The sequence below is a fragment of the Pseudogemmobacter faecipullorum genome, from assembly GCF_020539525.1.
Taxonomy (GTDB): Bacteria; Pseudomonadota; Alphaproteobacteria; order Rhodobacterales; family Rhodobacteraceae; genus Pseudogemmobacter; species Pseudogemmobacter faecipullorum.
The window spans coordinates 168,807-218,140 of the sequence record NZ_JACDXX010000006.1; the positions used below are offsets into that span (position 1 = coordinate 168,807).

The 49,334-nt window shown below is 64.3% G+C and carries 45 protein-coding genes and 2 pseudogenes (1 of these 47 only partly in view); 21 read left to right on the plus strand and 26 right to left on the minus strand.

Going from position 1 to position 49,334, the window contains the following annotated elements:
- On the plus strand, nt 1-347 hold the 3' end of the coding sequence (locus H0485_RS08575) for a lytic murein transglycosylase (protein ID WP_226934953.1). It extends 895 nt beyond the left edge of the window; only the last 347 of its 1,242 coding nucleotides appear in the window; its start codon lies beyond the left edge, outside the window; the stop codon is at nt 345-347.
- Between the two features lie 77 nt (nt 348-424).
- On the opposite strand, the gene H0485_RS08580 is transcribed toward H0485_RS08575, so the two are convergent.
- From H0485_RS08580 to purD, 3 genes are all read right to left on the minus strand, one after another.
- Nucleotides 425-1,168 (minus strand): EcsC family protein, encoded by a 744-nt coding sequence (locus tag H0485_RS08580; RefSeq protein ID WP_226934954.1) that lies wholly within the window; start codon nt 1,166-1,168, stop codon nt 425-427.
- A gap of 273 nt (nt 1,169-1,441) precedes the next feature.
- Nucleotides 1,442-1,942 carry a GNAT family N-acetyltransferase gene (locus H0485_RS08585; RefSeq protein WP_226934955.1) on the minus strand — a complete coding sequence of 167 codons (501 nt, stop codon included), beginning with the start codon at nt 1,940-1,942 and terminating at the stop codon, nt 1,442-1,444.
- Nucleotides 1,943-2,022: 80 nt separating this feature from the next.
- A complete protein-coding gene (gene purD, locus H0485_RS08590; protein WP_226934956.1) occupies nt 2,023-3,285 on the minus strand; it encodes a phosphoribosylamine--glycine ligase in 1,263 nt (420 codons plus the stop codon).
- A gap of 245 nt (nt 3,286-3,530) precedes the next feature.
- Between purD and H0485_RS08595 the strand changes: the two genes are divergently transcribed.
- Nucleotides 3,531-4,007 carry an MmcB family DNA repair protein gene (locus tag H0485_RS08595; protein WP_226934957.1) on the plus strand — a complete coding sequence of 159 codons (477 nt, stop codon included), beginning with the start codon at nt 3,531-3,533 and terminating at the stop codon, nt 4,005-4,007.
- A gap of 3 nt (nt 4,008-4,010) precedes the next feature.
- Here the strand turns inward: H0485_RS08595 and H0485_RS08600 are convergent, their stop codons facing one another.
- Entirely contained in the window at nt 4,011-5,075 is a 1,065-nt protein-coding gene (locus tag H0485_RS08600) for a PA0069 family radical SAM protein (protein ID WP_226935006.1), read from the minus strand.
- Between the two features lie 282 nt (nt 5,076-5,357).
- Here H0485_RS08600 and H0485_RS08605 point away from each other — a divergent pair, with 282 nt between their 5' ends.
- From H0485_RS08605 to H0485_RS08615, 3 genes are all read left to right on the plus strand, one after another.
- Nucleotides 5,358-6,056: a corrinoid protein gene (locus H0485_RS08605; RefSeq protein ID WP_226934958.1), complete on the plus strand. Its 699-nt coding sequence runs from the start codon at nt 5,358-5,360 to the stop codon at nt 6,054-6,056.
- 178 nt (nt 6,057-6,234) lie between these two features.
- Complete coding sequence (locus H0485_RS08610; RefSeq protein WP_226934959.1) at nt 6,235-6,390, plus strand: hypothetical protein; 156 nt, start codon at nt 6,235-6,237, stop codon at nt 6,388-6,390.
- A 7-nt stretch (nt 6,391-6,397) separates the two neighbouring features.
- Nucleotides 6,398-7,141 (plus strand): DUF1638 domain-containing protein, encoded by a 744-nt coding sequence (locus H0485_RS08615; protein WP_435531489.1) that lies wholly within the window; start codon nt 6,398-6,400, stop codon nt 7,139-7,141.
- Here H0485_RS08615 and H0485_RS08620 read toward each other — a convergent pair whose 3' ends face one another.
- The 5 genes from H0485_RS08620 to H0485_RS08640 form a co-directional block, all read right to left on the minus strand.
- Nucleotides 7,142-7,372, minus strand: a complete 231-nt coding sequence (locus H0485_RS08620; protein WP_226934961.1) for a ribbon-helix-helix domain-containing protein — start codon at nt 7,370-7,372, stop codon at nt 7,142-7,144.
- Between the two features lie 5 nt (nt 7,373-7,377).
- A complete protein-coding gene (locus tag H0485_RS08625; RefSeq protein ID WP_226934962.1) occupies nt 7,378-7,602 on the minus strand; it encodes a DUF4169 family protein in 225 nt (74 codons plus the stop codon).
- Nucleotides 7,603-7,610: 8 nt separating this feature from the next.
- Nucleotides 7,611-9,005, minus strand: a complete 1,395-nt coding sequence (fumC, locus tag H0485_RS08630) for a class II fumarate hydratase (protein ID WP_226934963.1) — start codon at nt 9,003-9,005, stop codon at nt 7,611-7,613.
- Nucleotides 9,006-9,194: 189 nt separating this feature from the next.
- Nucleotides 9,195-9,776, minus strand: a complete 582-nt coding sequence (locus H0485_RS08635; protein WP_226934964.1) for a class I SAM-dependent methyltransferase — start codon at nt 9,774-9,776, stop codon at nt 9,195-9,197.
- A complete protein-coding gene (locus H0485_RS08640) occupies nt 9,776-10,270 on the minus strand; it encodes an SspB family protein (protein ID WP_226934965.1) in 495 nt (164 codons plus the stop codon). Before H0485_RS08640 ends, H0485_RS08635 begins: the two co-directional genes overlap by 1 nt.
- 411 nt (nt 10,271-10,681) lie before the next feature.
- On the opposite strand from H0485_RS08640, the gene H0485_RS08645 reads away from it, so the two are divergent.
- Nucleotides 10,682-11,701: a hypothetical protein gene (locus H0485_RS08645; RefSeq protein ID WP_226934966.1), complete on the plus strand. Its 1,020-nt coding sequence runs from the start codon at nt 10,682-10,684 to the stop codon at nt 11,699-11,701.
- 760 nt (nt 11,702-12,461) lie between these two features.
- A complete protein-coding gene (locus H0485_RS08650) occupies nt 12,462-14,942 on the plus strand; it encodes a Hint domain-containing protein (protein WP_226934967.1) in 2,481 nt (826 codons plus the stop codon).
- A gap of 170 nt (nt 14,943-15,112) precedes the next feature.
- Here H0485_RS08650 and H0485_RS08655 read toward each other — a convergent pair whose 3' ends face one another.
- From H0485_RS08655 to H0485_RS08685, 7 genes are all read right to left on the minus strand, one after another.
- Complete coding sequence (locus H0485_RS08655; RefSeq protein ID WP_226934968.1) at nt 15,113-17,533, minus strand: GcvT family protein; 2,421 nt, start codon at nt 17,531-17,533, stop codon at nt 15,113-15,115.
- Between the two features lie 117 nt (nt 17,534-17,650).
- Nucleotides 17,651-18,958 carry a branched-chain amino acid ABC transporter permease gene (locus H0485_RS08660; RefSeq protein WP_226934969.1) on the minus strand — a complete coding sequence of 436 codons (1,308 nt, stop codon included), beginning with the start codon at nt 18,956-18,958 and terminating at the stop codon, nt 17,651-17,653.
- A 1-nt stretch (nt 18,959) separates the two neighbouring features.
- Entirely contained in the window at nt 18,960-19,964 is a 1,005-nt protein-coding gene (locus H0485_RS08665) for a branched-chain amino acid ABC transporter permease (protein WP_226934970.1), read from the minus strand.
- Nucleotides 19,964-20,338, minus strand: a complete 375-nt coding sequence (locus tag H0485_RS08670; RefSeq protein WP_226934971.1) for a hypothetical protein — start codon at nt 20,336-20,338, stop codon at nt 19,964-19,966. Before H0485_RS08670 ends, H0485_RS08665 begins: the two co-directional genes overlap by 1 nt.
- Before the next feature lie 2 nt (nt 20,339-20,340).
- On the minus strand, nt 20,341-21,054 hold the full coding sequence (locus H0485_RS08675) for an ABC transporter ATP-binding protein (protein ID WP_226934972.1): 714 nt from the start codon (nt 21,052-21,054) through the stop codon (nt 20,341-20,343).
- Nucleotides 21,051-21,833, minus strand: coding sequence for an ABC transporter ATP-binding protein (locus H0485_RS08680; protein WP_226934973.1), 783 nt, complete (start codon nt 21,831-21,833; stop codon nt 21,051-21,053). The genes H0485_RS08675 and H0485_RS08680 overlap by 4 nt, the downstream gene beginning before the upstream one ends.
- A gap of 150 nt (nt 21,834-21,983) precedes the next feature.
- Entirely contained in the window at nt 21,984-23,186 is a 1,203-nt protein-coding gene (locus H0485_RS08685; protein WP_226934974.1) for an ABC transporter substrate-binding protein, read from the minus strand.
- A 177-nt stretch (nt 23,187-23,363) separates the two neighbouring features.
- Between H0485_RS08685 and H0485_RS08690 the strand changes: the two genes are divergently transcribed.
- On the plus strand, nt 23,364-24,473 hold the full coding sequence (locus H0485_RS08690) for a PQQ-dependent sugar dehydrogenase (protein WP_226934975.1): 1,110 nt from the start codon (nt 23,364-23,366) through the stop codon (nt 24,471-24,473).
- Between the two features lie 136 nt (nt 24,474-24,609).
- On the opposite strand, the gene H0485_RS08695 is transcribed toward H0485_RS08690, so the two are convergent.
- Nucleotides 24,610-25,647, minus strand: a complete 1,038-nt coding sequence (locus H0485_RS08695; protein WP_226934976.1) for a GlxA family transcriptional regulator — start codon at nt 25,645-25,647, stop codon at nt 24,610-24,612.
- Nucleotides 25,648-25,900: 253 nt separating this feature from the next.
- Between H0485_RS08695 and H0485_RS08700 the strand changes: the two genes are divergently transcribed.
- The gene (locus tag H0485_RS08700) at nt 25,901-27,283 is read left to right on the plus strand and encodes a class II 3-deoxy-7-phosphoheptulonate synthase (RefSeq protein ID WP_226934977.1); all 1,383 of its coding nucleotides are present in this window, start codon (nt 25,901-25,903) and stop codon (nt 27,281-27,283) included.
- Between the two features lie 52 nt (nt 27,284-27,335).
- Here H0485_RS08700 and H0485_RS08705 read toward each other — a convergent pair whose 3' ends face one another.
- Entirely contained in the window at nt 27,336-28,004 is a 669-nt protein-coding gene (locus tag H0485_RS08705; RefSeq protein WP_226934978.1) for a PAS domain-containing protein, read from the minus strand.
- A gap of 233 nt (nt 28,005-28,237) precedes the next feature.
- Here H0485_RS08705 and H0485_RS08710 point away from each other — a divergent pair, with 233 nt between their 5' ends.
- The 4 genes from H0485_RS08710 to H0485_RS08725 are packed head-to-tail and all read left to right on the plus strand — an operon-like array spanning nt 28,238 to nt 31,334.
- Entirely contained in the window at nt 28,238-29,131 is an 894-nt protein-coding gene (locus H0485_RS08710) for a YicC/YloC family endoribonuclease (protein ID WP_226934979.1), read from the plus strand.
- A gap of 3 nt (nt 29,132-29,134) precedes the next feature.
- Complete coding sequence (gene gmk / locus H0485_RS08715; protein ID WP_226934980.1) at nt 29,135-29,770, plus strand: guanylate kinase; 636 nt, start codon at nt 29,135-29,137, stop codon at nt 29,768-29,770.
- Nucleotides 29,767-30,291 carry a gamma carbonic anhydrase family protein gene (locus H0485_RS08720; protein WP_226934981.1) on the plus strand — a complete coding sequence of 175 codons (525 nt, stop codon included), beginning with the start codon at nt 29,767-29,769 and terminating at the stop codon, nt 30,289-30,291. Before gmk ends, H0485_RS08720 begins: the two co-directional genes overlap by 4 nt.
- Nucleotides 30,288-31,334 carry a sensor histidine kinase gene (locus H0485_RS08725; RefSeq protein WP_226934982.1) on the plus strand — a complete coding sequence of 349 codons (1,047 nt, stop codon included), beginning with the start codon at nt 30,288-30,290 and terminating at the stop codon, nt 31,332-31,334. The genes H0485_RS08720 and H0485_RS08725 overlap by 4 nt, the downstream gene beginning before the upstream one ends.
- A gap of 33 nt (nt 31,335-31,367) precedes the next feature.
- Here H0485_RS08725 and mazG read toward each other — a convergent pair whose 3' ends face one another.
- Nucleotides 31,368-32,222, minus strand: a complete 855-nt coding sequence (gene mazG / locus H0485_RS08730) for a nucleoside triphosphate pyrophosphohydrolase (protein WP_226934983.1) — start codon at nt 32,220-32,222, stop codon at nt 31,368-31,370.
- Between the two features lie 84 nt (nt 32,223-32,306).
- On the opposite strand from mazG, the gene H0485_RS08735 reads away from it, so the two are divergent.
- From H0485_RS08735 to H0485_RS21995, 4 genes and pseudogenes are all read left to right on the plus strand, one after another.
- Complete coding sequence (locus tag H0485_RS08735) at nt 32,307-33,467, plus strand: M20 aminoacylase family protein (RefSeq protein ID WP_226934984.1); 1,161 nt, start codon at nt 32,307-32,309, stop codon at nt 33,465-33,467.
- Between the two features lie 451 nt (nt 33,468-33,918).
- Nucleotides 33,919-34,974, plus strand: a complete 1,056-nt coding sequence (prfA, locus tag H0485_RS08740; RefSeq protein WP_226934985.1) for a peptide chain release factor 1 — start codon at nt 33,919-33,921, stop codon at nt 34,972-34,974.
- Nucleotides 34,971-35,828 (plus strand): peptide chain release factor N(5)-glutamine methyltransferase, encoded by an 858-nt coding sequence (gene prmC / locus H0485_RS08745; RefSeq protein WP_226934986.1) that lies wholly within the window; start codon nt 34,971-34,973, stop codon nt 35,826-35,828. The genes prfA and prmC overlap by 4 nt, the downstream gene beginning before the upstream one ends.
- A gap of 260 nt (nt 35,829-36,088) precedes the next feature.
- Nucleotides 36,089-36,568 (plus strand): annotated as a pseudogene (locus H0485_RS21995) (DUF4167 domain-containing protein); the annotation flags it as partial.
- A 538-nt stretch (nt 36,569-37,106) separates the two neighbouring features.
- Here H0485_RS21995 and rsmA read toward each other — a convergent pair.
- From rsmA to lptF, 6 genes are all read right to left on the minus strand, one after another.
- Nucleotides 37,107-37,961 (minus strand): 16S rRNA (adenine(1518)-N(6)/adenine(1519)-N(6))-dimethyltransferase RsmA, encoded by an 855-nt coding sequence (gene rsmA, locus H0485_RS08755; RefSeq protein ID WP_226934988.1) that lies wholly within the window; start codon nt 37,959-37,961, stop codon nt 37,107-37,109.
- 92 nt (nt 37,962-38,053) lie between these two features.
- Complete coding sequence (gene pdxA, locus H0485_RS08760; protein WP_226934989.1) at nt 38,054-39,025, minus strand: 4-hydroxythreonine-4-phosphate dehydrogenase PdxA; 972 nt, start codon at nt 39,023-39,025, stop codon at nt 38,054-38,056.
- A gap of 8 nt (nt 39,026-39,033) precedes the next feature.
- The gene (locus tag H0485_RS08765; RefSeq protein ID WP_226934990.1) at nt 39,034-40,335 is read right to left on the minus strand and encodes a peptidylprolyl isomerase; all 1,302 of its coding nucleotides are present in this window, start codon (nt 40,333-40,335) and stop codon (nt 39,034-39,036) included.
- 135 nt (nt 40,336-40,470) lie between these two features.
- Nucleotides 40,471-42,630: an LPS-assembly protein LptD gene (locus H0485_RS08770; protein WP_226934991.1), complete on the minus strand. Its 2,160-nt coding sequence runs from the start codon at nt 42,628-42,630 to the stop codon at nt 40,471-40,473.
- Between the two features lie 2 nt (nt 42,631-42,632).
- On the minus strand, nt 42,633-43,727 hold the full coding sequence (lptG, locus tag H0485_RS08775; RefSeq protein WP_226934992.1) for an LPS export ABC transporter permease LptG: 1,095 nt from the start codon (nt 43,725-43,727) through the stop codon (nt 42,633-42,635).
- Complete coding sequence (gene lptF / locus H0485_RS08780; protein WP_226934993.1) at nt 43,724-44,881, minus strand: LPS export ABC transporter permease LptF; 1,158 nt, start codon at nt 44,879-44,881, stop codon at nt 43,724-43,726. The genes lptG and lptF overlap by 4 nt, the downstream gene beginning before the upstream one ends.
- 189 nt (nt 44,882-45,070) lie before the next feature.
- Between lptF and H0485_RS08785 the strand changes: the two genes are divergently transcribed.
- Entirely contained in the window at nt 45,071-46,540 is a 1,470-nt protein-coding gene (locus tag H0485_RS08785; RefSeq protein WP_226934994.1) for a leucyl aminopeptidase, read from the plus strand.
- Between the two features lie 8 nt (nt 46,541-46,548).
- A complete protein-coding gene (locus tag H0485_RS08790; RefSeq protein WP_226934995.1) occupies nt 46,549-47,016 on the plus strand; it encodes a DNA polymerase III subunit chi in 468 nt (155 codons plus the stop codon).
- 69 nt (nt 47,017-47,085) lie between these two features.
- Here H0485_RS08790 and mnmA read toward each other — a convergent pair whose 3' ends face one another.
- A complete protein-coding gene (gene mnmA, locus H0485_RS08795) occupies nt 47,086-48,225 on the minus strand; it encodes a tRNA 2-thiouridine(34) synthase MnmA (protein WP_226934996.1) in 1,140 nt (379 codons plus the stop codon).
- Between the two features lie 176 nt (nt 48,226-48,401).
- On the opposite strand from mnmA, the gene sciP reads away from it, so the two are divergent.
- Together sciP and H0485_RS08805 are read left to right on the plus strand one after the other, a co-directional pair.
- Nucleotides 48,402-48,674, plus strand: a complete 273-nt coding sequence (sciP, locus tag H0485_RS08800) for a CtrA inhibitor SciP (protein ID WP_226934997.1) — start codon at nt 48,402-48,404, stop codon at nt 48,672-48,674.
- Between the two features lie 111 nt (nt 48,675-48,785).
- Nucleotides 48,786-49,259: pseudogene (locus tag H0485_RS08805) on the plus strand (response regulator); the annotation flags it as partial.
- Nucleotides 49,260-49,334: the final 75 nt, after the last annotated feature.

Below are 49,334 nucleotides of genomic sequence, written 5' to 3' on the forward strand. Positions count from 1 at the left end.
TCGCTCCGGGCGGGGTGGGCACGCCCGCCTTCCTGCTGACGCAGAATTTCAACGTGATCCTGCGCTATAATAATGCCGAGAATTACGCCATCGGCATCGGCCATCTGGCCGACCGGCTGCGTGGCGGCGGGCCGGTGCGCGCCGCTTTCGGGCCGGATGCCAATGGGCTGACCAAGGCGCAGCGCCAGGAGCTGCAGTCGCGCCTGACCGCCCAGGGCTTTGACACCGGCGGCACCGATGGGGTGATCGGCCCGAAATCGCGCGAGGCGATCAGCGCCTTCCAGGCGCGGCGCGGCATGGCGGTGACGGGTGAGCCTTCGCCGGCGCTGCTGGCGGCTCTGCGCTGAGGCAACGGAAAAGGGGCGCTGCGGGCGCCCCTTTTATGTCAGGCCTTTCCTGAGTTTTTCAGGCCCTGACGATTTTTTCAGGCCCTGACGATCCTTGGCTGGCCCGCCGCATCGGCGAAATGCTCCAGCACCGGCGTGGCGCCATGGCTTTGTGACAGGCGCAAAAGCGCGAAGCGGATCGCGGCCAGTTCGCGGTAATAGCGCAGGAAGGCGGTATTGATCGCCGCGCCCGAAAGCGCGCCCAGCACCGGCACCGCCTGGGCCGCCAGCTTTTGCCCGAGCGCGGTGGCCAGTTTCGGCGCGACGCTGGAGATCAGCCCGTGCAGAGCCGGGCCGGTCAGTGTGGCGCGGGCCGAGAATAAAGCCGTATTAACCCCGTCATCCGCCGCCATCGGCGAGCCCGAGCCAAAGGTGCGCAGAGCCTCGGCCATGATCCAGGGATCCTCGGGGTCAAAGCCCGCCTTCACCGCCTCGCGCCGGATCGCATGCAAAAGCACGGTGATGGTGAAGGGCAGTTCGGCAATCGCGCCGGGCAGACCCGCCGCCCCGCCGGCGAGGCCAGCGGTCAGCGCCGCCGCCGTGGTGCCGTAATCGCCGCTGCCGGGCAGGCGTCCGCCCTGGCGCGCCAGGCTGTATGAGCTTTCCAGCGCCCGGGCGGTGATCTCCTCGATCCGCTGCGTCATGGCTTTGGGCAGGGCGGGCAGCTGATGCTCGATCCTGCCGCCAAAGCGGGTCAGCAGCGTCATCACCGGGCCATTTGCCTTTTTCCAGCGCAGCGCCAGCGCCCTGATCTCGGCCAGGGCCGGGGCAGGCAGCGGCATCGGAGGGGGGGCTGCGGTGCGGGCGGCAGGTGAGGCGCCGCCAGAAGCCTCATGATCTGATATGTTCATCGCTCAGATATGGGAAGGGAGGGCGCAGCTGCAAGGGGCGGCAGGGCAGCCGGGGCAGAGCCCTTCCCGCCTCTCTGCGCTGCAGGCGTAACCGGAGCGGGGCAACCGGAAGCGGGGTAGCCGGGGAGTGGCAGCCGGGGCGAGACAACCGGAGCGAGACAACCGGAGCGGGGCAACCGGAGCGAGGCAACCGGGGGGCGGGCGTCAGGGCGCCGGATCGGCAGCGGCGCGGCTGACCCGGCCGCGGATGCCCTCCCAGGCGCCGGGTTTCAGCTCAAAGCCCAGCACCCGCTCGGGGTTGGTGGGCGGGGGCATTTCGACGCCCTCAAGCTTTTTAAAGCCAAAACGTCTGTAATAGGGCGCGTCACCGACCAGCAGCACCCGCTCCCAGCCGAGGCGTCGCGCCTCGACAAGGCTTTCATTGATCAAAAGCGCCCCCAGCCCCTCGCCCTGATGCGTCGGATGCACTGCAACCGGCCCGAGCAGCAGAATGCTGGCCTCGCCGACCAGGGCGGGCCAGTAGCGGATCACCCCGGCCAGCTGGCCTTCGCTGTCGCGCAGGCACAGACATAAAGGCGCGATCATCGGCACGCCATCGCGCAGCCGATATGAGGAAAGTGCAGTGCGGCCGGGCGCGAAGCAGAGGTCGTAAAGCGCCTCTACCTCCCACCAGTCGGCCTCGGTTTCTTCTGCAAGACTATACACGTCCGGCCAGATCCTCAGACTTTGTCAAAGCTTTGCGGGAGGGGGCAGAATGCCGCCACCCTCCGGCGAAAAGCGGCGGCTCAGAGCGCGCGCCAGCCAATGTCCTTGCGGCAAAAGCCCTCGGGCCAGGCGATGCCACCGATCATCTGATAGGCCGCATCGCGGGCCTCGGCCAGGGTCGCACCGCGTGCGGTGACATTGAGCACCCGGCCGCCGCTGGCGGTGATCTGGCCGTCTTTCAGGCTGGTCCCGGCATGGAAGACCATATGGCAGCTGTCTTCGCTCAGCTGGTCGAGCCCGCCGATCACCGAGCCTTTGACATAGGCCCCGGGATAGCCCTGAGCTGCCATCACCACGGTGATCGCATGATCATCGGCCCAGTTGGCCCGGGCCTGATCGAGGCGCCCCTCGGCGCAGGCCAGCAGCAGATCCAGCGCCTGGCCGCCGAGGCGCATCATCAGCACCTGGGTTTCTGGATCGCCGAAGCGGGCATTATATTCAACGAGGCGGGCGCGGCCATTCTCGATCATCAGCCCGGCATAGAGCACGCCCTGATAGGGGGTGCCGCGCCTGGCCATCTCGCGGATCGTCGGCAGGACGATCTCCTCAAGCGCCTGCTGCTGGATCGCGGGCGTCAGCACCGGGGCCGGGGAATAGGCGCCCATTCCGCCGGTATTCGGGCCGGTATCGCCCTCGCCGACGCGCTTATGATCCTGGGCGGTGCCAATGGGCAGCATATTCACCCCATCGGTCAGGATGAAGAAGCTGGCCTCTTCGCCTGCCATGAATTCCTCGATCACCACCTCGGCCCCGGCGGTGCCGAATTCACCGCCGAACATATCGTCAATGGCCCCGAGCGCCTCTTCCAGGGTCATAGCGACGATCACGCCTTTGCCGGCGGCCAGGCCATCGGCCTTGACCACAATCGGCGCGCCTTTTTCGCGGATATAGGCTCTGGCGGCATCGGCCTCGTTAAAGCGTGCCCAGGCAGCGGTCGGCGCGCCACAGGCGTCGCAGATCTCTTTGGTAAAGCCTTTCGACACTTCCAGCTGCGCCGCTTTGGCGCTGGGGCCGAAGGTCAGGATACCGGCGGCGCGGGTGGCATCGGCAACGCCGACCGAGAGCGGTGCCTCGGGGCCGATGACGACGAAATCAATGGCATTGGCCTCGCAGAAGGCCACGACTTTGGCCGCGTCCATAATGTCGAGCGCCGCGGTTTCGGCAAGGCCCGCAATCCCGGCATTGCCCGGGGCGACGATCAGGCGGTCACATTTCGGATTCTGGCGCAGGGCCCAGGCCAGAGCATGTTCGCGTCCACCGCTGCCGAGAATAAGAATGTTCATCGTGCCGCTCCGTCCTTTGCCGTTTGAGCCGCCTGATAGAGGCCTCGCGCCCGGGTGGCAAGCGCGGAGGGGGCGCTGCCCCCGGCGCGCTTGCGCCTCCCCGGGGATATTTCAGGACAGATGAAAAACCCCGGGAAAGTCATCTGTCCTGAAATATCCCCGCCGGAGGCCCCGGAGCATCCGGGAGGGGCTGGGCCGGGGCAGGGGATCTGGACAAGTGTTTCTGATTTGTTCATGGTGAAGCAATGGAAAATCCCGATCAGATCCCGGATGATATTCTGCCCGCGCTGGCGGGGCAGCGGCTGCAGCGCGGCGTGTCGCGGCTGTTGCGCAGCTTTGATTTTGCCGCGGTTGAGGAAATGCCGCTGGCCGGAAAACTGCGCGCCGATATCATGGCTTTGGGACCGAAGGGCGAGATCTGGATTGTCGAATGCAAATCCAGCCGGGCCGATTTCCGCGCCGATCGCAAATGGCAGGGATATACCGGATATTGCGACCGGTTTTTCTGGGCGGTGCCGGTGGATTTCCCGCGTGAGATCCTGCCAGAGGGGGCGGGGCTGATCCTTGCCGATGCTTTCGGCGGCGAGATTGCCGGGATGGCGGCCGAGACGGCGCTGGCTCCGGCGCGGCGCAAGGCGGTGACGCGGCTCTTTGCCCGGGCCGCCGCTTTGCGGCTGCAGGCCCTGCGGGACCCGGGGCTTGCCCTGCGCAGCGGCGGCTGAGGCTCAGAACAGCCCGAGCTGATCGCCTTTGCTGAAAGGCACCGAGAACAGATCCGTGCGCAGCTGCAGCCGGGTCTCATTCAGCCCCAGCCGCTGCGTGGCAGTGCGGAACCGGTCGCGGATCAGCCGTGACCACAGCCCCTCGCCGCGAAATCTTTTGCCAAAGGCGGGGTCATAGTCTTTGCCGCCATGCAGATCGCCGAGCCGGGCCATGATCTTCGCGGCCCGCCCCGGAGCGCAGCGGCTGAGCCAGTCCTGAAACAAAGGCGAGACCTCGCGCGGCAGGCGCAACAGGATCCAGCTGGCATGTTCTGCCCCCGCCTCTTTTGCCGCGCCGAGCACTGCCTCGAGCTCATGATCGGTGAGGCCGGGGATCACCGGGGCCAGCATCAGCCGCACCGGAATGCCCGCCTCGCTCAGCCGCCGGATCATCTGCAGCCGCCGGGCCGGGGCCGGGGCGCGCGGCTCCATCCGCCGCGCCAGCCCGGCATCGAGCGTGGTGATGCTGATCCCGACCGATACCAGGCCCTTTGCCGCCATCGGCGCCAGCAGATCGATATCGCGCTCGATCAGCGTGCCGCGGCTGGTGATATCGAGCGGATGGTTAAAGGCGGCAAGCACCTGCAGCACTTCGCGCATCACCTGATATTTTGCCTCAACCGGCTGATAGGGGTCGGTATTGGTGCCGATGGCCATCGGCCCGGGCCGGTAGCTTTTTGCGCGCAGCTCACGGTCGAGCACCGCGCCGATGCCGGGGCGGGCCAGCAGCCTCGTCTCAAAATCCACCCCCGGCGAGAGATTGAGATAGGCATGGCTCGGCCGGGCATAACAATAGACGCAGCCATGTTCGCAGCCGCGGTAGGGATTGACCGAGCGGTCAAAGGGCAGATCGGGCGAGCTGTTGCGGCTGATCGCCGAACGCGGCTGTTCAAGCCGCACCTCGGTCTCAATCAGGCTATCCTCAACCGGCAGATCCCAGTCATCGGCAAAGGCCTCGCGCACCAGCCCCTCAAAGCGGCCGGTCTCATTGCTGGCAGCACCCCGGCCGCGCAGCCTGTCCCCCGCCATCAGCCCCGCACCGGGTGGCGAGACGGCGGGTGGCGAGAAGGCGGGCGGTGGCGCGGGTCGATGACTGAGCAGCGGCAGATCTGCGGGCGGGCCGGGGGAACGGGGCATGTGATTCACCTGGAAGGAAGGTGAACAAATGTAGAACAATCTTCAGCCCGGGGGAAGGCTTTGCTGGCGGAAGTCGGCTTTCTCTCGGCGTATGTCGCAAACTGCCAAGGCGTCATGTCGGTTTCGGCTCATGCAGGGGATCAGGATTTTCCTTACGCCCATCCGGAGTGCGCCATGGCTGATGACGATGAAATCATTCTCTCCGAACTTCCGGATGAAGAGCTGGTCCTGCAGATGCATGATGACCTTTACGACGGTCTGAAAGAAGAGATCGAGGAAGGCACGCGCATCCTGCTCGACCGCGGCTGGACACCCTATGATGTGCTGACCGGAGCGCTGGTCTCGGGGATGAAAATCGTCGGTGACGATTTCCGCGATGGCATTCTTTTCGTGCCGGAAGTGCTGCTCTCGGCCAATGCGATGAAAGCGGGGATGACCATCCTCAAGCCGCTGCTGGCCGAAACCGGCGCGCCGCGCATGGGCAAGATGGTGATCGGCACCGTGAAGGGTGACATTCACGATATTGGCAAGAACCTCGTCGCGATGATGATGGAAGGCGCTGGTTTTGAGGTGGTCGATCTTGGCATCAATAATGCGGTCGAGAAATATCTCGAGGCGATTGCCACTGAGCAGCCCGATATTCTCGGCATGTCGGCACTGCTGACCACCACCATGCCCTATATGAAAGTCGTGATCGATACGATGAAGGAAAAGGGCCTGCGCGAGGATTACATCGTGCTGGTCGGCGGCGCACCGCTGAATGAGGAATTTGGCAAGGCTATCGGCGCCGATGCCTATTGCCGCGATGCCGCGGTTGCGGTGGAAACCGCGAAAACCCTGGTTGCGCGCAAGCATAATCAGCTGAGCGCCTGAGCGGGCGTGTCGGGGCGGGGTGATCTGTCCCCGGCCTTTGCCACTCAGAGATCAGCCCCCGGCAGAGCGGAAAACCGTTGGCCGGGGGCTTTTTCTGCGCAGCGCCCTGACAACACCACCCGCAGCACTTGCGGCTGATCGCGAATCTTCCCAGATTAACCCTGTGGAGGGGTTATCTATGCCTTTGACGTCCTTTCTTGGTCTGATCGCTCTGGTGATTTTTGCCGCCGCGCTGACGCTGGTTCTGGCCTTTAATGCCGGGGTGCCGCTGATCGCGCTGAGTTTTGCCGCCCTTGCCGGCAGCCTGATCATGGGCGCAAGGCAATGGCGCTGATCCTCATCTGATGCGCCGCGGCCGTGCCTCGCGCCTTGCTGGCCAGGATCAGGCGCCCCATATGGCAGGGCCTGCGGCGCGGGGCGATGGCCATCTGCAGCCCCGGGATACGGGCGCCGCGCTGCCATCAGATGACGTGCTGGCCCGGCAGGGACTGGCGGCCAGGGGCGAGGGCAGGGTGCTGCTGATCGCCTGCGGCGCGCTGGCGCGTGAGATCCTTGATCTGAAGCGGGTGAACGGCTGGGACCATCTCGATCTGCAATGCCTGCCGGCCAATCTGCATCTCTGGCCCGACCGCATCACCCTGGCGGTCGAGGCGGCGGTGCTGCAGCACCGGGCGGATTATGCGCAGATTTTCGTGGTCTATGCCGATTGCGGCACCGGCGGGCTGCTGGCTGTGAAATGCGCCGAGCTGGGGGTGGAGATGGTCGAGGGGCCGCATTGCTATTCGTTTTTCGAGGGCAATGCCGGGTTCGCCGAACGGGCCGGGGCTGAGTATACCGCCTTTTATCTGACCGATTTTCTGGTGCGGCAGTTTGATGCTTTTGTCTGGAAACCCATGGGGTTAGACCGCCATCCTGAGCTGCGCGATATGCTGTTTGGCAATTATGACCGGCTGATCTACCAGGCCCAGACCGATGATCCGGCGCTCGATGCCAAGGCCGAAGCCTGCGCGGCGCGGCTGGGGCTGGCCTATGAGCGCCGCTTTACCGGCTATGGCGATCTGGCCCCGGCGCTGGCGCGGCTCTGATCAGCCCTGCTGGCTGGCCTGTTGCTGATACCAGGCAAGGCAGAACAGCCGGATGGCCGAGGCCAGACCCTGTTCGGACCGGCGCGCCTCGTCAATCTCAGAGGCAAGCGCATTGACCGAAAGGCCGCGCGTCCGCGCGATCCGGGTGAAGGCCTGCCAGAATTCATCCTCAAGCGTGACGCTGGTGCGGTGCCCCCTGAGGGTGAGGGAATGTTTGACCTGTACCGACATGGCTCTCAGTCCTGATCCGGTTGCGGGGCAGGGCCTGGCGCCGCTTCCCCCGAGCTCTGATCGCGTTTTGCGCTGTCGAGCGCGCGGGCGGATTGCTCGGCCCGCGCTTTCTCAAGATCTTTCTCAGCCTTCGTGCGGCCGAATTTCACTGCATTGGCGTCAGCCCTGGCGCGTTTCGCAACGCGGTCCTTTTCCTTGCGGAAGCGGTTCAGGCTGACGATTTCTGCCATGGTGCTGATCAGTCCTTCGGGCCGATCATATCCTCGGGCCGCACCACGCGGTCAAAGGTCTCGCCATCGACAAAGCCAAGCGCAATCGCCTCTTCGCGCAGAGTGGTGCCGTTCTTATGCGCGGTTTTGGCAACTTTGGTGGCATTGTCATAGCCGATGGTCGGGGCCAGAGCCGTCACCAGCATCAAGGATTCCTTCATCAGCTTGTCGATGCGGGCCACATTGGCCTGGGTGCCGACCACCATATTATCGGTGAAGGACGAGGCCGCGTCACCGAGAAGCTGCATCGACTGCAGCACGTTATAGGACATCATCGGGTTATAGACGTTCAGCTCGAAATGGCCCTGCGACCCGGCAAAGCCGACAGCGGCGTCATTGCCCATGACATGGGCGCAGACCATGGTCAGCGCCTCGGCCTGGGTCGGGTTGACCTTGCCCGGCATGATCGAGGAGCCCGGCTCATTTTCCGGCAGGATCAGCTCGCCCAGACCCGAACGCGGGCCCGAACCCAAGAGACGCAGGTCATTGGCGATTTTGAACAAAGCGCCGGCCACGGTCTTCAGCGCGCCCGAGAACATCACCATCGCATCATGTGCGGCCAGCGCTTCGAACTTGTTCGGAGCGGTGACAAAAGGCAGGCCGGTGATCGTGGCGATCTCGGCCGCGACGCGGGTGTCATAGCCCTTTTTGGTGTTCAGCCCGGTGCCGACAGCAGTGCCGCCCTGGGCCAGCTCATAGATATCGCCGAGGCACATTTTCACCCGGGCAATGCCTTTATCGACCTGGGTCGCATAGCCCGAGAACTCCTGACCAAGGGTCAGGGGCGTTGCATCCTGGGTATGGGTGCGGCCGATCTTGATGATGTCTTTGAACTCATCCGATTTGGCCCAGAGCGCTTTTGACAGCTTTTCCAGACCCGGGATCAGCAGATCGCGGGCATGCATGCCGATGGCGACATGCATCGCGGTCGGGAAAGTGTCATTCGACGACTGACCCATATTCACATGGTCATTCGGATGGACCGGTTTTTTCGAGCCCATCACCCCGCCGAGCATCTCAATCGCGCGGTTCGAGATCACTTCATTGGCGTTCATATTCGACTGGGTGCCCGAGCCGGTCTGCCAGACCACCAGCGGGAAATTATCGTCGAATTTGCCCTCGATCACTTCCTGAGCGGCGGCCTGAATGGCTTTCGACAGCTCCGCATCGAGCTCGCCCTGGGCGGCATTGACGATGGCGGCGGCTTTCTTGATGACGCCGAGCGCGCGGATCACCGGAACCGGCTGCTTCTCCCAGCCAATCGGGAAATTGATGATCGAACGCTGGGTCTGTGCGCCCCAGTATTTATCGGCGGGAACCTCAAGCGGGCCAAAGCTGTCGGTTTCGGTGCGGGTCGCGGTCATAGAAGCCTCCTGCAAACTCTCGCGCCTGCTCTAGCGCAGCGCGGCAGGGGGGGCAATCAGTATACTATGGCATACATGGTGGCGGGGGAAGCAAGGCCGGGGGCCAGCCCCCGGACCCCCGGGATATTTGCACAAGGGGAAAGGCTAAGGGCCACAGTGCTTGCGGAAGCGTCAGGCCTTGCGGGGGCGTCAGGCCTTTCGGAAACGGTAGACCCGGGCCGGGGGCAGATTGGCCCAGATTTTATGGCCCCGGTTCACCTTCAGCCCCAGCTCAGCGATCAGCCCGGGCGGCAGCGGCGGGCGCTGGCCATAGGTGAACTGCACATAGCTGCCGCGCGGGGCCAGAATGTCGAAAGCGGCGGTAACGATGGCCTCGCGGATCTCATCGGGCATCGACAGCAGCGGCAGGCCCGAGATCACGGCGCAGACCTTGCCCCTGATCAGGCGGGCGGCGGTCTCGGCCCCGGCCTGATGCACGGTCACGCCGGGGAATTTGCGGCGCAGATAGGGGACGAATTCATCATCCAGCTCGAACAGGGTCAGCTTTTCGGGCGGCAGGCCGCGGGCCAGCAGGGCTTCGGTAAAGCGGCCGGTGCCGGGGCCGAATTCGACCACCTGGCCCGAGCCCGGGCCAATCCCGAGGGTCATGGCGCGGGCGAGGGTACGCGATGAGGGGGCAATGGCCGAGACCTGGCGCGGATTTCGCAGCAACCGGCGCCGGAACAGCGCCAGATCGCTTTCTGGCTGAAGGGCGCCGTTGCCGCCGGTCATCAGGTCTTGCGGAACTGATCGAGGCTGACAACCTCTGCCTTGCGCGGGCCGGGATCCTCGCCGCTGCCGGGCTGATCCCCGGCCTCTGCGGCGCTCTCTTCTCCGGCCTCGTCTTCCTCCTCGTCTTCCTCATCCTCATCGGACTGGCTTTCAAAGCGCAGGCCGAATTCGACCGAAGGATCAACAAAGGTACGCACAGCATCGAAGGGGATCACCAGCGGCTCGGGCGCATTGCCGAAGTTGAGCGTGATCGAGAAGCCATCCTCAGTCACCTCAAGCCCGGAATACCAGTGCTGCAGTACCACCGTCATTTCCTCGGGATAGCGCTCGCGCAGCCAGTCGGCGATCGCCACATCGGGATGGGTGGTGTCAAAGGTGATGAAGAAGTGATGTGCGCCCGGCAGGCCATGGGCGGCGACATCTTCCAGAACCGAGCGGATCAGACCGCGCATGGCCCTGTGCATCAGATTTCCATAGTCGATTGCGCGTGTCATCCGGATCCTCGCCGTTTTCCTGGTCAGCATAGGGGATTTGGCGCTCAAGAAAAGAGCCAGGCCAGAGCTTGCAGTATGATTAAACCTTCTGGCCTGAATTATAGAAAATTCCCCGGGATGCAACTGTCCCCCGCCCGCTGCCGCATCGGGCTGCCGCAGCGGGCGGGGGGCCGGATCACCGCGCAGGCGGGCAGGGCCGCCGGGAATCATCCCGGGCGCGGTCCGGGCGCGGTCTGGGTGGGCCGGTCCGGGCCCTCTGCCCCCCGGGCCCTTGCGCGCATTCAGCGCGGAGAAGCAGCCACACCCCGGGCTTTCCTGGTGCATGGGGCAAGAAAGCTGTTCGTACCGGGCCGGGTTTCCGCTACCTCTCATCTGCCCTGCGAAAAAATGGCCGCGGCCCGGGATCTGACGATGACCGCATCTACCCGCCTCTTTTACTTTGCGAATGACGAGCCCGGATGGATGCCGGTCAGTCATATGGTGCGTCTTGCCGCCCGGCTGCTCGAGGCGCAGCAGCTCGATCTTGCCGGGCCCGGGCCCGGATGGCCGGGCCGGCTGCGCGCCACCCTGTTGCGGCCCGGGCGGGGCGGGCAGGGCGGCGATATCTATATTCTGCGCTCGCCCGCCGAGCTGCCGCTGGTCTTTGCCCATCCGCAGTTTGCCGCGCCGCGCCGCTTCCGGGCCCTGTGGATCATCGATAGTTTCTGGACCGATATGCTGATGCGCCCGGTCCGGCATATGCTGTCGAAATTTGATCTGGTGGCCTATATGCGCAAAGGCGATGGCCCGGAGTATCAGGCGCTCTGCGGGGCGCGGGCGCGGTTCCTTGGCTGGGGGGCGGATGTGCTGGATCTGGGCTCGGGCGCCGCAGAGCGGCCGATTGATGTGCTGCGCATCGGCCGCCAGCCTGAGGCCTGGGATGATGATGCCCGCACCGCTGCCGCCTGTGCCGCCCGGGGCCTGACCTTCCATGGCCGCCCGCCGTTTCCGGCCCGGGCCGAGGGCCAGCAACAGGCGCTGATGGCAGATTGGTATGGCCAGAGCAAATTTGTCATCGCCCATTCCAATCTCGCTGCGCCCGCGCCCTATACCCATCCGACGCGCGAATATATCACCGCGCGCTGGACCGATGCGATTGCCTGCGGCGCGACCATTGCCGGGGCCCAGCCCAAAAGCGATCTGAGCCTGGTCAGCTGGCCAGGCGCTGTGCTCGATACCGGGGCGATTGATCTCGAGCGCAATCTTGATCAGATCGCAGAGGCGCTGCGCGGCTGGAGCCCGGCCAGGGCGGCGGAAAACCACCGCCAGGCGCTGCGCCATCTGGACTGGCGCTGGCGTCTGCGCGATCTGGCCCGGGCGCTTGACTGCGGCACGCCGGGGCTTCAGGCCGAGCTGACCCGGCTCGAGGCCCGGCTCAGCGCCGCCGCCTGAGGCCTGTGCCGGCCTGGCCCGCCACAATGCGCAGCGCCAGGGGATGTTTGCGCAGATCTCCGCCCCGGACGACAGGGGTGATTCGCCGCAAGCCCCGGCAAGGCCGTTTCTTCTTTCGCAACAGCCACTGCATCCAGGCGAGATTGACGCTGATCACGCAACAGAATGTTGCAGGGCCTTTGCTGAGGCGGATCGGTTGATGGCACCAGGATCGCGCGGCAGGGCCGGCTGGATTGATGCCGGTCAGGGAACAGAAGCGCGGCAGCTCATGGCGGGGAATTCAGGGTTGCTTATGATTTGATTGTATAATTATTCGCCTGCTGCGGGTGGATTACCGGGCTTTCGTGAAACCCTGAACCGTGGATATGCCTTTTTATTGCCATAATTTAGCGGGGCCCTGGTCAGGGATTACGTAACCTCTGCCCTATTCCTGCCGTTTTTCACTTCCCACCGCCGGGCCGGAGCGGTAGATGTTTAACGTCAGCTTAAGACGTATAGGCCGTGGGGGCGGTCGTATGTTGGTGGGCGTCTCAATTCAGACGCGATGGGCTACGAGTGTGCTGCTGTTCCGGTCGTCCGGTGTTTCGATTTTTCGAAGCGGCTTTTATGAGCCGGCATCCCCTCATCCCAGACACCTCCATCCGGCGGGTCGCACGGTTCCGTGCGCGGATCCGTTGCATTGATCGGCTCCGGCTCAGTCCGGGCGCAGAAATGGGATGGAGCTGCGGAGCACCGCGGGTCATTTTGACGAGGGATTATAATGCCGGTTTTCACGCTTTTCAGTTTCGAACAGGCAACCACAGATTATATCCGTGATGAGGCCCTGGGGAATGGACCGCAGGACGGCTACCTCTATGGTGATGCTTCGGCCGGGGGCGGCGCGCTGACGCTGAACGGCACCACCGCCTATGCCAAGATCTTCCCGGTGCTTGAGCTGCAGATGAACCAGGGCACGATGGGGCTGAACTTTACCCCGGCCGGGCTGCCCGCGAGCGGCAATCAGACCGTGGCCTCGCGCGATAATGCCGGGCTGAATGAGGGCAGCCTCAGGGTTGAGATCACCCCGGATGGCCGGGTGGTGATCACCCATGAGGGCGAGGGCAGCGAAACCGTTTTCTCGACCGGGGCGGGCTTCTTCGGCCCCGGCGATGAAATCAGCCTCAGCTATGCCTGGGACAGCGATGGCCCGGGCGGGCTGAGCATTGTCAACACCAGTTCCGGCCTGACCCATAGCGAGGCGGTCCCGGCCGGGCTGACCACGGAAATGGCCGGCTATGGCCAGCCCTGGGTGCTGGGCGCGGGTCAGAGCACCGCGACCGGCCCGGAAAATCCGGCGATCACCGATTACTTCCAGGGCACAATCAGCCATTTCTCGCTGTCTGATACGGTGGATCACCCCATCCCGGGCGGGCGTGACGGCATTGTCTATGGCACGCCGGGTGATGATCTGATCGATCACAGCTATATCGACAGCGATGGCGACCGTATCGACAGCGATGATGCGCTGATCCCGGGCGACGCTCCGAATGACGACCGGGTTTATGCCGGTGACGGCAATGATACGGTGCGCGCGGGCGAGGGCGATGATACCGTCTTTGGCGGTCACGGCGATGACCTGATCTATGGCGGCAATGGCGATGATCTGCTGCATGGCGATCAGGGCAATGACACGATCTATGGTGGCATTGGCAATGACACCGTCTATGGCGGGGATGGCGATGATCTGATCGACACTTCCGGCCCGGTCACCGCTTTGCCCGATATTGACTACCCGGGCTATTACCCTGCTGATGCCACTCCCGATGATGACCGCGATCTGGTCTATGGCGGCGCGGGCAATGATACGATCCGCACCGGCGATGATGCCGATACCATCTATGGCGGGGCCGGCGATGACCGGATCGACAGCGGCATTGACGCCGATCTGGTCTATGGCGGTGACGGCAATGACACGCTGATCGGCGGCGAGGGCGCGGATACGCTCTATGGCGGCGATGGCAATGATCTGATCTATGGCGGGCTGGATGACAGCATCGGCGAGGCGCTGGATATTCCCGATGACCGCGACCTGCGTCCCGACAATAACACCGATCTGATTTATGGCGGTGCGGGCAATGACACGATCTATGGCCGCGATGATAATGACACGATCTACGGCGGTGCCGGCAATGATCTGATCTTTGGCGGCATCGACAATGATCAGCTGTTTGGCGGCGGTGGCAATGATACGCTGAACGGCGATGACGGCGATGACATCCTGCATGGCGAGGGCGGCAATGATCTGCTGAACGGTGGCGCGGGCGATGACACGCTCTACGGCGGCAATGGCGCAGATACGATCCATGGCGGCGCCGGCGCCAATGTCGCCTATGGCGGCGCGGGTGCCGATCTGATCAATGTCTCCGGTACGGGCGATACCGTCTTTGGCGGAGCCGACCGTGATACCATCATCATCGAGACCCAGGGCGCCGGGATTGGCAGCTATATCGACGGCAATGAGGAGGGCGATGATTACGACACGCTCGACCTCACCGGCGCTGGTCCGCTGCGCATTGATTACGATCCGGAAAATGCCGAGAATGGCCGCGTTCATTTCCTCGACAGCGATGGCAATGAGGTCGGCCATCTCGATTTCCGCAATATCGAGAATGTCATCCCCTGCTTCACCCCCGGCACGCTGATCGCGACGCCGCGCGGTGAGGTTCTGGTCGAGGAACTGCGTGCCGGTGACCGGGTGATCACCCGCGACAATGGCATTCAGGAAATCCGCTGGGTCGGGGAAAAGCCGCTGACCGGCCAGGAACTGGCACAGAACCGGCATCTGCAGCCGATCCTGATCAAAGCGCATAGCCTTGGCCATGGCCTGCCCGAGCGCGATATGCTGGTCTCGCCGAACCACCGGATTCTGGTCGCCAATGACCGCACCCAGCTTTACTTCGATGAGCATGAGGTGCTGGTGGCGGCGAAACATCTGATCGGCGCGCCGGGCATTCAGCAGATCACCTCGGTCGGCACCAGCTATATCCACTTCATGTGCGACCGCCATGAGGTTGTGCTGTCCGACGGGGCCTGGACCGAGAGCTTCCAGCCCGGCGATTACACGCTGAAAGGCATGGGCAATTCGCAGCGCAGCGAAATTTTCGAGCTGTTCCCCGAGCTGCAGACCGAGGCCGGGCTGCAGGGCTATCAGGCGGCGCGGCGCACGCTGAAAAAACACGAGGCGCGCCTGCTGTCGCGCTGATCTGCGCGGATTATACCAGTTATGCAGCGAACCCCCGGCACCAGGTCAGGGGCGAGAGGAAAGGGGCTCCGCAAGGGGCCCCTTTTTTGTTTCATGGCACCGCCCCCGCGCGGGCACGGAAAAAAAAGCCGGGGAAAGCCCCCCGGCCTTTGAGGCTGCTCTGCCGGTGATCAGCCGCGCATCCTGCCGCCGTCATCCCAGATCGGGGCGAGATGGATGCGGGCCGGGCGGCGTTGGCCGAGGATCTCTACCTCGAGCGCGAGGCCGTCCTGCACCTTATCGGCGGGGATGAAACCCTGCGCCACCGAGAGGCCGGTCCAGTGCGAATAGCCGCCCGAGCTGCACCAGCCGATCACTTCACCCTCAAGCCAGACCGGCTCCCAGGCCACGACATCGGCCGCATCAGCCTCAATCACCATCGGCACCAGGCGGCGTTTCGGCCCCTCGGCACGTTCGGCGAGGCAGTGGCCCTTGCCGATCCAGTCGGCGGGCTTGTTCCAGTCGATGAAACGGTCAAGCCCGGTCTCACCCGGGGTGTAATCGGGCGAGAACTCGCGCCCCCAGGAGCCGAACCATTTATCAAGACGCAGGCTCATCATCGCCCGCATACCGAATGGGGTGATGCCGAGATCGGCCCCGGCCGCCATCAGCCGGTCCCAGAGCGGACGCACCGCCATCTGATCGCAGAAAATCTCATAGCCAAGATCGGCGGTATAGCTGACGCGCTGCACGAGGCAATTGGCCATGCCGATGGTCAGGGCTTTGACATCCATGAATTTAAAGGCTTCGGCGCTGACATCGGCGCGGGTCACCCGCGCCAGCAGCGCGCGCGCTTTTGGCCCGGCAATGGTAAAGCCCGAGCGGTTGTCCGAGATATTCTCAACCCTCACCCCCTCGGCAGCATGGGCCTCAAACCAGCGCATATGCCAGGCCTGGGCGCCATAGCTGGCGGTCAGCTGGAAGCGGGCTTCCGTCAGACAGGAGACGGTGAAATCGCCGATGATCTTCCCCGAAGGCGCCAGCATCGGCGTCAGCGAAATCCGCCCTGGTTTCGGGATCCGCCCCGCCATGATCCGGTCGAGCCAGGCCCGGGCGCCGTCGCCCGTGACCAGATATTTACCGAAATTCTGCAGCTCATTGATGCCGACGCCGCTGCGCAGGCCTTTCACCTCACGCGCTGTCGCCTCCCAGGCGTTGGATCGGCGGAAGGTCGGGGTCTCAACCCGCGCCTCGCCGGGAAGGGCGAAATAATTCACCACCTCCAGCCCGTATTGCTGGCCCCAGACCGCGCCCATTTTGTCGAAAACATCATACATCGGCGTGGTGCGGCAGGGGCGGGCGGCCGGGCGCTCTTCATTGGGGTAAGAGACGTTGAACCGCATCTGATAGTTTTCAATGACTTTCGGCACGGTATAGCCGGGCGAGATCCAGGGGCCGAAACGCGCCACGTCAAAGCCGCGCGGATCACGCTCCACCTCGCCCAGGATCATCCATTGCGCCAGCGCCAGCCCCATGCCGCCGCCCTGGCTGAACCCGGCCATTACCCCGCAGGCCGACCAGTAATTCTTCAGCCCCGGCACCGGGCCGATCAGCGGATTGCCATCGGGGGCAAAGGTGAAGGGGCCATGGATCACCCGTTTGACGCCCGAACGCTCCAGCACCGGGAAGCGTTTCCAGGCGAAGGCGACGCTGTCGGCAATCTTGTCGTAATTCTCGTTCAGCAGCTCATGGCCGAAGGTCCAGGGCGTGCCGTCCAGCGCCCAGGGCTCGCAGGGTTTTTCATAAAAACCGATGCAGAGCCCCCGGCCTTCCTGGCGCAGATAGCTTTCGCCGCCCGGATCCATCACATGCGGGAATTCGCGGCCCTGTTTCAGAAGCTCCATGATCTCGGGAATGTCTTCAGTGACCAGATACTGATGCGCCATCGGCAGCAGCGGCAGATAGACCCCGGCCATGGCGCCGACCTCGCGCGCCCAGAGGCCAGCGGCATTGACCAGATGCTCGCAGGTGACAGTGCCTTTCTCGGTCACCACCTCCCAGCCCTCGCGCGTGGGGCGGGTCTCCAGCACCCGGTTGTGCAGCACGATCTCGGCCCCGGCCATCCGCGCTGCCTTTGCATAGGCATGGGTGGTCCCCGAAGGGTCGAGATGGCCATCAAGCGGATCGTAAAGTCCGCCAAGAATGCCGTCGAGATTTACCATGCCATCGGTGCGCTCGGCGATTTCGGCGGGCGAGAGGATCTCGGTATCAAGGCCCATATAGCGATGTTTGGCCCGCTCGGCCTTCAGCTGCTCGAACCGGGCCGGGTTATCGGCGAGGGTGATGCCGCCGACATGATGCAGCCCGCAGCTCAGTCCGGTGATCGCCTCCAGCTCTTTATAGAGCCGGATCGTATAGCCCTGCAGCGCCGCCATATTGGTGTCGCCGTTCATGGTGTGAAAGCCGCCTGCTGCATGCCAGGTCGAGCCCGAGGTCAGCTCGGAGCGCTCGATCAGCATCACATCGGACCAGCCGAGTTTGGTGAGGTGATACAGCACCGAGCAGCCGACAACGCCGCCACCGATGACCACTACGCGGGTATGGGATTTCATCCGTTCACTCCGGCAGATCTGAGGGGTTGGTGTCTCAGAGTGAGCCGGAACGCCTGGCAAAGGCAGGCCCGTTCGCGACCGGTGAGGGTCGCAAACGGGGAGAGAGCGGCCCCGGGGTTATTTTTCCGGGATCAGGCCGCGCGGGGCAAAGCGCAGCACGAGCAAGAGAATGACCCCCAGCGACAAAAGCCGCATATGCGCCGCCGATTCCGCCAGCTGGGTTTTCAGCGCGCCATTGGGCAGACCGGCGGTGATCCAGCCCATCAGCTGCGGCCCGAGGAATTCGACCGCCAGATAGAGCCAGCCGATCAGCACGCCGCCAAGGATCGCGCCCCAGTTATTGCCCGAGCCGCCGACGATCACCATCACCCAGATCAGGAAGGTAAAGCGCAAAGGCGTATAGGAGGGTGGCGTCAGCTGGCCCTCAAGCGAGGTCATCATCGCGCCTGCAAGCCCCACCACCGCCGAGCCGATGATGAAGATCTGCAGATGGCGGAATTTGACATTCTTGCCCATGGCGGCGGCGGCGATCTCATTATCGCGGATCGCCCGGGTCATCCGGCCCCAGGGGCTGTTGAGCGCGCGTTCGCAAAACCAGATCAGCACCAGCAGCACGGCGCAGAACAGGGCGGCATAGATCAGCTTGACCATGATCGCCGAGGTCGAAACCGGGTCGAGACCGGCCGCGCTGACGCGGGCGATAAAGCCCGGATCGGCCTGGAGCGCCACCTCATAGGGCACCGGCCAGGGCCGGGGCAGGTCGATCAGGTTTTTCACCCCGCGCGCCAGCCAGTCCTCATTGCGCAAAACCGCGATGATGATCTCGCCAATGCCGAGCGTGGCAATGGCGAGATAATCCTCGCGCAGGCCAAGCGCGACCTTGCCGATCACCCAGGCCCCGGCCGCGGCAAACAAAGCCCCGACCGGCCAGGCCCAGAGCGAATTCAGCCCCAGCCCGCCAATATGGCCGGCCTGGGCCGAATTATTGGCCTCGACCGCGGCGACCGCAGGGTCGAGCAGGGCGCGGTAGATAAAGAAGCAGATCAGCAGGAACAAAATAGAGCCAAGGCTGCGCGGCGCGCCCTGCGGCAGTTTGCGGCTCATCCGGATCGTCAGGGCAATGGCAAGAATGCCAAAGGCGAGGGCGGACCAGATCGCGGGCGTGCCCGCCTCCCAGGCGCCCGGCACCGGCTTGCCCGAGACCAGCACCACCGCCAGGCCGCCAAGTGCCACCGAGCCGACGATCCCGGCCGAGAACAGTCCGGCCCAGCCCCATTGAATATTCACCCCGATCGCCATGATCGCCGAGAGCAGCGCGAGATTGAGGATATTGAGCGACAGGTTCCAGCTCTGGAACATCCCGGTCAGGATGAACAGAAGTCCGACACCGGCGAAAAGCGAAAGGTTGCGGGTGGTGGCCGACATATCACTTGCCCCCCATAATGCCATTGGGCCTGACCAGAAGAACAATGATCAGGATCACAAAACTGACCGCGACCTTGTAATCGGTCGACAAAGCCTGCCAGAGCCCATCGCCCAGCCAGTCACCCGGCATCAGATAGCCGAGGATCTTGCGCCAGGCATTGGTGACCAGAATTTCCGAGAAAGCGATGACAAAGCCGCCGAGGATCGCGCCGACCGGCGAGCCGAGCCCGCCGACAATCGCCGAGGCAAAGATCGGCAGCAGCATGCCGAAATAGACGAAAACCCGGTAGTTTTTATCAAGGCCGTAAAGCGTGCCGGCAATGGTGGCCAGCGCGGCGGCAATGATCCAGGTCAGCATCACCACCCGGTCGGGGTTGATGCCCGAAAGCAAAGCCAGATCCTCATTATCCGAGAAGGCGCGCATCGATTTGCCGGTGCGGGTGCGGCCGAGGAACCAGAACAGAGCGATCACACAGATCACCGCCACCAGAACCGAAATCGCCTGGGTGGCGCGGATCGCCAGCGGCTCGGCCAGCCCGGTAAGGGCTTTGAAATCATTCGGCGCCAGCAGGAAACGCCCGCCATCGTCGAATTTGACCTCGCGGGTGCCGAGGATCATCCGCACCAGGCCGTTCATCACGAACATCACGCCGACCGAGGCGATCATCAGGATGATTGGTTTGGCCTTCTGGCGGCGGTAAAAGCGATAGACCAGCCGGTCGGTGCCGAGGGCCATCAGCGCGGTGGCGGCAATGCCGAGGGGCAGGGCCAGCAGGGCCGTGGGCAAGGGCCCGGCGCTGATCCCCCAGGATTGCAGCGCCCAGGTGAAGAGAATGGTCATCACCGTGCCAAAGGCCATGGTATCGCCATGGGCAAAGTTCGAAAAGCGCAGCACCGAATAGATCAGCGTCACGCCAAGCGCGCCAAGCGCCAGCTGGCTGCCATAGGTCAGCCCGGGCACCAGCACGAAATTGGTAAAAGCCACGAGGGCATTGAGCAGATCCATCACAGCACCTCACACTGGCCGATGACCTTCAGCGCGGTCTGGCCGCCCTCAAGGATCAGATAGGTGAAGGCCTGATCGGCCTCGCGGAAGGCGAGGATCTCGGTCTGACCCTGATCGGTGCCGGCGCTCCAGCGCCAGATCGGCGCCGGTCTGGTCTGCGCCATGCTCAGCGCCGCGCCGTCGCGCTCGAGCGTGGCCTCAGCCGCGCCCATGCCGCTAAGGGTCAGTTTCAGCGCATCCTCTCCGGCGGGCTGGCAATCCGTGCCGCCCTCGCAGATTTCAGCGGCGCGGCAGTCAAGCCCGGCCGCGCCCGCGCTCTGCGCAAGGCCCAGGAGCAGAACCGCCGGTGCGAGACAGTGACAGAAACCGGCCATGGTTAACCCCCGAGGAAAGACTTGCGGACCTCGGGGTCGGCGAGAAGCGCGGCCCCGGTGTCGGTATAGCGGTTGCTGCCCTGAACCAGCACGAAACCTTTGTCAGCGATTTCAAGTGCCTGGCGGGCATTTTGCTCGACCATCAGGATCGAGATCCCCGAGCGGGCAATTTCGATAATGCGGTCAAAAAGCTCATCCATGACGATGGGCGAAACCCCGGCTGTCGGCTCATCGAGCATCAGCACCTTTGGCCGGGTCATCAGCGCCCGGCCCACCGCCACCTGCTGGCGCTGGCCACCCGAAAGCTCGCCCGCAGGCTGATTGCGCTTTTGCTTCAGGATCGGGAACAGATCATAGATCTGGGCCATGGTGTCGCGGATTGCCGCATCCTGGCGGATGAAGGCGCCCATTTCGAGATTTTCTTCGACCGTCATGCTGGTGAAAATATTATGGGTCTGCGGCACGAAGCCCATGCCTTTGCGGACCCGGGCCTGGGGGCTCAGCCTGGTGATATCCTCGCCATCGAGCCGCACCGTGCCCTGGCGCAGAGGCAGCATGCCAAACACCGCCTTCATCGCGGTGGATTTGCCGGCACCATTCGGGCCGACGATCACGGCAATCTCGCCTTTTTCGACCGAGAGCGTGCAGGAATGGAGGATATCGACCGGGCCATAGCCGCCGGTCATCGCCTCACCGATCAGAAACGGAGCGCTCATGCCTGTGCCTTCAGTTTGTTTTTCAGGCCGCGGCCCAGATAGGCCTCAATCACCCGCTCATTGGCGCGGACCTCGGCGGCGCTGCCCTCGGCCAGCACCTTGCCCTCGGCCATGACGATCACCGGGTCACAGATCCGGCCGATGAATTCCATATCATGCTCGATGACGCAGAAAGTATAGCCGCGTTCGCGGTTGAGGCGCAGGATCGCATCGCCGATGGTGTTGAGCAGGGTGCGGTTCACCCCGGCGCCGACCTCATCGAGGAAGACGATTTTCGCGTCGACCATCATGGTGCGGCCCAGCTCGACCAGCTTTTTCTGCCCGCCGGAGATCTGGCTGGCCTTGTGATCGGCAATATGGCTGATGGTCAGAAATTCCAGCACCTCATCGGCTTTGGCGCGCAGGCGTTCCTCTTCCTCGCGGATCTGCGCCCGGGAAAAAATCGCATTCCACAGCTTTTCGCCATGCTGGCGCGCCGGAACCATCATCAGATTCTCGCGCACCGTCATCGAGCCGAATTCATGGGCAATCTGGAAGGTGCGCAGCACGCCCTTATGAAACAGCTCATGCGGGGCCAGTCCGGTGATCTCTTCCTCACCCATGAACACCCGGCCCGAGGTTGGCGGCAGGCGTCCGGCGATCACATTGAAAAGCGTGGATTTTCCGGCCCCATTCGGGCCGATCAGCCCGGTGACCGTACCCTGACGGATGCTGAGTGAGGCACCGTCAACGGCGTGAAAACCGCCAAAATGCCGGTGAAGATTTTCGACCCGGATCATTGGACTACCCCCTGAAATCACCCGGTTATACACCCCGAGGGGTGGTCCGGGCGTTGTTTTTAACCAAACAGGCCCGCGCGATGCACGGACCTGTGATTCTTGTCAAGCTTTACCCGGAAGCAAGCATCACCGGGCCATTGCGCCTGGATTTCAGCGGAATTTCACGGTTTCCCAGACGCCGTCCTTGATTTCATATTCGCGGTAGCGGCCGGTGACATCGCCATTCTCAAGGAAGGTGACGCCGGTTGCGCCCTCGTAATTCACCGGCTTACCGGCGGCGATCAGCTCCAGCGCCTTGCCCAGCTCACCCGGGTTGATCACCTCGCCCGAACCATCGGCCGGACCATTGGCGACCTCGGCGATCTTGTCTTTATAGACTTTGGGATCGGTCGAACCGGCGGCCTGCATCGCCAGCACCATCACCGCCACCGCATCATAGGTATTCGGGGCAAAATTGGTCGAGCCGTCGAAAGAGGGATCATAGGCTTTGGCGGCATCAAGATAGGTCTGATAGCCCGCCGCATCCGAGGAGGGGTGCTGGCCGTATGAGCCGTCGAGCGCCGAGCCGATGGCCTGGGTCAGGCTTTCGCCGAACATGCCGCCGGGCAGGCCGAAGAGCGAGAAGGCCCCGGTATCGACCGCGGCCTGGATCACGCCGCGCCCGCCCTGGTCGACATAGCCCGCCACGACGAGAATATCGCCGCCCGCTGCCGCCAGTGCCGCCACCTCAGCCGAGTAATCGGCTTTGCCGTCATCATGGCTGGCATTGATGGTGACGGTGATGCCTTTGGCTTCGGCCGCCGCCGCAATCGCATCGGCCTGGCCTTTGCCATAATCGGAATTCGAATAGGTCAGCGCCATCGATTTCACGCCGCGCTCAGCGAGAATATCGCCCATGATCACGCCTTCGCGCGCATCCGAGGGCACGGTGCGGAAGAACAGCCCCTCATCGGGATCATCCGACAGAGCCGGCGAGGTGGCCGAGGGCGAGATCATCACCATGCCATTGGGGATAGCGGTATTTGACAGCACGGCGCGGCTGACGCCCGAGCAATCGGCGCCGATCAGGCCTTTGACCCCTTCCGAGGTCACGAGGCGCTCACCGGCGGCGGTGGCGGCCGCGGCATCGATACAGGTTGAATCGGCGCGGACGGCCGAGAAGGTCCAGCCATTGGCGGCCTTGCCCGAGTCATTGATTTCTTTCAGCGCCATTTCGCCGGCCAGAGCCATATTCGGAGCAATGGTTTCAATCGGGCCGGTGAAGCCCAGCAGGATGCCAATTTTCACATCCTCAGCCGAAGCGGTACCAGCCGCGAGCGCGCAGGCTGCGGAGGCGAGCAGAATTTTTTTCATTAATATCTCCCTGACTGGATCGAGATCCTGCAAGCGAGCCTAGCGAGCAAAAACTGAATTGAAAAGTGAGTTCACCTCGCGCTGACGTGACGGTTTCGCGCTAAAACAGGGCTGTTCGCGCCCCCTCGCGCAGGTCAGTCTGCGGGTTGGTTGTCATAGTGCAGGAGTGGGTTTTCGATGGGGTGGAACATGAAGGGGGCGGGGCTGGCGCTGCTGTTGATCGCCGGGCCGGTTGCGGCCCAGACCCGGCTGCAGACCTCGGCCGGAGAGATGGTGGTGACGCCGGTCGCCGCGGCGCTGGAGGGGGCCTGGTCTTTCGGCTTTCTGCCCGGCGGCGCGCTGATCGTCACCGAAATTGACGGCCGTCTGCTGATCCTGCGCGCGGGGCAGGCCAGCCCGGTCAGCGGCTTGCCCGAGATCACCGCGCTTGGCCAGGGCGGGCTGCTCGATGTGATGGTGCCGCGCGATTTTAAACGCAGCCGTCAGATCTGGCTCAGCTATGTCGCCCGTTCGGGCGAGGGGCTGGCTTTGCGGGCGGGCTTTGGCCGGCTCTCAGAGGATTTCACCCGGCTCGAGGGCTTTGAGCCGGTGTTTGAGGGCGAAAGCCTGCCCGCCAGCCGCCATTTCGGCGCCCGCCTCGTCGAGGGCAGGGATGGCAGGATCTGGCTGACCACCGGCGACCGCGGCACCGGCCCGGCGGGGATGGAGGCCCAGGATCCGGGCCTTGCCACCGGCTCGGTGATCTTGCTCAACCGCGACGGCAGCCCCGGGGTGACGCGGCCGGGCTGGCGGCCCGGGGTCTGGTCGGTCGGGCATCGCAATATCCAGGGCGCGGGCCTCGATCTGCAGGGCGCGCTGGTCACTTCAGAACATGGCGCCCAGGGCGGGGATGAGATCAACCGCCCCGGTGCGGGGCTGAATTACGGCTGGCCGGTGATCAGCTATGGGGTGAATTACAATGGCCGCAAGATCGGCGAGGGCCAGGCCAGAGCGGGGATGGAACAGCCTTTGCACTACTGGGATCCCTCGATCGCGCCTTCGGGGCTGATGGTCTATTCCGGGGCGCTGATCCCCGAATGGCAGGGCGATATTTTCGCCGGATCGCTGAAAATGGATTTCATCTCGCGGCTCGACCCGGATCAGGCGGCACCGACCGGCTGGGCTGAGGAGCGTATCGCGAGCGAGGAAACCCTGAGGGTGCGCGATCTGCGCGAGGGGCCGGATGGCGCGATCTGGTTCCTGTCGGAGGGCAATGGCGCTTTATACCGCCTGGCCCCGGCAGAATGAGGCCCCGGCAGAGTGAGGCCCGGCCCGGTCCGGGCCGCCTGAGAAACCCCGCCCGGGCCCCGGTTTATCGGAAAAACAGGGCCTCCGGCGGGGATATTTAAGGACAGATGAACAGCGCCCGACGCGGCGCGCGGCTTCAGATCGACAGCCGGGCGGCGGGGGCGCTGCCCGGACCGCCGCCCGGACCGCTTTGCGTGCCGCGCTCGCGGTAAGGCGTGGTGGAATAATGCGAGCGGTAGCATTTCGAGAAATGCGACGGGCTGGTGAAACCGCAGGCCAGAGCCACATTGATCACCGACATATCGGTCTGCATCAACAGGTTACGCGCCTTGGAAAGCCGCAGCTCCATATAATAGCGTTTCGGGCTGCGGTTGAGATAACGGCGGAACAGCCGCTCGAGCTGGCGCGTCGACATGCCGACATGTTCGGCCAGATCGGCGGGCGATATCGGATCCTCGATATTGCTCTCCATCATCTGGATCACCTGGCTGAGCTTGGGATGACGCACGCCGATCCGGGTCGGGATCGACAGGCGCTGCGTGTCCTGATCGGTGCGGATGGTCGAATAGATCAGCTGATCGGCCACGGTATTGGCCAGGGTCTCGCCATGATCGGCAGCAATCACCTTCAGCATCAGATCAAGCGAGGAGGTGCCTCCGGCGGTGGTCCAGCGCGTGCCATCCATGACGAAAACCGATTTCGTCAGCCGCACATCCTCAAATTCCTCAAGGAAGCCATCCTGATTTTCCCAGTGGATCGTCGCCTTTTTGCCGTCAAGCAGCCCGGCGCGCGCCAGCGCATAGGCACCGGTGCACAGCCCGCCGATGGTCGCGCCGCGCCGCGCCTCGCGCCGCAGCCAGGACAGGACCGGCCGGGTGACGGCCTTATGGACATCAATACCGCCGCAGACCAGCACCACATCCTCGCGGCTGATTTCCACCAGCCCCATATCGAGCTTGAAGGCCGTGTCATTCGAACAGGTCGCGGTTTCGCCGCCTTCTCCGGCAAGCGACCAGGAATAAAGGGTTTTTCCGGCCACGCGATTGGCGATGCGCAAAGGCTCAATGGCTGAGGCGAAGGCCAGCAGGGTAAAGCGGTCGAGCAACAGAAACACGAAACGCCGCGCCCCGGCCCCTGCGCCGTTCGGAATTGCCTTGCTCACCTGGCTGGGCATCGGATCCGCCTTTGATTATCAGCGACCTCAGATGTCGCAATCATGTGACGAAAGCTGAAATCCCGCGCTGACGCAAGGGGCGCTGATGCAACCAGCGGGCGCAATGGCTTTGCCCTTGCCCGGCGCGGCCACCGGGGGGTGCGGAATGGCCCTTCAGCCAAAGGGGCGGGGGCTATGCAAGCCGGGGGTTCGGTGCGTATATGCTGGCCAGGTTAACGCAATCACTGCCGAGTGAACTTCGGAAGGAGGGGTCATGGACGACGCCAGGACCATAGGCTGGAAGAAATCAGACTGGCGCGCTCTGCCGCGCATTCAGATGCCTGATTATCCCGATGCGACCGCGCTTGGCGCGGTTGAGGCCCAGCTCGGCAAATATCCTCCGCTGGTTTTCGCCGGCGAGGCACGGCGGCTGAAAAAGCAGCTGGCGCTGGCGGCCGAGGGCAAGGCCTTCCTGCTGCAGGGTGGCGATTGTGCCGAGAGCTTCTCGGAATTCTCGGCCGATAATATCCGCGATACTTTCCGCGTCATGCTGCAGATGGCAATGGTGCTGACCTGGGGCGCGAAAGTGCCGGTGATCAAGGTCGGCCGGATGGCGGGGCAGTTCGCCAAGCCGCGCTCGGCCCCGACCGAGATGATCGACGGCGTCGAATATCCCTCGTATCGTGGTGATATCATTAACGGTTTTGAGGCGACCACCGAGGCGCGGATCCCCGATCCGAACCGGATGCTGCAGGCCTATACCCAGGCCGCGGCCTCGCTGAACCTCTTGCGCGCTTTCTCGACCGGCGGCTTTGCCGATATCCACCGGGTTCATTCCTGGACCCTGGGCTTTGCCGAACATGACAAGGCCGAGCGCTACCGCGAGATGGCGAACCGCATCTCGGATGCGCTCGACTTTATGAATGCGGCCGGGGTGAATTCGGAAACCGCGCATCAGCTCTCGAGCGTTGATTTCTACACCAGCCATGAGGCTTTGCTGCTGGAATATGAAGAGGCTCTGTGCCGGGTCGATTCGATTTCGGGTCAGCCGGTGGCGGGGTCGGGTCATATGATCTGGATCGGTGACCGCACCCGTCAGCCGGATGGGGCCCATGTCGAGTTTTGTCGGGGCGTGCTCAACCCGATCGGTCTGAAATGCGGCCCCTCGACCACGGCCGATGATCTGAAAGTGCTGATGGCGAAGCTGAACCCGGAGAATGAGCCGGGCCGTCTGACCCTGATCGCGCGTTTCGGCGCCGGTAAGGTGGGCGATCACCTGCCGCGTCTGATCAGAGCGGTCAGCGAAGAGGGTGCCAATGTCGTCTGGTCCTGTGATCCGATGCATGGCAATACGATCAAGGCGGCTTCGGGCTATAAGACCCGGCCGTTTGAATCGGTGCTGGGCGAGGTGCGCGACTTCTTCGCCATCCATAAGGCCGAAGGCTCGATCCCGGGCGGCGTGCATTTTGAGATGACCGGCCAGGATGTGACCGAATGCACCGGTGGCCTGCGCGCGGTGACCGATGAGAATCTGCGTGACCGCTATCACACGGCCTGCGACCCGCGTCTGAACGCCTCGCAATCGCTGGAACTGGCCTTCCTCGTTGCGGAAGAGCTGACCCGCCAGCGTGAGGACAGCCGCCGCATCGCGCTGTAAGGCATCGGCTATACTCAGAAAAAGCCCGCCACTCTCTGGCGGGCTTTTTTGTTCAGGCGCTTTCGCGGCTGGCCACAAGGCGCAGATGGCCCGGCGCGCGGCGCGCGGGGGCCCGCCTGACCCAGGGCTGATCGAGCAGCAGCCTGGGCCCGCGCGCCCCGCGTGGCAGCGCCGGGGCAAGGCCTGAGGTCAGCGGCAGCAGCATGTCAGGCCCGCTGATCGCATAGCGCAGCCCCGGCATATGGCTCTGCGGTCTTTCGGTGGCAAGGCAGCCCAGCAAAACCTCTGGCCCAAGCCGGGGCAGGGCCAGCGGCAGCAACAGCAGCCGCGCGCTGGCGATCTGGCGCCCATAGCCTGAACTGGCGCGCAGCCCGGTCTCGACCGGCTGACCATCGCGGAACATGCGCTCGACCAGATCGGCAAAGCTGATCCGGGTTTCCGGTGTCAGCAGCGCCGAAAGCGGCAGGCCCTGCATATCCACCCCGGCCAGAGCCGAGAGATTGCGCCCGGCCACGCGCAGCCTGAGCAGGCCGCGTCCGATCCTTTCGGCGATGAACAGATCCTCGATCAGTGGTCCCAGATCCGCCGGATCCAGTGCCGAGGAGGGGGGCGGGCCACCGTGGCGCGCGCACAGCCGCTGCCAGTGCTCCCGAAGCTGCGCCAGAGCGCCAAAGCGAACCGGACGCATGGGCCCGGTTCCGTCGATTTCCTGATCAAGCATTCCGCACTCCTTCACATGGCAACTGCACACAGACATGCCACTGCAGGAAAAAGGGGGCGGCACGACCGAACTTGCCGGTTGGGTGCCGCTTTGCTAACCCGGAACTGCGGCGGAATGTGCGGCTATAATACGCGCCATCCGCTGATTTCGGGGGTGATTCTTTCAGTCTGGTTAATGCGGCAGGGTTTTCAGGGCCCCGGCGCGGCCAGGCCCCCTCTGGCGGGAGAGGCAGTATGACCATTTCGATGACCGGATTTGCCGCCGGGCGCGGCGCGGGGGCGGGCTATAGCTGGCTCTGGGATCTGCGCTCGGTCAATGGCAAGGGGCTGGATCTGCGGCTCAGGGTGCCGGAATGGGTCGACGGGCTGGAGAGCGCTTTGCGCGCCGAGCTGCAGAAGGCGCTGGGCCGGGGCAATGTCTCGATGACGCTGAAACTCAGCCGTGAAGAGGGCGCGCTCAGCGGCCCGCGCCTCAATCCTGAGGTACTGGCCGGGATGCTGCAGGCGCTGGCCGGGGCCGAAGCGGCAGCGCGCGCGGCGGGAATTGCCCTGGCGCCGGTCAGCGCCGCCGATCTGCTGGCGCTGCGCGGCGTGCTCGAAACCGGCGCCGCCGAAGAGGATACAACGGCGCTGCGGGCGGCGATCCTCGCCGATCTGCCGGCTCTGCTTGCCGCTTTCTCGGCGATGCGCGCCCGCGAGGGGGCGGCGCTGAACCAGCTGGTCACGGCGCAGCTCAGCCGCATCGCGGCTCTGGTCGATGAGGCGGGCGCGGCAGCGGTCGCGCGACGCCCGAAAGCGCGTGAGGCACTGCGCGAGGCGCTGGAGCGCATCAGCAGCAATGCTGACGGCTTTGATGAGGCCCGGATTGCCCAGGAGCTGGCGCTGCTGGCGGTGAAGGCCGATGTCACCGAAGAGCTGGACCGGCTCGGCGCCCATATCACTGCGGCGCGCGAGCTTCTGGCCGATCCCGGGCCAGTGGGGCGTAAACTTGATTTTCTGATGCAGGAATTCCTGCGTGAGGCCAATACTTTGCTGTCCAAGTCGCAGGACCGCGCCCTGACCCGGATCGGGCTTGACCTCAAGGTCGTGATCGACCAGATGCGCGAGCAGGTGCAGAATGTGGAGTAAATCATGGCGCGGCGCGGTCTTCTTCTGATCCTTTCCTCTCCCTCGGGGGCAGGGAAATCCACCATGGCGCGCCGCCTGATGGACTGGGATCCGACGCTGAGCTTTTCGGTTTCCGCCACCACGCGCCAGCCGCGCCCTGGCGAGGAACATGGCGTGCATTACTGGTTCCATGATCATACGGGCTTTCGCGATCTGGTGGCTTCGGGCGGGATGCTCGAACATGCCGAGGTCTTCGGCAATTTCTACGGCAGCCCGCGCGGCCCGGTGGAAGCCTCGATGGAAGCGGGCCGGGACACTTTGTTTGATGTCGACTGGCAGGGCGGCCAGCAGATCCGCAATTCGGCCCTCGGCCGCGATGCCATTTCGGTCTTCATCCTGCCGCCCTCGATCGCCGAGCTTGAGCGCCGGCTGCGCGGCCGTGGCCAGGACAGTGACGAGGTGATCGCGGGCCGGATGGCGAAAAGCCGCGATGAAATCAGCCATTGGGCCGAATATGATTACGTTCTTGTTAACGAAGATCAGGATGCTTGTTTTGAACGGCTGAAAGCGATTGTCTTGGCCGAGCGGCTCAAGCGCGAGCGTCAGCCTGATCTGAGCGCCTTCGTGCGCGATCTGAACCGGGAGTTTGAACAAAGATGATCTGGGAACTCGATGGAATCGCGCCGGAAATTCACCCCGAGGCCTGGGTGGCCGAAAGCGCGGATCTGATCGGGAAGATCCGGCTGCAGGCCGGGGCCAGCATCTGGTTCGGCGCGGTTCTGCGCGGCGATAATGAGCTGATCGACGTGGGCGCGGGCTCAAATATCCAGGAAAATTCGGTGCTGCATACCGATATCGGCTATCCGCTGGTGATCGGCGCCAGTTGCACCATCGGCCATAAGGCGATGCTGCATGGCTGCGAGATCGGCGAGGGCACGCTGATCGGCATGGGGGCGACCATCCTCAATGGCGCAAAGATCGGTAAGGGCTGCCTGATCGGGGCCTGCGCGCTGATCACCGAAGGCAAGGAAATCCCCGATTACAGCCTCGTGATGGGCAGCCCCGGCAAGGTGGTGCGTCAGCTCGATGCGGCGGCGCAGGCAAGGCTGCTGAAATCGGCGGCGGGCTATCAGGCCAATGCCAGGCGCTTTCGTCAGGGGCTGAAAGCGGTCGTGCGATGAGATCCGCTGAAGGGCAGCAGGTGCCAGCAGAGGCGCTTGCCGGTGAATTGCTGGAGGGGATGTCGCTGCCGGCCTTCCTGCTCGACCGCACCGAGCAGGTGGTGGCAGCCAATGCCGGGGCGCTGGCTTTGCTGGGCCAGGCATTGCCGGGCCGGAACCTGGCATTCTTCCTGCGCGCCGCCGAATTGTTTGAGGCGATCACCGCCGTCCGGGCCGATGGCGAGCCGCGCGATGTGGTGCTGCGCCTGCCGGGCGAGACGCAATATGAGGCGCGGGTCTCGCTGGTGCAGAGCCTGGGTCAGGTGCTCTGCGTCTTGCGCGATATCAGCCGCGAGACCCAGAATGAGGTGATCCGCCGCGATTTCGTCGCCAATGTCAGCCATGAGCTGCGCACGCCGCTGACCGCGATGATGGGCTTTATTGAGACCCTGCAGACCACTGCGAAGGGCGATCCCGCCGCGCATCAGCGTTTCCTGTCGATCATGGAGCGCGAGGCGGCGCGGATGAACCGTCTCGTCAGTGATCTGTTGCAGCTCAGCCGGGTCGAGGCCTCTGAGCGGATGCGCCCGCGCGAGGAGATTGATCTGGTCCAGGTGCTGCAAAGCGTGATCGCCACCGTGCGTGGCCGCGCCGAGGAGGCGGGCGGCAGCATTCTGCTTGAGCGCCCCGAAGCGCTGGAGACCCTGCTGCCGGGCGATGCCGATCAGCTGACCCAGGTGTTCCTCAACCTGACCGAAAATGCGGTGAAATACGGCGCGAAAGGCGCCCTGGTCCGGCTGGTTCTGTCGCGGGAGATGACCTCGCGCGGCCGGGCGCTGCGGGTGGATGTGATCGACCAGGGTGAGGGGATCGATCCGGTGCATCTGCCGCGGCTGACCGAACGCTTCTACCGCATCGACAGCCACCGCTCGCGCGCCGAGGGCGGCACCGGGCTTGGCCTGGCAATCGTCAAACATATCATCAACCGCCATCGCGGCTGGCTGAAGATCGACAGCCGCCAGGGCGAGGGCAGCACCTTCACCGTGCTGTTGCCCCAAAAGTAAGCCCGGGCGGCAGGGAGGCGGGCGGGCCTGCGGTCAGCCCCGCGCCTTTTCTGCCTTTTCCTCGGCCTTGGCGCGATCCCAGAGCGCATCCATCTCGGCCAGATCCGATTGCGCCGGGCTGCGGCCCCGGGCGGCGAGGAAATCCTCGATCCGGCCAAAGCGGCGGGTGAATTTCTGATTGGCGGCGCGCAAAGCCGCCTCGGGATCAACCTGCAGATGCCGCGCCAGATTGGCCATGACAAAGAACAGATCACCGATCTCCTCGCTCAGCTCCGCATGGCTCAGCTGATCGCGGGCCTCGACCACCTCGGCGGCCTCTTCGGCGATTTTGGCGACCACATCGCCGGTATCGGGCCAGTCAAACCCCACCCTTGCAGCGCGGTTCTGCAGTTTCACCGCCCGGCTCAGCGCCGGCAAAGCCATGGCAACCCCGTCGAGCACCCGGGCAGGGCCGCGTTCCTTCGCCTTCAGCGTTTCCCAGTCAAGGCTTTGCTGCGCAAGCGATTTATCGCGGCTCTCAGCGCCAAAGACATGGGGGTGGCGGCTGACCATCTTATCCGAGATCGCGGCAATCACATCGGCCAGGGCAAAGCGGCCGGCCTCCTCCTGCATCCGGGAATGGAAAACCACCTGCAAAAGCAGATCGCCCAGCTCGCTTTTCAGCTCATCCCAGGCTTCGCGCTCGATCGCATCGACCACCTCATGCGCCTCTTCCAGCGTATAGCGCGCGATTGAGGCCGGGCTCTGTTCGATATCCCAGGGGCAGCCGGTTTCGGGATCGCGCAGCCGGGCCATGATTTCGCTCAGCCGGGTGATGGCACCCGGATCCTGGCCCTCAGAATGGACCAGCCTGTCGCTTTCAGCACGGTCAAGGCGGGGAAGGGACATTGCGGTCCTCCGGAATTTTTGATCAGATCAGCATTGTGGACAACGCCCCCGCCGCGGAGGGCCCGAGCCGGAAAGATCCAAGTTATGCCCGTCCTGAACCGTATCGCCTCTTATGCCGGGGAAATGAAGGGCTGGCGCCGCCACCTGCATGAAAATCCTGAGCTGGAATTCAACTGCCATGAGACCGCCGCCTTTATCGAGGCGCGGCTGCGCGAATTTGGGATTGAGGAAATTCATACCGGTATCGCGAAAACCGGCATTGTCGCGCTGATCCGTGGCCAGGGCGAAGGCCCGGTGATCGGGCTGCGCGCCGATATGGATGCGCTGCCGATTGATGAGATCACCGGGGCGGAATATGCCTCAAAAGTGCCGGGCAGGATGCATGCCTGCGGCCATGATGGCCATGTCACCATGCTGCTTGGCGCAGCCAAATATCTGGCCGAGACCCGCAATTTCGCCGGCACCGTGGCTTTGCTGTTCCAGCCCGCCGAGGAAGATGGCGGCGGCGGCGAGGTGATGGTGAAAGAAGGGGTGATGGACCGGTTCGATATCGCCCAGGTCTACGGCATTCATAATGCGCCGAACCTGCCGCTGGGTCATTTCACCACCACGCCGGGCCCGATCATGGCCTCGGTGGATACCGCCGTGGTCACCGTGACCGGCAAGGGCGGGCATGGCGCCACGCCGCATGAATGCGTGGATCCGGTGGTGGCGATTGTCGCCATGGTCCAGGCGGTGCAGACCATCATCCCGCGCAATGTGTATGCGCTGGATGAGGCGGTGATTTCGGTCACCATGATCCATACCGGCACCGCATCGAATATCATTCCCGAGACCGGAACCTTTACCGCCACGATCCGCGCCTTTAACCCCGAGGTGCGCGCGCTGCTGAAAAAGCGCTTCCATGAGATTGTCGCCGGTACCGCCATGGCCTTTGGCGTGACGGCCGCGGTCGATTATGACTGGGGCTATCCGGCCACGATCAATTCCGAGGCCGAGGCGCATTTTGCCGCTTCGGTGGCGCGCGAGATTTCCGGGGATCAGGCGGTGGATGAATATTCCAACCGCGAAATGGGTTCGGAGGATTTCTCCTATATGCTCGAGCAGCGCCCCGGCGCCTATCTGTTCCTTGGCATCGGCCCGGGCGCAGGGCTGCATCACCCTGCCTATGATTTCAACGACGAGGCCGCGCCCTATGGTGCGAGCTTCTTCGCGAAACTGGTGGAAAAAGCCCTGCCGCTCTGAGGCGGTTCTGCGCCCCCTGTCCGCCTGGTGGAGGGTGGGCAGGCCGGGCAGGGCAGGCCGGGTGGGGAAAAGCCGCGCCCGGCCGCTGACCAGCCCGTTCCGGGGCATCTTACCTGAGGAAAGATATGCTGCGAGCGACCCCGGGCCATATGCCGCATGGCTCAGTGCTGCCCCGGCCCTGGCTTTTCAGCTGGCGAAAGGCAAACAGCAGCTCTGCTGATCGCTGAGGTCGCGCGGTCTGAGCCGGGAGAGCCTCCGGCGGGGATATTTGCAGAGAGGGGAAGCCCGCGCCTTGCCCCCCGACCACAGATATCCGAAGCCCGGCCGCGGATTTCCCCTTCGCCAGATATCCCGGGCTGAGCGGCTTTGCCGCGAGGGGCAGCGCCGCTCTTTGCTTTCGTGATCCTTCTCGCCCCTTGACCGGCCCGCTGAGACAGGCGAAATCGCCCCTATGGTGCCATTAGACAAACTCGCCCGGATCACAGAGCGTTTCGACTATGTCGAGGCGCTGCTCAACGCGGGCGCAGAGCCTGGCGCGATTGCGGCGCTGTCACGCGAATATTCAGAGCTGAAGCCCGTGGTCTCCGGCATCCTTGCCTATCGTCAGGCTCTGCAGGATCTGCAGGAGGCCAGCGCCATGCTCGGCGATCCCGAGATGCGCGCTCTGGCCGAGGAAGAGCTGCCACGCCTGCAGGCCGCGATCCCGGCGATGGAACACCGGCTGCGCATTGCGCTTTTGCCGAAAGATGCCGCCGATGCCCGCCCGGCTATCCTCGAGATCCGCCCCGGCACCGGCGGCGATGAGGCGGCGCTTTTCGCCGCGGATCTGGCGCGGATGTATCAGCGCTATGCCGAGCGTATGGGCTGGCGTTTTGATGTGCTGGAAAGCCAGATCTCGGATCTGGGCGGGGTGAAGGAATTCACCGCCCATATTGCGGGCGAGGGGGTCTATGCCCGGCTGAAATACGAATCCGGTGTGCACCGGGTGCAGCGCGTGCCCGAGACCGAGGCGGGCGGGCGGATCCATACCTCTGCCGCCACCGTCGCCGTGCTGCCCGAGGCGGAAGAGGTTGATATCGACATTCCGGCCCAGGATATCCGTATTGATACGATGCGGGCCTCGGGCGCGGGCGGGCAGCATGTGAACACCACCGATTCGGCGGTGCGCATCACCCATATTCCGACCGGGATCATCGTCACCTCCTCGGAAAAGAGCCAGCATCAGAACCGCGCCATCGCCATGCAGGTTCTGCGCGCCCGGCTGTTTGAGATCGAGCGCGAGCGGCTGGCCAGCGCGCGCGCGGCGGATCGCAAATCCCAGATCGGCTCGGGCGACCGCTCCGAGCGCATCCGCACCTATAATTTCCCGCAAGGCCGCATGACCGATCACCGCATCAATCTGACGCTCTATTCGCTGGGCCAGATCATGCAGGGCGATCTTGGCGAAGTGCTCGATGCGCTGATCGCCCATGATCAGGCCGAACGCCTGGCCGAGATCGGCGCATGATCGCGAAACTGGCTCTGGTGGCGGCGGTGGCGCGGCTGCGCGACGCGGGGATCGAGGCTCCGGCGGGCGATGCAAGGGCGCTGCTGGCCCATGCGATGCAGATCGCGCCCGAGCGGCTGAGCCTGCAGATCGGCGAAGTGCTGAGCCCGGCGCAACAGGCGCGGTTTGAGGCGGCGATCAGCGCGCGCCAGACCCGCCAGCCGGTGTCACAGATCATCGGCCACCGGCTGTTTTTTGGCCGCCGTTTCACCGTTACCCCGGATACGCTCGATCCGCGCCCCGAGACCGAGGCGCTGATCCTGGCCGCGCTTGGCGCGCCCTTCAGCCGGGTGCTCGATCTGGGCACCGGCACCGGGGCGATCCTGCTGAGCCTGCTGGCCGAGCGGCCCGGCGCCACCGGCCTTGCCAGCGATCTCTCGCCCGCCGCGCTGGCGGTGGCCAGGCAGAATGCCCTGGCGCTTGGCCTTGACGAAAGAGCGGAATTCCGGCTTTCGGACTGGTATCAGGCGATCAGCGGGCAGTTCGATCTGATCGTCTCGAACCCGCCCTATATTGCGCTCGATGAGATGGAGGGGCTCGAGCCGGAGGTGCGCGGGCACGAGCCGCATCTGGCGCTCACCGATTTCGCTGACGGGCTGAGCGCCTATCGTCTGATCGCGGCCGGGGCTCCGGCGCATCTGCACCCGGGCGGGCGGCTCATTGTCGAGATCGGGCCGAGCCAGGGCCGGGCGGTGGCGGGCTTTTTCCGCGCGGCCGGCTTTGAGGCTGTCCGGGTTCTGCCCGATCTTGACGGCCGCGACCGGCTGGTGACGGGAGACTGGCCGGGCTGCGACATATCGCGCCCGCTGGCGTAAAACCGGCGGCCCAGGGGCTGAAATCGTCACTTTCGTTCACATCCTCGCAAAAACCCTGACAGTCAGGCCGCTGTGACACAGAAATCGCTTGCCACGAGCGGTTGCGCGTGATTATGGGATGGATATGCAACGGAATTGACAGCTTCGGCTTTGGCCCGCGCGCAAAACCCGATCAGATCCCCGAACAGACCCGCAGATGGTTTACTCCGGCAGAGCCGGAGGCTCAGGGGCTCAGGATCCACTGATATTTTTAGGAAAAGATGCGCTCTTCCAAGAAACGCTCGCGTTCCAACCAGAACCGCCCGCGCACGCTGGGTAATATCGTCAATCGGGTGTTCGATTCCTCGGGCCCCGAAGGTAAGGTTCGCGGCACTCCGCAACAGATTATCGAGAAATACCAGGGCCTGGCCCGGGATGCTCAATTGTCAAACGACCGCGTTGCTGCGGAAAACTTCCTGCAGCATGCCGAACATTACACCCGTATGCTGGCCGAGGCACAGCGTGAGATGGCCGCCGAGCAGGAAGCCCGGCAGCAGCATTTCCAGCAAAATGGCGGTGGTCAGCCGGGCAATGGTGGCGGCGCCCCGCAGAACAATGCCGGCCAGGCCCAGGGCAATGGTCAGGGGGCTGGTCAGGGCGGCCATCAGCAGGGCGGCAGAGGTGACTATCGTGAGCGCGGCGAGCGCCAGGACCGGGGCGAGCAGCGCTATGAGCGCGGTGAGCGTCAGGACCGCGGTGAGCGTCAGGATCGGGGCGAGCGTCAGGACCGCAGTGAGCGTCAGGACCGGGGCGAGCGCTATGAGCGCTACGACCGTGGCCCGTCGCATCAGCCCCCGGCTGCGCTGCAGGATGTGATCGATTTCAGCGGCGATGAGACGGCGCTGATTGATCTGCCGGGCAGCGAAGGTCAGGCACAGCCCGAGATCAGCAGCACCGCTTTTATGCCCGCCGAGCCGCTGGCCGAAACCCGCGCCCCGGTGCAGGCTCCGGCTCCCGCTCAGGTGCAGGGCGATGCGCCGCAGCCAGGGTTGGATGACACCGCGCCTGAAGCCGCAAAAGCCCCCCGCGCCGCGCGTGGTGAGCGGGCCGAGCGCGCCCCGCGTGCGCCGCGCGCGCCCCGCGCCGAGCGCAGCGCAACGGCTGAGACTGCAGGAGCAGAGGAGGCGGCCCGTCCGCGCCGTGCGCCGCGTCCGCGCAAAGCCAGCGTTGAGGGCAAGCCCGACAACCCGGCCGCAGCCGAATAATCCAGATTAAAAACGGGGCCCGCGGGCCCCGTTTTCATGATCGGCTTTCGCGCTCACTGATGGCGCGGGCGAGGGCGCAGAAGGCCTCCAGCCCGATCTCCTCGGCCCGGGCTGTGGGGGCGATGCCGGTGCTTTCCAGCACCTCCTCAATCCCCGGCGTCAGCGCCTTCAGCGAGGAGCGCAGCATTTTGCGGCGCTGGTTAAAGGCCATAGCGGTGACGCGGTTCAGCACCCGCGCATCCGCCGGATAGCGCGGCGTCTCGAGCCGGGTCAGATGCACCACCGCCGAATGCACTTTCGGCGCCGGGGTAAAGGCCTCGGGCGGCAGGCTCATCACGATACGCGCATCGCTGCGCCACTGCGCCAGCAAAGCCAGGCGACCGTAATGTTCGCTGCGCACCGGGGCGACGATGCGCTCGGCCACCTCGCGCTGGAACATCAGCGTCAGGCTTGACCAGAACGGCGGCCAGGTCTCGGGCGAGAGCCAGCGCACCAGCAGTTCCGTGCCGACATTATAGGGCAGATTGGCGGCGATTTTTACCGGGCCTTTCAGATGGGCCGAGACATCAAGCTCCAGCGCATCGCCCTGAAGGACCGTCAGCCGCCCGGGATAGGCCGCGGCAATCTCCATCAGCGCCGGAATGGCGCGCGGGTCTTTCTCGACCGCTACCACATGGCGCGCCCCCTCGGCCAGCAGACCCCGGGTCAGACCCCCGGGGCCGGGGCCGATTTCCAGCACATCAGCGCCGCTCAGATCGCCGGCGCAGCGGGCAATTTTCGAGGTGAGGTTCAGATCGAGCAGGAAATTCTGCCCCAGCTGCTTTTTCGCCACCAGATCGTGATTTTTAATCACCTCGCGCAGTGGCGGCAGCCCGTCGATCGCAGCCATGTCTCAGGGCCTCCTGTTGATCTGTCTTTAAATATCTCACGGCGGGCCGGGGCTGTGAAACCCCCCGGTCTTCCGCTGCCCGGTCCGGCCTTTCAGGCGGCGCGGGCCAGTGCCATATCGCGCGCCATGCGCAGAGCCGCAACCAGCGAAGCGGGATCCGCGACATCTTTACCGGCAATGTCAAAGGCGGTGCCGTGATCGGGCGAGGTGCGCACGAAGGGCAGGCCGAGGGTGACATTGACGCCACCGGCGAAATCAATGGTCTTGATCGGGATCAGCGCCTGATCGTGATAGGCGCAGATCGCCACATCATAGCCGGCCCGTGCCCTGGCATGGAACATGGTATCGGCCGACATCGGCCCGCGCAGATCAAAGCCCTCGGCGGCAAGCCGGGCCAGCAGCGGGCGCATCATCGCATCTTCCTCATGGCCCATTGCCCCGCCTTCACCGGCATGGGGGTTCAGCCCGGCAACCGCGATCCGGGGCGCTTTCAGGCCGAAGTCACGCGCCAGACCGGCGGCGGTGATGCGGATTGTCTCTTCCAGCAGCCCGGGCGTCAGCGCGGCGGGGACATCGGCAAGAGCGATATGGATCGTCACCGGCACCACGCGCAATTCAGGGCAGGCCAGCATCATCACCACCCGCCCGACCCCGCCCAGATGGGCGAGAAATTCGGTATGGCCGGGGAAGGCGAAACCCGCGCCCTCTTTCAGCACGATCTTGCTGATCGGTGCGGTGCAGATCGCCGAGGCCGCGCCGCTTTGCGCCAGAGCCACCGCCCGCTCAATCGCGGCAATCACCCCGGCGGCATTGCGCAGATCGGGCTGGCCCGGAGTGGCGGGGGCGGCGAAGGGCTGGGCCAGAACCGGCAGCAGGGCGGGATCAGCCGTCAGCGCCTCACCCGGGTCGCTGATGAGGCAAAAGGCGGTGCCTTGCGGCAGATGGCGCGGATCGCCGATCCAGAAAAACGGCAGCTCCGCGCCCAGCAGGGCGCGGGCCTTCACGGCAATCTCTGGCCCGACCCCGGCCGGATCGCCAGAGGTCAGGGCAACCGGCGCGATCATCCCCTGGCTCACGGCTCGCGGATCAGAGCAGCGTGGCGCATCTTCTCCAGATCATTCTCGGCCATGCCGTCGAGCTTCTGGTTCATCAGCTGCTCTTTGATGCGGCTGCGATCGGGCTCTTTTTCCATCACCGGCACGCGCTTACACAGCATGGCAAGGCGCATGGCGCCATTGCCGCGGCTGAGGGTGGCAAATTCGCCCTGATCCAGCCGTGCCAGCTTCAGCCCGGTATCAGAGGGGATCTCGCCCATGCTCTGCTTGCGCAGGGTCAGCTGCTCAGCCGGCACATTGGCCAGGGCATAGAGATCATTGCATGTATCTGCACCGGCGAGGATTTTGGCATAAAGCGCCGGATCATCCGGGATGGTCAGATCGGCCCATTCGACGGTCATGGCGGCGGGGGCGGCCGAGCTGTCGGTTTCCACGCCGCGCAGCTGGAACAAAACCACCGCGCCCGGCACGGTGACCGGCGCGCTGACCGCGCCCTGGCCAAGCGCCAGCAGCTGGCCGGAGATCACCGGCGGCAGATTGGCCAGCGGCAGCCAGTCCGGGATACGCCCGCCGCCCTCGGCGGTGGGGGCGGCGGAATATTCGCGGGCAGCGGCAGCGAAAGCGCCCTCGGATTTAATCGAGCCGGCAAGGCTTTTGGCCAGATCCATGGCCTCGGCCTCCTGGCCCGGCTCGGCCGGAATCACCAGTTCCGAGACCAGCACTTTCAGGGCGCGCGGCCGCAGTGACGCCTCAAGGAACAGATCGACCTCGGCTTCCGAGACCGGCACCATGCCGCTGTAGCGCTCGCGCACGATCTTGCGCCACAGGGCGCCGGCCTGGACGAAATCACGATAGGTTTCGGCGCTGATCCCGACCTTCTGCAGCTCGGCGATCAGCTGATCGGCGCTCAGGCTGGCGCGGGAGGCGAATTCCTCCATCCCGGCGGTCAGCTCTTCGGGGCTGAGTTTCACCCCGAGGCGTTTGGCCTCGCTGAGGCGCAGCCGGTCATCGATCAGGCTTTTCAGCGCCTCTTTCTCAAGATCACCGGGCGCGTTCAGCACTTTCATGAACAAAGCGCGCTGATCGACCTCAAAGGCCGTGATGACCTGGTCATTCACATAGAGCTGCGGCGCGAACAGGTTCTGGGCCAGGGCGGCAGGGGGGGCAAAGCCGCCGCCTGCGCCGATGCCGGTGAAACCGGTCAGCCCGGCCAGCACGCCGGCCAGCAAAATGCGCCGCGAGGCGGTCGAAATCTGCCGAGGCGAAAGCTGTGCCGCTGAAAGCTGCTTCTGGCTCTGCATAGTCTGCGGTCTGGTCATCTGTATCCGCCCGTCTGCCCGTCTTGCCCCGCCGCACCGCCCGGCTCCGGTGTTCCGGTTGCCATCGGGGCGCGGCATCTTGCCTTGCATTCCGGATCCGGGCTGCATCAAGCGGCCAGGATCCGGGCTCTCATCTCAGTAGCAACGCCGCGCCGGACCCGCCGTCTTGCCATTGCCAAAGCCGATCAGATCGACCGAAAGGCCGAAATTCGTGGTCGGGTTCACACTATCGGAGGTCGTCAGCCTGCGCGAGAGGGAAAGATCCACCACCACGCATTCATTGCGGTATTCGATGCCCAGCCCGGCAATAGTGCCGCGCTTGCCGTCGAAATCATAGCGCCCCTCGGCCTTGGTGGTCAGCGAGGGGTTGACCTTCCAGGCGGCGTCAAAGGTCAGCTCGCGGCTGTCCTGATAGCGGTTCTCGCTGGGGTCAGCCACCGCCCAGAGCGCCGAGCTGGCGAGGAAGAGCCGGCCCTGGGACAGGCTGAGCCGCATCTCGCCCTTGGTCAGCTCCAGATCCTCGCCGATCACGGCACGGGTGGTGGCGGTAAAGCCGCTGGCAAAGTTAAAGCTTGCCGCGGCCAGCCAGTCGGAATTGAGCCCGCCAAGCCCCGAAGCCAGGCCAAAGCCGTCGCGATCATGTTTGCGCAGCACTTTGCCAATGGTCAGAATGCTGCTCCAGCCTGCGGGATCATAGCGGGTCCAGCTGAGGCCGATATTGGCGCGGCTGGATTGCTCGATCGCATCAGCCCCGGGGAAACGGTCAAGATTCCAGAGGCTTGCCTCGTCAAACTCAACCAGAACCGAATCCTCATTCGGAATGCCGGATTTGTCATCCAGCGCGCCAACGATCTGGATCACCGGTTCCAGCACATGGGCCACGCCGTTCGAGCTGGCCTTGAGCAGCGGCCAGCGCAGCTCAACCCCGGCGGCGGCAGTGGCGCGGGTATAGCTGCCCTCAAAGGCCGCATCCTGATGCAGGCGATAGACATCAAACTGCGCCTCGCCCAGCAAAGTGGTCTCAAGCCCCAGATCCGAGATGAAGCTGCGCCGCCAGTCCACCCGGGCCGAAAGCCGCGAGACATCGCGGCCATCCGAAATGCCATCGCCGAGCGGGGCATCGGGATCGAGCGGGCTTGCCGAGGTGCGCAGATGCGAATGGGTCTGGATGCGCAGCCCGCCCATTCCCCCCAAGGGCCCCAGCGAGAAGCGGCGGTGGAAGGTCATATCGGTGACCAGCGAGGGCAGGGTGTCGTTGTCATCCTCATCGCGCAGCGACTGGAAACTGACCAGACGCAGCGAGAAAAAGCCGTTGCGCCGCACCCGGCTCAGCTCGACCCGGCTGTCGAGGCGGTCGCGGTCCGAATAGCCGTAATCGAGCAGATAGGCATTGTCAGAGGTGGCGATCACATTGAAAGCCAGACGGAAATCATCGGGCAGTTCGAAAGAGCCCCGGCCACGGAACCAGCCGCGCCGGCTATGATCGGTCAGATCATCTGAGGTCAGCGCGCCCTCCAGCTCAATCGCGCCGGTGCGGAAGGCCTGGCGGTAGCGCAGCTCGACCGTCTGGCTGCGCTTGGTGCTGAGATAGGGGGTGATGGTCAGGTCGCGGTCATCGCCGAGCGTCAGGAAATAGGGCAGTTTCAGCCCGGTGCCGAGCAGCGAGGTCGAGCGCATACTGGGGGCGAGGAAACCCGAGACCCGGCTTTGCTTCGCATCGGGCAGCCGCAGCCGGGGGATATAGAACACCGGCACACCGCCGATGCGGAACTGGGCCTGGTCGAACCAGATCATCTGCGCGGCCTCGTCATGGATGACGCGGCGGGCGCGGATCTCCCAGAGCGGCGTCGGATGCGCGGCGCAGATCTGGCAGGAGGAGGCGACGACATTATTCATCGCCGAATAGCGCCCGCCGATCCGGCTGAGCGAGCCCGCCGCCATCTGCAGCTGCTGGTCGAGCACGATGCGGGCGCTGGTGAGAATGCCTTGGGTCATATCGGCCGAAAGCTCGGCCTGGGAGGCGAGGATCACCGTGCTGCCATCGGCAGAGGTCAGGCTGAGCGGGCCGGCAATCACCAGGCTGTCGTCGCTGCGGTCATAGGTGACGCTGGTGGCGGTCAGGCGGTAGCCCTGATAGAGGATCTCGACATGACCCTGGGCCACCAGCCGGTCATCGCCACTGGTAACCTGCAGCTCATCCGTGACCATGGCGGCCTGCTCCTGGGCATGGCCCGGCAATGGCAGGATAAAAGCGGTGCTCAGCGCGAGAGAGGCGAGCAGACGGCGCAGAGGCATATTCAGCCGTCCTCCAGATGCAACAATAGACCAAGGGCAAGCAGCACAGCCGCGAGCGGCGGGCTCCATGCTGCCAGAGATACCGGAATCTGACCAGTCTCGCCAAGGGCCTGGGCAAAATTCCGCAGGAAGAACAGCGCGAAACCGGCAAGGATGGCATAGAGCACACGGATGCCGGTTTTCCCGGCCCGGGTGTGACGCATGGTAAAGCCGGCCGCGACCAGCACCATGGCGGTCAGGAGCAGTGGCTGCGCCAGCTCCATCTGCAGCCAGAGCTGATAGCTGCGGGCCGAGAAACCGGCTTTCTCGAGACCGCGGATATAAGAGGGCAGCTGCCAGAACGGCACGGCCGAGGGGGTGCCGAAACTGTCGCGGATGCGCTCGGGCGTCAGATCCGAGGGCAGGCGGGTGCCATCGGGCCAGCGGGTGGCCGCCAGTTCGGGGTTTTCCGCCGCGAGATTCCACACTTTGGCACCGGAAAGGATCCAGGCGCCCCGGGTCAGCTCGGCGCCTTCGGCATCAATCCGGGTGACCGGAATGCCTTCGCTGCCAAAGGTCAGGAAGGTGGTGCCGTAAAGCCGGGTGCCGTCGAGATTGGCGCGCCGCGCCTGGATCACGGTCTGGCCGTAATCGCCGCCCTGGCGCAGCCAGAGCCCCTGTTCGCTGACCGAAAGCGCGGTGCCGCCGGCCGCATAACGCGCCGAGAGATCCTCATAGGCGCGCGAGGTGGCGGCAACCATCGGGTTCATCACCCCGACCGCAAACAGGCCGATCACCGTGGCGACAAACACCGGGGTGACGACAAAGCGCAGCCCCGAGCGCCCGGCGGCGCGCACCACCACCAGCTCGGATGAGCGGGCGAGGGCGAGGAAATTGGCGATCGAGCCCATGACGAAGATCAGCGGCAGGATGCCGTAGAGCGTCTCGGGGACATTGAGCAGCGACAGCAGGAAGGCGTCGGCCAGCCCCGCGCCCTTGCCGGAAAACCTGCGCAGCTGCTCGATCATATCGATCAGCATCAGAATACCGAAGAAGATCAGGAAGACCTGGGCAATGGTCCAGGCAAAGCGGCGCGCGATATAGAGAGAAAGCGTCATTCGGCAGCCCCCGGCGCGGCATCGCCCTGACTGAGAGGGCCGGTCTGGCGCGGGCGGCGGCGCGGCCGTCCGGCCCACCACAACAGCAGCGCGCTGAGCCCGAGGCCCGCGAAGGGGGCGGCATAGACCAGCGGCCAGAGCGCGGCGGATTTCAGCGCCTGGCCCGAGGCGGCGGTATTGATCATCTGCATGGTGATGATCAGCAGCACCGCAATGGCGATCTGGCGCCAGAGGCCAAAGCGTGAATAGCCGCCCAGCATCAGCGCGGCAAAGCCCAGCAGCGGCGCGGCCAGCCCCAGAAGCGCCGAGGAAATCCGGCCATGCCCCTCTTCCAGCAGCTGGGCGGGCGAAGCGCCGGTTGCCGCCTGCAGCGCCGGGCTGGCGCGCAACAGATCCGGCGTGCCCGCCTCGCGCAGGCTGAGGCCACGGCCGCGGCTGACCCCGACGATATCGCTCATATCCAAAGTGAAATCGGCAAAGCGGGTCAGCGACAGCCGGCGCTGCCCGTCGAGCGAGAAGCGCTGCACCATACCGTCGAGCATCACCAGCCGCGGCCCTTCCTCGCCGCGCACGATCAGAGCCTGGCGGGCGGTATAGGTGATGCGCTCATTTTCCGAGCGGTCATCGGCAAGGAAAATATCGTTCAGCTCGCCCAGCTGGCTGATCTCGCGGATATAAAGCGTGATGCCATTTGCCGGATGCATGAACCGCCCCTCATTGAGGAAGCGTGCGGTGATATTCTCGCTGATCTCGGCCGAGCGTTCTGAAAGCCGGGCCTGGCTCATTGGCACCAGAAAATTGGTCAGCATCATCTGCATGGCAAAAACACAAAGGCCGAAAAAAAACACCGGCCGCGCCAGGCGGAAGGCGGAAAAGCCGGTGGCCTGCATCACCACCAGCTCGCTTTCCTGCATCAGCCGGTTGACCGCATAGAGGCAGCCGGCAAAGGCCGAGACCGGCAGCACGAGGCGGATCACATTGGGCAAAGTCAGCAGCGAGAATTCGACGAAAACCAGCGCGGTCTGGCCGTCGCCGATCAGCTGATCGAACAGGCCAACGGCGCGGTTCACCCAATAGACCGCCACCAGCACCAGGCTGAAAAAGCCAAACAGTGCCAGGAACTGAGACAGAAGATAACGGTCGAATTTCGACAAGGCAGGTCCTGGCAGAGAAGTCACCCCGGGCGGTCATTCCCGGCTCAGCGGACCCTAGACGAAATTGCGGAAGGGGAAAACTCATATCTGGCCAAGCGGCTCTGGCTTTACTAGCTTTGCAGCGGAGCTTTGCCAGCGGGTCAGATCCGCAGGGCCCTGGCACATGAATTATACAGGGAAATCAAGAATATGTCGCAACCTGTTCAGATCCGTTTCCTCGAAGGGGACAGCGAGACCCTGATCTCGGCCGAGGGGCGTATCGCCATTTTTGCCGATGCTGCAGCCCCGCTTTCGCCGCTGGCGCGCAAACTTGACCGCGCGGCCCGCGGCGCATTGACCCGGGCGGTCAGCTCCGAGGCCTTTGGCAGGCTCAAGCCGGGCGAGGGGCTGGAGCTGGCCTTCCCGGCCGGCCTTGCCGCCGAAGCGGTGCAGATCCTGCGCCTGCCAAAACGCACCGATATTGCTGCGGCCCGCAAGGCGGGGGCGGCGATTGGCGCTGCGCATGGCAGTAAGCAGCTGACGGTTCTGGCCGAAAGCCATCCGCGCGCGGCGGAAATTTCTTTTGGCCTCGCGCTCAGGGCCTATAGTTTTGAGGTCTACCGCTCGGGCGAGCAGAAAGCGCCCGGCCCGGTCGATTTCCTGACCGCGAAACCCGAGCAGGTCGCCCAGGAGGCCGGGCCGCTGGCCGCCCTGGCGGAAGGCGTGTTCTTCACCCGCGATCTGGTCAGTGAACCGGCCAATGTGCTGACCACCGATGATTTTGCCGCGCGGCTGGCGGCAATGGGGGAACTGGGCCTTGAGGTTGAGATCCTCGAGGAAGCCGAGCTGGCAAAGCTCGGCATGCGCACTCTGCTCGCCGTCGGCCAGGGCTCGGAAAGCCCCTCGAAAGTCGTGGTGATGCAATGGAAGGGCGGCCGTGCGGGCGAAGCCCCGCTGGCGCTGATCGGCAAGGGCGTGGTGTTTGACACCGGTGGCATCTCGCTGAAACCGGCGGGTGGCATGGAGGATATGGTGATGGATATGGGGGGCGCGGGCACGGTTGCCGGTGTCATGCGCACCCTCGCTTTGCGCAAGGCCCGCGCCAATGTGGTGGGCATTGTCGGCCTCGTTGAGAATATGCCCGATGGCAAGGCGCAGCGCCCGGGCGATGTGGTGAAATCGATGAAGGGCGACACGATCGAGGTCATCAATACCGATGCCGAGGGCCGCCTCGTGCTGGCCGATGTGCTCTGGTATGCCCAGGAGCGCTTTAACCCGGTCGGCATGATCGATCTTGCCACCCTGACCGGGGCGGTGATCGTGGCGCTTGGCCATGAGCACACCGGCGTCTTCTCGAATGAGGACACGTTCTGCAATGCCTTCCTGCGCGCTGCCGAGGCCGAGGGCGAGGGCGCCTGGCGCCTGCCGCTGAGCGAAGCGCATGACAAGCTGCTGAAAAGCCGGATCGCCGATATGCGCAATTCGGTCGGGCGCGAGGCGGGCTCGATCACTGCGGCGCAGTTCCTGCAGCGTTTTGTGAAACCCGAAACCCCCTGGATCCATCTCGATATCGCCGGCACCGCCTGGGCGAAATCGGGCACCACTTTGTCGCCGAAAGGCGCGACCGGCTGGGGAGTGCGGGCGCTGAACCGGCTGATCCAGGATCGCTACGAAGGGTAATCGGGGCATTGGGCGCGGTTAAATTCTACCATCTGCAGCAAAACAGCCTTGGGGATGTGGCCCGGACCCTGCTGGGTCAGGCTCTGTCCCAGGGCTGGAATGTCATGCTGCGCGGCGCCTCGCGCCAGCGGCTGGAGCGGCTCGATCTCGCGCTGTGGCAGGGGCCGGAGGACAGCTTCCTGCCGCATGGGCTCGAGGGCGGGCCGCATGATGCCGATCAGCCGGTGCTTCTGGGTACGGGGGCGGCGGTCAATGGTGCGCGGGCGGTGATGCTGCTGGCGGGCAGCCCGGTTGATCCGGGCGAGGCGGGCAGGATGGAACGGATCTGGCTGCTGTTTGAGGATGGCGACGAGGATCAGATGCAGATCGCCCGGGCCGAATGGCGCGCCGTCACCAAAGCCGGACTGGCGGCCGAATACTGGTCGGATGAAACGGGACGCTGGGTGAAAAAGGCCGAAAGCCAGCCCGCCGCCTGAGGCTGAAAGCCCTGAAATCAAAAACGCCGGCCCCGAGCGGGGACCGGCGTTTTTTCGTGCCCGGAGCGCTTAATAGCCGCGCCAGATCCAGCCGCCGCCAAAGATCCGGCTGCCTTCATTGGCGTAGAAGACGCAGGCCTGGCCGGGGCTGACACCATCTTCCGGCTCGATCAGCTCGACCTCGGCACTGGTGGCCGAAAGCGGGCGGATGATCGCCGGGCGCGGCGCGCGGGTCGAGCGCACCCGGGTCAGCACATGCCATTCTGCCTGGCTGTCAAAGGGCGCATCGCCCAGCCAGTTGATCTCACGCACCGGGATGGTGCGGGTCGAGAGCGCCTCTTTCGGGCCGACGATGACGCGGCGGTTATCGGCATCAAGCTTCACCACATAGAGCGGCTCCCCAAGGCCCCCGATGCCCAGACCCTTGCGCTGGCCGATGGTGTAATGGATCACGCCGCGATGCTCGCCCAGCACCTTGCCGTCAAGATCGACAATTTCGCCCGGGGTTGCGGCTTCGGGGCGCAGCTTCTCGATCACAGATGCATAATTGCCGTTCGGCACGAAGCAGATGTCCTGGCTGTCGGGCTTATCGGCGACCGGCAGGCCATATTTCGCCGCCAGCGCCCGGGTCTCGGCCTTGGAGGGCAGATGGCCCAGCGGGAAGCGCAGATAATCGAGCTGTTCGGGCGTGGTCGAGAACAGGAAATAGCTCTGATCGCGATTGGCATCGGCGGCCGAATGCAGCTCGGGACCATGCTCGCCCTGCATCCGCTGGATGTAATGCCCGGTCGCCATGCAATCGGCATCAAGGTCTTTGGCGGTGGCCAGCAGATCCTTGAACTTCACCCGCTCATTGCAACGGATGCAGGGCACCGGGGTGGCGCCGGCCAGATAGGCATCGGCGAATTCCTCGATCACCGCCTCGCGGAAAGTGTTTTCATAATCAAGAACATAATGCGGAAAGCCCATGGCCTCGGCCACGCGGCGCGCGTCATGGATATCGCGGCCCGCGCAGCAGGCACCTTTTTTCGCCAGCGCCGCGCCATGGTCATAGAGCTGCAGCGTCACGCCGACGACATCATAGCCCTCTTCCTTCAGCATGGCGGCCACGACAGAGCTGTCGACGCCACCGGACATGGCAACGACCACCCGGGTTTCCGAGGGGGGCTTGGGCAGACCAAGCGAATTGAGCGATAGATCGCGGGGCATGACAGGTCACCGGCACTGGGGCATGGAATGGGCAGAGGGGGTATCCGCCTCGGGATACCGGCTCAGGTCGTGCAGAATATAGGAAAATGTGATCTATTCTCAACCCCGCGGTTCAGCAATGATTAAGCCTGAGCCGGCAAAGCTGAGTCGTATCAGGGCCTGATAGGGGATCTGCTATGTATATCAGACGAGGAGAGGCGCCAGGGCAGGTCACCCTGCCGGATGGTTCGGTCATGACCCGGGCGGATCTGCCGCCGCCCGAAACCCGGCGCTGGGTCGCCAGCCGCAAGGCGGTGGTGGTGCGCGCGGTACGCTATGGGCTGATCAGCGAGCAGGAGGCGCGTGAGCGCTATTCTCTGTCTGAGGAAGAGCTGAGCCAGTGGTGCGAGGCGGTGGAAACCTGGGGTGAAAAAGCCCTGAAGGTGACCAGTCTGCAGAAGTACAGATAAGTTTAAGTTGTATTGCCGCGATACTCTGTCAGTTTAACTCCGCATTAACCAGTGGATGCCAGTCTTGCTTAATGAATGTGCATTTCCATTTCAGCCAGAGCGGAGTTTCTTATGCGAATTTTGCTTGTTGAAGATGATCCCTCGACGGCGCGCAGCATTGAAATGATGCTGTCTCATGCAAATCTTAACGTTTACTGCACAGATATGGGCGAGGATGGTATCGATCTGGCCAGACTCTATGATTACGATCTGATCCTGCTGGATCTGAACCTGCCGGATATGAGCGGGCATGAGGTTTTGCGTCAGATCCGGCTGGCCCGGGTTGAAACGCCGATCCTGATCCTGTCCGGATCCGATGATACCGAGAGTAAATTAAGGGGTTTTGGCTTCGGCGCCGATGATTATCTGACCAAACCCTTTCACCGCGAAGAGCTGGTGGCGCGGATCCATGCCATCATCCGCCGCTCCAAAGGTCATAGCCAGTCGGTGATCCGGACCGGGGCAATTTCTGTTAATCTTGATGCAAAAACTGGGCTCTGTTGCGCAAATCCCGTGAGGGATTCATCTCGTGAATCCAGCATGGTAGCTGGGGTGCATGAGCAGACCCACATCCCCGACCTACAGGACCAGGAACTGGCCAGCCTATAACGATGCGCTCAA

Coding starts and splice junctions, on each gene's coding strand:
- H0485_RS08580 (WP_226934954.1), bottom strand. CDS start 1,168: ATGCCGCTGCCTGCCCCGGCCCTGGCCGAGATCAGGGCGCTGGCGCTG.
- purD (WP_226934956.1), bottom strand. CDS start 3,285: ATGAACATTCTTATTCTCGGCAGCGGTGGACGCGAACATGCTCTGGCC.
- H0485_RS08595 (WP_226934957.1), top strand. CDS start 3,531: ATGGAAAATCCCGATCAGATCCCGGATGATATTCTGCCCGCGCTGGCG.
- H0485_RS08600 (WP_226935006.1), bottom strand. CDS start 5,075: ATGGCGGGGGACAGGCTGCGCGGCCGGGGTGCTGCCAGCAATGAGACC.
- H0485_RS08605 (WP_226934958.1), top strand. CDS start 5,358: ATGGCTGATGACGATGAAATCATTCTCTCCGAACTTCCGGATGAAGAG.
- H0485_RS08610 (WP_226934959.1), top strand. CDS start 6,235: ATGCCTTTGACGTCCTTTCTTGGTCTGATCGCTCTGGTGATTTTTGCC.
- H0485_RS08620 (WP_226934961.1), bottom strand. CDS start 7,372: ATGTCGGTACAGGTCAAACATTCCCTCACCCTCAGGGGGCACCGCACC.
- H0485_RS08625 (WP_226934962.1), bottom strand. CDS start 7,602: ATGGCAGAAATCGTCAGCCTGAACCGCTTCCGCAAGGAAAAGGACCGC.
- fumC (WP_226934963.1), bottom strand. CDS start 9,005: ATGACCGCGACCCGCACCGAAACCGACAGCTTTGGCCCGCTTGAGGTT.
- H0485_RS08635 (WP_226934964.1), bottom strand. CDS start 9,776: ATGACCGGCGGCAACGGCGCCCTTCAGCCAGAAAGCGATCTGGCGCTG.
- H0485_RS08640 (WP_226934965.1), bottom strand. CDS start 10,270: ATGACACGCGCAATCGACTATGGAAATCTGATGCACAGGGCCATGCGC.
- H0485_RS08645 (WP_226934966.1), top strand. CDS start 10,682: ATGACCGCATCTACCCGCCTCTTTTACTTTGCGAATGACGAGCCCGGA.
- H0485_RS08650 (WP_226934967.1), top strand. CDS start 12,462: ATGCCGGTTTTCACGCTTTTCAGTTTCGAACAGGCAACCACAGATTAT.
- H0485_RS08655 (WP_226934968.1), bottom strand. CDS start 17,533: ATGAAATCCCATACCCGCGTAGTGGTCATCGGTGGCGGCGTTGTCGGC.
- H0485_RS08660 (WP_226934969.1), bottom strand. CDS start 18,958: ATGTCGGCCACCACCCGCAACCTTTCGCTTTTCGCCGGTGTCGGACTT.
- H0485_RS08665 (WP_226934970.1), bottom strand. CDS start 19,964: ATGGATCTGCTCAATGCCCTCGTGGCTTTTACCAATTTCGTGCTGGTG.
- H0485_RS08670 (WP_226934971.1), bottom strand. CDS start 20,338: ATGGCCGGTTTCTGTCACTGTCTCGCACCGGCGGTTCTGCTCCTGGGC.
- H0485_RS08675 (WP_226934972.1), bottom strand. CDS start 21,054: ATGAGCGCTCCGTTTCTGATCGGTGAGGCGATGACCGGCGGCTATGGC.
- H0485_RS08680 (WP_226934973.1), bottom strand. CDS start 21,833: ATGATCCGGGTCGAAAATCTTCACCGGCATTTTGGCGGTTTTCACGCC.
- H0485_RS08685 (WP_226934974.1), bottom strand. CDS start 23,186: ATGAAAAAAATTCTGCTCGCCTCCGCAGCCTGCGCGCTCGCGGCTGGT.
- H0485_RS08690 (WP_226934975.1), top strand. CDS start 23,364: ATGGGGTGGAACATGAAGGGGGCGGGGCTGGCGCTGCTGTTGATCGCC.
- H0485_RS08695 (WP_226934976.1), bottom strand. CDS start 25,647: ATGCCCAGCCAGGTGAGCAAGGCAATTCCGAACGGCGCAGGGGCCGGG.
- H0485_RS08700 (WP_226934977.1), top strand. CDS start 25,901: ATGGACGACGCCAGGACCATAGGCTGGAAGAAATCAGACTGGCGCGCT.
- H0485_RS08705 (WP_226934978.1), bottom strand. CDS start 28,004: ATGCTTGATCAGGAAATCGACGGAACCGGGCCCATGCGTCCGGTTCGC.
- H0485_RS08710 (WP_226934979.1), top strand. CDS start 28,238: ATGACCATTTCGATGACCGGATTTGCCGCCGGGCGCGGCGCGGGGGCG.
- gmk (WP_226934980.1), top strand. CDS start 29,135: ATGGCGCGGCGCGGTCTTCTTCTGATCCTTTCCTCTCCCTCGGGGGCA.
- H0485_RS08720 (WP_226934981.1), top strand. CDS start 29,767: ATGATCTGGGAACTCGATGGAATCGCGCCGGAAATTCACCCCGAGGCC.
- H0485_RS08725 (WP_226934982.1), top strand. CDS start 30,288: ATGAGATCCGCTGAAGGGCAGCAGGTGCCAGCAGAGGCGCTTGCCGGT.
- mazG (WP_226934983.1), bottom strand. CDS start 32,222: ATGTCCCTTCCCCGCCTTGACCGTGCTGAAAGCGACAGGCTGGTCCAT.
- H0485_RS08735 (WP_226934984.1), top strand. CDS start 32,307: ATGCCCGTCCTGAACCGTATCGCCTCTTATGCCGGGGAAATGAAGGGC.
- prfA (WP_226934985.1), top strand. CDS start 33,919: ATGGTGCCATTAGACAAACTCGCCCGGATCACAGAGCGTTTCGACTAT.
- prmC (WP_226934986.1), top strand. CDS start 34,971: ATGATCGCGAAACTGGCTCTGGTGGCGGCGGTGGCGCGGCTGCGCGAC.
- rsmA (WP_226934988.1), bottom strand. CDS start 37,961: ATGGCTGCGATCGACGGGCTGCCGCCACTGCGCGAGGTGATTAAAAAT.
- pdxA (WP_226934989.1), bottom strand. CDS start 39,025: ATGATCGCGCCGGTTGCCCTGACCTCTGGCGATCCGGCCGGGGTCGGG.
- H0485_RS08765 (WP_226934990.1), bottom strand. CDS start 40,335: ATGACCAGACCGCAGACTATGCAGAGCCAGAAGCAGCTTTCAGCGGCA.
- H0485_RS08770 (WP_226934991.1), bottom strand. CDS start 42,630: ATGCCTCTGCGCCGTCTGCTCGCCTCTCTCGCGCTGAGCACCGCTTTT.
- lptG (WP_226934992.1), bottom strand. CDS start 43,727: ATGACGCTTTCTCTCTATATCGCGCGCCGCTTTGCCTGGACCATTGCC.
- H0485_RS08785 (WP_226934994.1), top strand. CDS start 45,071: ATGTCGCAACCTGTTCAGATCCGTTTCCTCGAAGGGGACAGCGAGACC.
- mnmA (WP_226934996.1), bottom strand. CDS start 48,225: ATGCCCCGCGATCTATCGCTCAATTCGCTTGGTCTGCCCAAGCCCCCC.
- sciP (WP_226934997.1), top strand. CDS start 48,402: ATGTATATCAGACGAGGAGAGGCGCCAGGGCAGGTCACCCTGCCGGAT.